A 57,671-nucleotide genomic window follows, 5' to 3' on the forward strand; every position below is an offset into this window, starting at 1 on the left:
CAAGTTGCCAAAGCGTCAAATTATTGGTATGCCTGGCCAGCCATGGAAATTGCCTATCTTTGCCGCATGCGTTTGTCTGAAGTGCTGGATCTCACTGATGCAAACGAATTGCCGGAAGGCCTTTTGATTAAACGCCGCAAGAGATCTCGTGACAACATACAGTTTGGAATCCTCGACGGCGTTCTGCGTGGGATTTCGCAGTGTCTACTAGGAACCGGATTTTGGCGGAACGAAAGCAACCTCATCCAATCCGGGCAGAAGATAGGCGCATTATTGTCAGTGAGCGTACAGGGGATAAAATTGTCGTTGACAGCCTAAAAACAGCTATGGGGCGAATCACTGTTTCAACAAAAAAAGCAGCTGAAGACATGGGGGTAAATTGGATACCCTTCACTTTCCATGATTTAAAAAGGAAAGGTGTTAGCGATACATCGGGCAATAAACTGGATGCGAGTGGGCACCGAACGGCTTGGAGGATGAATGTTTATGATGTCAAATTGAAAACGGTAAAACCGTCGAACGACCATTTGTCAGTAGCTTTGTCAGCAGATGCCGGCCGTGCATCATGCAAACAACGTCAAGCTATTGATTTAATTGGGGTGAACGATGGGGCTCGAACCCACGACAACCGGAATCACAATCCGGGGCTCTACCAACTGAGCTACGCTCACCATAATGATGAATTTTTGCGATGGCACGCTTGGCAGGACTCGAACCTGCGACCCTCGGCTTAGAAGGCCGATGCTCTATCCAGCTGAGCTACAAGCGCAAATCGTGGTCGGGGTAGAGAGATTCGAACTCCCGACATTCTGCTCCCAAAGCAGACGCGCTACCAGACTGCGCTATACCCCGATGTGACCTTCTATTCTGAGGCAGTTGCGCTGCCCCGTGATGAGATGCGCATGTTAAAGCATGAATTCGATTGCGTCAAACATTTTCTTCTTTCCGGGCGATTTTTTTAAAAATCGACAAACCCCGAGCACATGGCAATCCGGAGACAATCGCCTCCAGCACGACCCGAACTGAGGAACCCGGTTCGGCTTAAGAGGTTTTACGGGCGACACGAGTGTTACACCCACGCGCCGACTGAGCTCGGCGCGAACGACCGGAAGGAAAAGTTCGTTCGGAAAGCGAGAAAAACACGCCTATCCGAACCATCTCATATCAATCTCGCAATAATTCGTTGATGCCGGTTTTACTGCGAGTTTTCTCATCCACTTGCTTGATGATCACCGCGCAATACAGGCTGTGGCTGCCGTCCTTGCTGGGCAGATTGCCGGAAACCACCACGGAGCCGGCCGGAATGCGGCCGTAGCTGATTTCGCCGGTCACTCGGTTGAAAATTTTGGTGCTTTGGCCGATGTAGACACCCATCGATACCACGCAGTTGTCTTCGACGATCACGCCTTCGACGATTTCGGAGCGGGCGCCGATGAAGCAGTTGTCACCGATGATGGTCGGGTTGGCTTGCAGCGGCTCCAAAACGCCGCCGATGCCTACGCCGCCGGACAAATGCACGTTTTTACCGATTTGCGCGCAGGAACCGACGGTTACCCAAGTGTCGACCATGGTGCCGCTGTCGACGTAGGCACCTATGTTGACGTAGGACGGCATCAGGATCGCGCCGGGCGCGACGTACGAGCCGTAGCGGGCTACCGCATTCGGCACCACGCGGACACCGGCCTGGGCGAAATCGGCCTCGCTGTATTGGCCGAATTTGGTCGGCACTTTGTCGTAGTAACGTACATCGCCGCTCTCGATGACTTTGTTTTCGTTGATGCGGAACGACAGCAATACAGCTTTTTTCAGCCATTGATTGGTGACCCAGTCGCCGTCTTTTTTCTCGGCGACACGGGCTTCACCCTTGTCCAGCATGTTCAAGGCGGCGGCGACCGCGTCGCGGATTTCGGCTGTGACGGTGGACGGGCTGATTTCGGCGCGGTTTTCGAAGGCGTCGTTGATGATGGTTTCCAGATTTGACATGGTCTTTCTTAGGTTAAGTTAAAAACGCGGGTCGGCTTAACCAAGCGCAACCCAACGATGGAAGCTTTCGATGTTGGGATACGGCTTGCGCCTAACCCAAACTAGACAGCGTTTTCATTGAGAAAAATTTTGATGCGCCGCGCCGCCTCGATACACTCTTCCAACGGCGCAACCAAGGCGATTCGCACGTGATTGGCACCGGGATTGAGGCCGCCGCTTTCGCGGGAAAGGTAACTGCCCGGCAAAACCGTGATGTTCTGCTGTGCAAACAATTGCAGCGCAAATTCGGTATCCGGCAGCGCGGTTTTCAGCCAGATATAAAAACTGGCCGGCGGCCGGCTGATTTGGCAAACATCCTCCAAAATTTCGATGAAGGCCGTAAATTTATCGCGATACATTTGCCGATTGCGTTTTACGTGCTCCTCGTCGCCCCAGGCGGCAATGCTGGCATGCTGGGTAGTCAACGGCATCGGGCAACCGTGATAGGTGCGATATTTCAGAAACTGCCGCAAAATATCCGCATCCCCCGCCACAAAACCGGAACGCAGCCCCGGCGCGTTCGAGCGTTTGGAGAGACTCTGAAAAATCACGCAATTCTTAAAATCGACAAAGCCGGCCTGATAGGCGCTTTGCAACAAGCCTCGGGGCGGCAACGCTTCGTCAGCGTATAACTCGGTGTAGCATTCGTCCGAGGCAATCACGAAATCATAGCGGTCAGCCAACGCCAGCAGTTTTTCGTGATCGGCCCGCGACAGCACCGTACCGGCTGGATTGCCCGGAGAACAAATAAATATCAGTTGGCAACGTTGCCATACCGCTTCCGGCACGCTGTCGAAATCCGGCAGGTATCCGTCGGCTTCCAGCGTATTCAAGTAATACGGCTCGGCGCCGGCCAACAAGGCCGCGCCTTCATAAATTTGGTAAAACGGATTCGGCATGATGACCACCGGCTTGTCGCGCGGATCAACCACCGCCTGCACGATGGCGAACAGGGCTTCGCGGGTGCCGTTGACCGGCAATATTTGCGACTCCGCATCGATATGCCGCGAAGGTATCGCAAAACGACGGCTGATCCAATCGGCGATGGCCTGACGCAGCTCCGGCAAACCCTTGGTGGTCGGATACGCCGTCAGCCCGTGCAAATGCCGCAACAAGGCTTCCTGAATGAAGTGCGGCGTGGCATGTTTGGGCTCGCCTATCGACAAGGCAATATGATCCTTGTCCGCCGGCGGCGTGACGCCTTGTTTCAAGGCGGCCAGCTTTTCGAACGGATAAGGATGCAGCAGGGATAAATGCGGATTCATTATTTGGCGCAACGGGGTTGTTTACCCATGTTCAAGGCTTGTTGCCGTAACTGTAGAGCTTGATTCATGCGCTGGTTCAAGTTATCGATGCGACTGGCATGCGACGGATGGGTCGACATAAATTCAATCGGCTGACCGCCTTGCGCGGCTTTATCCATTTTCAGCCACAGATTGATACTCTGGCGCGGTTCGAAACCGGCCCTGGCCATTAAATCCAAGCCTATGGTATCGGCTTCGGTTTCGTGAATGCGACTATACGGCAAAATCACCCCGTATTCCGCCCCCACGCCAAGCAAACCCAATGCTGTTTGACCCAATGCCGTTTGCGGCTGGGTGACGGCCTGCACCATGCTCAAACCGGTACTGACCGCCGTTTCCTGCGACAAACGCTCGTTACTGTGCCGCGACAACACGTGACCGATTTCATGCCCGATAACCGCCGCCAACTGATCCTGATTGTCGACCAAATTGATCAGCCCCGAGTGCACGCCAATTTTATTGCCGGGCAGGGCAAAGGCGTTGAGAGACTCATCTTCAAACACCACCACTTCCCATTGCCCCCCTACCTCGCGCGTCAGGCTATAGGTCACGCACTGGGCAAACTGGTTGTAACGCGGATTTTGGCTGAGCGGGTTTTTGCTTTTCATGCTGCTAAATGCCTGCAAACCCATTTGGTCGACCTGATTGTCCGGCATGAAAATAAACTGCGATCTACCGGTCGGACTGGTGGTGCAAGCGCTGATCACCAGAGCGGCGATAGCGGTAAGCAAGGATTTTCTCAACATGACGACAATGCCCGCAGTGTGAACTAAATCCGTATTTTAACGTAATTGCAGCGACGGGACGAAACCGTTTTTAGCTTGGCGCGAACCCGCCGGCCGGATTATTTTTCATCATCGGCAAGCCGACAGGCCTGCCGCAAACAAAACAGCACGGTTTGCCGCCGCACCGCCCGCCTGTCGCCGGAAAATTGTTGCTTAACGCAATACCCCGGCCGGCCACGTAATTGCCACGCGACAAACACCGTACCGACGGGCTTTTCCGGCGTGCCGCCGTCCGGGCCGGCAATGCCGGTCACGGCCAGCGCCAAGTCGGCCAAGCTATTTGCCAGCGCCCCCTCCGCCATTTCCAGCACCGTTTCTTCGCTTACCGCGCCCTTGGCATTCAAGGTAGCCTGACTGACATCCAGCATATCGACCTTGGCCGCATTGCTGTAGGTAATAAATCCCCGGTCGAACCAAGCCGAGCTGCCCGGCACGTCGGTGACCGCCTTGGCTATGGCCCCACCGGTGCAGGACTCGGCTAGCGCCAACCGCCAACCGAGCCGCTCCAGCTTGCGCCCCAGGGCTGCCGACAACTCGTATAGAGGCTCATCCATGACGCCGGAATGTCCGGGCCGAAAATTCGCCGGCGTCAACTCGGCAGTTTGGTCGCTTCGTTAAGTTTTTCATAATCGGCGCCGACGCTGATGATAAAGCTGGTGACCTGCTCGATACTCATGGCCGATTTAATCACCTTGGATTCGTGCACGATAATGGCGAAGCCCGAGGTGGGGTTGGGCGACGTCGGCACAAATAAAATGTAACGGTCTTCGACTTTGTTGGTTACATAGGCCGGCACCCACAAACCTTCTTTCGGATATTCCACGTAAACCACCTCCCGCGGTTCACGCAACTCGTGCCCAGCAATCATGTGCACCAACTTTTTGGTGACGCGGTAAATGGTGCTGAGCACCGGAATGCGCTCGATCAAGTTTTCAAAGCCGGCAATGATGGAAAACCGCCCCAGGCTGACTCTATGCCCAATATAGGTAATCAGCATAAAACTGAAGCCGAACAACAAAAACGTCACAAAATAGTTGTCGGAATAACCGTATACAAACTGAAACAGATCGGTGAAGCGATCTTTTACAAATAAAATGATTTGTAAAATCACCACCACCGGAATCAATGCCAAAATGCCGATCAAGGTGTAATTGAGTAACGTCTTCATGCGCCTTCCTTTTATAGTTATTGTCGATGGATATAAAAATTATCCCTTGAAAATATCGGCCAGTCCGCGGAAAAATGCAAATCCAGCCCTAGCCATCGTCTTGTAGCATGAACATGTGAAAGCCGCATTACCACCGGCCACCAAAAAACCGCCCAGCCAACCGGAGCAATACTTGACCGCGCGCATACCCACTAAGAATACGGTAATAAATATCTTGCCGGAATTCGGCTTGTTCCGAATGGCTCGGCGATTACGCCCTCTTTGACAAAGAGGGGTGTTTGTAACGAAATCCTAAACTCATCACCATTTTCCCGTAAACGCCATGCAAACTCTCCCGCTATTATTCATCGGTTTCTCGCTCGGCGCGGCCGCACTGCTGATAGCCGGCAATATCCTGCAACGCAAGGAGTCCTTGCGTATCGGACCCACTGTGGCGGGATTTTTATTGATCGCGTCCCTGGCCACGATTCAACTGGTGCATCTGAATTATCTGCTGAATCGGTTCGACGCGCTGCATTCGCCGTTTTATCTGGCTCTGCTATATAGCGTGGCGCCCAGTTTTTATTTTTATAGCCGGCAATTGCTGATTGACGGAATACGCTATCACCGCTACGACCTGCTGCACGTCCTGGCCTGGCTGCCTTGTTTGTTATTGCCCTATCGCTTGGCGCTGCCGGGGGCGTTTTTAATCGGTAGCGGCTATTTGCTGTGGCTGGCTAAAACCGTGTATTTTTTACGCCGGCAGCGCCAGCGTTTTCATCTGGAATTGCTGGCACTGGGCGCTTTGTTTGCAATTGCGGTTGCGGTGCTGATATTGGGCTTCATCTGGCCGCTACTGAACGAATTGGATTTCATTGCCGCCTACAGCCTGTTGATCGGCTTGGCTTTTTTTGCCGTGACACTGACCTTGCTGCGTTTTCCGACCATCGCCGCCGATGTTTCCGAGGCCGTGCAAGCCGCATACGCCGAATCCACCTTGAAAAATATCGACAAGCCGGCGGTAATGGCCAAACTAGACAGCTTGATGAAAAAAGACAAGCTCTACACCCTGGAAACCCTGAGCTTGGCAATGCTGGCCGAACAACTCGGCCTGAGCCAGCATCAATTGTCCGAACTGATCAATACCGAATTCCAGCAAGGCTTTTCCCGTTACATTCGCCAGCAGCGCATCGCCGAGGCTAAACGATTGTTATTAAGCGAACCGAACGCCTCGGTGTTATCGGTCGGCTTATCGGTGGGATTCAGCACCCAGTCGAATTTCTATGCGGCGTTCCGCGACATTACCGGCCTGGCGCCGGGACAATACCGCAAAATCCACGGTTGATGCATATCCCCCAAACCGGCCCGACACAAGAACATCTCCAGCGGCAACTTCATTTACAAAGCCGCCTGTCCAAATCCGTGGATAGGAGCAGTAGAATCAATTCGCTATTGCAAGCGCCACCGTAAAAACTCCCACAGTTCTCCCATTACACGCAAGCTATTTTCCTGGATACTTTGCCCCATGTTGAGACGGCAGCTTAATCGAAACAGCCGTTTCAGCCTGCAGGGCAAAACACTCTGGCAACTCATTTATATTGATTACGAATAGTAAAAACAGCGCCGTGACCAATCAGACGCCGAAAGCCAAACAAACACCAGGAGCATCAACATGAACAGACTGCCAGAAAGCGTAAACCTGCAATTTAACCAACTATTTGCTGCCATAGGTCAAGCCGGTGACGATTTAAAAATGGCGACCGCCGAAGCCAGTATCGCGGGGGATTTCGCCTTGGTGTCGGCCAACATCGAACACTACAAACAACTGCAGGCTCTGGAAATGGAGATCAAAAACTGCCTGAACAATTTCGGCAACAGCAGCAGTTTGCAAACTGCCGACAAACCTTTTCACAAACGCAGCAGACGTCGTTCCCGCAAAGCCGGCACTCGTATGCGAGTCAGAATTGCCGGTCGTGTCATCGAACAAGGCACCATCGCCGAAACCTTTGTCGAAACCCTGAAAGTGTTCGGTCTGGACAAAGTGGCCAAACTCAATAAAGTGGTCACCTCGATACCCTTGATGGGCCGGCAGCCGACAAACGGCTATCAGGCGCAACGCCAAGTCAACGGTTGGTACATCACCACGCACGTCAACAAAATCACCGCCACGACAGTGTTGGAAGAAATCGGTCAGGCGCTCAACATGCCGGTCAAAGTGGAGTTTGCCGATTGGTAAATCGTACCAAACCACACCAGTCAATTGTTAGCGGCGGTTAACCGATTAACCGCCGCCAAGAAAAACCAGAACACCTTTAGGACAACACCATGAACACAAACGGAAACAAATCTTTGGCAGAAATTGAGGCACGCGAAAGCCAAATTTTGGCAGAGCTCGAACAACGCGCGGCAGCGGGCGATGCGCAGGCGCAGTTTGAATTGGCTGCGCGCTACTTAGTTGAACCAAATTTGGATGTTCATATTGGCAGAGTTGTACATAAAAATGACCCCTTAGATTTTCCAAATTCAAAACAAACCTCAAGTCGCTCAGATTTTGATGTGTGTTTTCAAAAAAGCTTAAAGCAGCTTGAAACATCGGCGAATCAAGGTTTGGCAGAAGCCCAATTTACATTGGGGCTGCTTTACTTTCAGGGCCCCTCCACAATGGAAAGAACCCGTAAATTACAAACGGCTTGGTCAGATCACCTAAATTTTGACTTTCCATTGTCTGGTGAAATTGCAGTTTCTTTAGCCAATTTCTCAAAATACCAACTAAGCGATAACAATGCCGCATTCAGTTGGTTTGAAAAAGCCGCCAAACAGAATTATTACGAAGCTTTAATCTGGCTCGGTATTTGTCATCGGGATGGTACCCAAGCCAATAACGAAAAAGCTTTTGCCTGTTTTGCATCCGCCGCCAAACAGGGTTTGGCGGAAGCGCAGTGGTTAGTTGCCGAATGCTATTTCAAGGGCCAAGGCGTCGAACAAAACGAAACACTGGCTTATGACTGGCTGGAAAATGCCGCCGATAACGGTTATCCGGATGATCGATATTACTCATTAGCCTGTGAGTATCTGGACGGCAATCCTGAAACTCGCAACTTAGAAGAAGGTATTAAATGGCTAAAAAAAGCTGCACCTTTCAATATTTTCGCCAAAATGCGTTTAGTGAATCATTCTCTCAATGGTATCGGCGTCGAGAAAAATGACGAGCTAGCTTTCGATTTGGTATTGGATATTTTAGAAGAAGACGAAAACTCTGGCTGCTGTTCGAATTTTATCTTGGGCACAAACTTTAAATGGAATGACCTAAAAATGGGTAGCGTTCAGCAAAGAGCAAAGCAAGAACTGATTGGACAAGCGGCCTATCTTGCCGCCCGAATGATATACGAAGGCAATGGATCAGAAGTAAGTTATAAATGGATTATAGAAGGTTTGTTTGGTAGAGGCATTGCCAAAAACTCAATGACCTCTGATCTCAAGAAAGAATCTACTGTCCTTTTGTTTAAATTTGCGGTCTCCTGTAATAATCCTCAAGCTCTTCAATTAATGCAAGAAACCTATCTGCATTTGATTACGCCAGAATTAAATGGAAAAAATGACTTGGAGGATTATTACCAGTTTGCCTATGAATGGCTTTCTGACGCTTACACAAAAGCCCCTAGAGACGCCGAAGTTAATTTTGGCTTAGGGGTTTTATATGCTTTCGGTAAAGGAGTGGAGAAAGATAAAAATCGTGCAAGGGAGCTATTGGGTAAATTTGAGAAATTCAAGGAAGAGCTTGATGGCCCGGAATTCAGTTATTTAGATGACTATACAATTCTTCAGCAATTTTCTGACTTCTATTGTGCTCCTTATCGACAGTTGAATAGAACTATTGGCAATTTAGCCACAGCCTTTTTTGAGAAAAATTTTATCAATGAGGGTTATGGATGGACAATTCCATATATGATGCTTCCTGCATTACGCATTAAGTTTTATATCAAAAAAGGAGATTTAGATGGCTTACGAATATTTTTAGAGGACTTAGATTCGACTCAAACCGTCTTTAGTGAATCCGGTTCATATCAACAGTTCAAAGATCTAGCGCTGATGGCGTACAAAAAAGAGGAGAAATTATCTGAGATTAACAAGGTGCTTGTTGCTGAAATTAAACAAAAGGAAGTTTTGCAAATGAAAATGCAAAAGTTGGTGGAACAATTTACCCATACTTTAGGTAACGTAATATTCCCCGATACCATCTATCAAGTCGCTGAGCGTCTAAAAACCAATCCGGATTGTCGCAAGGATGTTTTGCTATTGAATGAGGCTTACCATTCGGAAATCATCATCAAACTGCAAGCGGAGTTATTGCGACAACGTTACGCCAATACCAACCCGGAAAAGTTTCGCCAGTTGATCAGGGCTTGTCGCCGGGGTTCTGATTGTAAGGACAAAACCAAATCCATTGCTGACATTCTGGATTATGCCGCCAGCAGGGTAACGGCGCGATTTTTAAACCAGCATAACGCCAGCCTTGGCAGCATTCGCGACAAAATCATTGCGCAGAAAAATGCCAGTCTGGATGGTTTAAGACAGCAATTTGAAGATGACATTCTTCTGAACAGAACGCTTGCCGCTGTTGAATGGATCAACCAAAACTTGAGGCCCTTCAAGGTTGTTGAACTTAGCCCACTGTGGCTGAAAGCGTTTATCCTTGCCGAAAGTCATGCCGAAGCGCTGTTGTTCGGATATTTTTCGGAGGTTTTGTTCAACGCCTTCAAATATGCCGATCACGATGCCGCCCAATTTTTAACGGTACGGTTTGATGAGTACGTCATTGATGGCGAAACCTATTTGGGCTGTAGCTGGAGCAATCCGATGGGTAACAAACCCCCTAACGGTCTTGGAACTGGTAAAGGCCTGGATGCTATCCTAGAGGACTTGAAACAACTGAATGACACGGACAGCGAAACCAAAAGTCTTTTGGTTTCGCAAGATGACCTGCAGTTTCAGGTGACGATGTTTTTTCAGAAAGACTTGTTAATCGATGAAATTTCGATGCCTACTTTTAAAAGGAAATCCAAAACGGAGTAAATAATGCTGAATATTTTGTGGATTGAGGACGAGTATTCCGAACAAAAACAAAAGCAATGGTTTAAAGATCGAATTGTTACGGTTAAAAATAGCTTTGATGAGGCGGCGTCAGCTATTAAAGCGAATTTGTTCGATTATGATGTCGTTGTTCTTGATATTAATCTGGAAAACTCAGAACACTCCGAAAACGTAAAAAAATACGCTGCTAGATTTGGATTAAGTGTGCACGATTTTCTGGAAAGATCAGGGATGAATCTTTATTTCATGTTGTTAGAAAATGGATTTCCAATAGAACGAATTGTTTTTCTTACCGCGAATGCTAATGCAACGACAAGCAATATTAATGATCTTAGGCAAGCTTTTGACAGCGGCGATGACGATAACTTTGGAGAAATACTAAGCAGCATCACGAATGGTTTTAGCGATAAAGAAAAAAACGAGGCTTACCAGTTTATAAATGATCCAGATGGTTGTGACGAAGACGATATTACAGCTCTGTGCAATTATCTTGAGAGTTATTTTATAAGTTTGAATGAGGGCCAGCAAAAAAATACTTATGAAATATTGCGAGACACAGCTAACAGCTGTCGCATTGAGGTACCGAAAGCGTTTAATAAAGGTTCTAATCAACTTGATATTGAGTTAAAAAAACATGAGGGCAATAAATATTTAGTGTTACGCAGAGGTGTAATTGATGGATGTGGGTTTTTAAAACAGCAATTACAGGCTCAAGAAGAATTTCTTCAATTCAGAGAATTTATTAAGGATAAAGAAAATCATGAAATCACTGCGACTGAGATAATTAACTATCTTGATACGCTAGCACTGTCACTGGTTGCTCGAATACAAACTGATCAGGAATCGCTAAATATACAATACCGGTTGTTTTTAAGAACGCTTGTACATGAATGGGAAGAAAATATTGAAGCTAATAGCTTTAAAGAAAAATACGGCAACAACCTGGAAAGTATCAGAGACATTTACACTTTTGGGTGGACCATGAAGATGACCCGCAACTGGGTAGCTCACGCCAAATTGCTTGAGCCGTTGAATGCTCAATTTATCGCTTTTCTGTTTTTGATTAACATGCGCGCCATGTTTCGATTGCCAAAAGCAATTCAGTCTTACGAAGAAATTTTATTACAATGCATCTCCTTATCACCAGCTAATGGAATCAATATAGCCAGTATAAGAGATGAAATTAAACGCTCAGAAGAAAATATTGATGATCTATTAATCAGAATGAATAATATTCATACTGATGAGAAATCGAATTTGATTCTTACCTATGTAGAGAAAAAAGAAAATAAAACAAAAAGACTGAAATATTTTAACGATAAAATCAATGAAATCTACAGGTACAACACAGGTCAAAGCGATGCTGAAGATCACAACTATAAACGCTTTTTACTACAATATTTCTGGGTTAATCAGAAATCTGATTTAATAAATTTAACTGCCAATTCATATGATTTTTTACCGACATTAGCTCGGCATATCTACAACGACAGCTTCTGAAGCCTAACCCATGACCACCCTACAAACCCAAATCCCCGACCAACTCCTGCAACAAGCGCAATACTTGGTACAACAAGGTTGGGTCGCTAATATGGACGCACTGATCGCTGAATCGATGTGTCGTTATTTGGAATCGCACCGAGAAGCCATGACCGAGCAATTCATTCGCGAGGATGTCGAGTGGGGCTTGCATGGAGCTGGCTGATTTAATCGTTGCCATGCAGAGATTGGGAAGCAAAAAAGCCATTTTGAAAAACTATTCATAACATCAGTGGAGAATCCTCATGCTACAAGAAAAATTAATCGAGGAAATAAAACAAATTCCAAATGAAAAACTGGCGGAGATTTATGACCTAATTCATTATTTTAGGCTCGGTTTAGTTCATGAAAAACCTACTGAAACTATCCGCCAACGCCCTATTGGTTTGGCTAAGGGACAGTTTGAAATTCCAGCCAGTTTCTTTGAGCCGTTGCCAAACGACATACTCAATGCCTTTGAGGGAATAAAATGAAAATTCTGTTGGATACCTGCGCTTTTTTATGGCTGACAACAGACGCCCCGGAGCTCAGCGAAAAAGCCAGGATTCTGTTTCAGAATACCGACAATGCAGTTTATTTGAGCAGCGTTTCAGTATGGGAGATTATCGTTAAACACCAGTTAGGCAAGTTGCCTTTACCCAGTACGGCAAACGAATTTATTAAACAAGAGTGTGAAAAGCACTTTATTGAGTATTTTTCGCTGGATGAAAAGGCGGTGTTTCATTTGAGTCAACTACCCAATCATCACCGTGATCCTTTCGACAGAATGCTGGTTTGTCAGGCAATCGCACATGATTTGACCGTTTTGACTTCGGATGAATTGATTATGCAATATCCCGTTGCCACAGCTTGGTAATTTTTCATCGGTTCCACGTAGAGCATGGGAACCACAAATATGAGAGCCATCATGAGAACCTTACAATTCAATGCCCATGTAGAACACAACGCACAGCTGCATTTATCGCTACCTGCTGAATACGCCAATCAGGATGTTGAATTAGTGGTGATTATTCAGCCTCGCCACGAAAGCATGGAACGGCAAAACTGGTTGGCGTTTATCGATCAAACCTATGGTTGTTTGGCGGACGATCCTTTAGAGCGCCCAGAGCAACCTGTATTGAAAGACATTGATGCACTGCTATGAACTACTTGCTGGACAGCAATGCCTGCATCGTTTTTCTGAACAAGCGCTCGGACAAGTTGAAACAGCGGCTGGAATTGTGCGAGCCGCAACAAATCGTCTTGTGTTCGGTGGTCAAGGCGGAACTGCTTTATGGGGGCGATGAAAAGTCAGCACCCACAAGCCAGTTTGCACAAGGTTGAAAACTTCTGCGCCCCTTTCCAGTCCTTGCCCTTCGACGATAAAGCCGCCGAATATTACGGCAAGATTCGTAGCGAGTTAAGCGCCATAGGTAAGCCGATTGGTGCCAATGATTTCATGATAGCCGCCATTGCATTGGCCAATGACGTTACTTTGATTACGCACAATACCCGTGAATTTAGTCGGGTCAACGGCTTGCTGTTAGAGGATTGGGAGCTGTAAGCCCGGTGTGCTACCTATTATTCTTTGATTAAGGAAAATCCCTTGCCGACTGCCGAATTAATCCAATCCCTGCTTCCCCATCTGCCGCGTTTCGCCGAAGAAGAAGGCGATTTTTACAGTGTGCCGCGCGTGGCGCTGATCGAAGCTCTTTGCCAAAGTCAGACCTTGGAACGGGCGATTGCCGAAAACACGGTTGCCTTGCTGGAAACCTTGCTGGATACGCTGGCGGTATTGGACACCGCAGCTCTGCAAAACGGCGAATGGCGTTTCGTATCATTTCCGGCGCAATTGCTGGCGACTTCCGTGCTCACGGCAATGAGCGATCACGATTCGCGCTTGTTTGCCGCCCATTTCTGGAATACCCAGGGCATCGATAATGCCAGGAAAGACCAGCAACGCGACGTATTGCGGGCTATTGAACTGGCTCGGGTCGAACATCATTCGGATAGCGATGCACAGCCAATCCGTTACTGCTATGTGTCCTGGAGCATCATCAAGCTGGACGGCAAGATTTTGTTTTATCAGCGCGAGGACACGCATAAGCGTTTCGACAAAGCGGCGGGCGATTATGGCTTACTCGGCGGGCGTTGCAATCAAACCGATGTGACCGGTATCACCGACAAAGCGGTATTGTTGCAGGCTTTACAATCCGCGAACTCTCAGCTCGTTAAAGGCGCTTTGCCACAAACCTTGCGGCGGGAACTGCGCGAAGAAGCGGGTTTGTTATTCGAAGAGCATTACCACTTCAATCTTTGGCGCGATTTAAAACCTTACCGGCAAGTGCAAGGCGCGGCGCCGAATCATGCGTTGACCGAATATTATCTGGCTATTTTCCAGATCGAATTGACCCTGGAAGGTTTTTTGTTTTTGCAGCAGCGTGTCGCTAAAGATGAGCGTTTGGCTTGGCTGACGTTAGCCGACATCGAACGCGGCGAAAGTAGCGATGGCAAGATTCCGTATATCAAGGCCTTGTATGATGATTTTGCTGGTGACCGGACGGCATTGGTTGCGGCCTTGTCCGAATTGCCTGAGAGTTTTGCACCTGTTTATCTGTCGGATAAAGATAAATTCGGCATTAGCTTACCCATCGATCCAGGCAAACCGGTTTTTGCCGGTGTATTGGGCAAGGAAAAAGCCTTGGATTTATCACTGAATGCCAGACAATTGACCTTGATTCTGGGCTTGGCGGCACATTTGCGCGGTTTTGCTTTTGAGTCCGTGCCGGAAAATATCGTTATGCATCCGCACGGTTGGGTGGAAGTGGGCGATCTATCGCCGTTAAGGCAAGAATTAACGGAATTGCTAAACCTGCTTGCCGGTAGCGAGTTGGTGATGGAAAGTCGCCGTGACCGTTTGTTCCGGTTGTCGATTCGGCCCGACACGGTGTTTTTTGCCGACGAGTTGTTTGCGTTTTCAGTAAAGCTGGCGGATTTGCAAGGCGTGCAAAATAAAATCCCGGCCACTATTACCCGGCGCGCTTTTGATACCGGCTTTGGTGTGGTGTTAGATAAAACCGAAGTATTCAAGCTGACATTGGATTTTGCGCATAAACTCAAGTCCTTATCCGAATACCTGTTTTCCGCTGACAATGACGACGGGAAGAAAATCGAAGACACGTATAAAAAGGGTCTGCATAAAGAATCGAGATTCAAGGCCCTAGGCCTTAGAAACTTGATTCGCGAAGAGGGTGCTACCATTCGATTTGTTTTGCCTTATGTTTGCCAATAAGCTGCAGAACAAGCGTCGGCAAGCACGGCGACTGAAATTAAGTGTTGCCAGCATTTCAAGTACTTCTATTCATTAAACAGGGAAATCCAGATGAAATTGTCCAAGTTGTTCGTTTTAATCGTTTCAAGCTTGATCTTATCCGGTTGTGTTAATCGAGAAATCAATGAAAATGTTCAGGATCGTGGACCGCAAGTGGCTTTCTCGCCGTTACCGGCGACGAGCCGGATGACGATTGCCATTTCACGGTTCACCAATGAATCGGTTTACGGTAGTGGCTTGTTTACCGATCAATCGGGGGACAGGATCGGTAAACAAGCCGCCGACCTGTTGTCGCGCCACCTGTTGGCAACTCAGCACTTTAATGTCGTGGAGCGCCAGGACATAAACAAACTCAAATCCGAAGCTGAATTGATGGGCAAAAGCGAAGCCGAGTTCAAGCAAAATCTGGCCGGTGTCGATGCCTTGATCATGGGCTCCGTGGTGGAGTTGGGCCGGGATACTACCGGCGGCGTGTGGCTGATTGGAAAGGAAAAAACTCAACGAGCTCGTGCCAGGGTGGTATTGAGATTGGTCGATCCCAAAACCGGTGTGGTGTTTTATAGCCAAGAGGGTTCCGGCGAAGCCTCAATTTCATCGTCAAGCACCTTGGGTTTTGGCGGCACTGCCGGGTTCGATTCCACACTTGAGGGTAAAGCGATTGATGCTGCGATTGTGAATATGATCAACAACGTGGTATCAACACTGGATGCCCGTGGCAAGACGCAACCGTAATTCAAATATTGAACGGATTCTGAACGTGTATTTACTGAAATTTCGCAGTCAAACTACGATTTGTTTTATGGGCTTGATGCTGGCCGTGATGCTGTCGGGTTGCGTCCCGCCGGGGCTGTATTACTGGGGCGACTACGAAACCAGTCTTTTCGAGCGCTATGTTGAAAACAATCCCCAGCATACTGATGCTTATCTGACCCAAACCCTGCTTGAGGCCGAAAAGCAACATAGAAAGGTGCCGCCGGGTGTTTATGCCGATTACGGATTTTTGCTTTACACCCGTGGCGATAAAGCCGGGGCCATTGAAAATTTTCAAAAGGAGCGCGCTTTGTACCCTGAATCACTGGCGTTGATGAATAAATTGATCGAACGGATTCAACAAAAAGAGAAAGCGTCTGAAGCCATCAGTTCTCCCTCCGTTGAACAACCAGTCACAGGAGAGCAACAGTGAGAACATTCGTCGTTATTTTGCTGGCCGGTCTGATGCAAGGTTGCATGGCTCCGCAACATGCAAATCTGGATGCCTTTTACGCGCATCAACCTCGGTCGATTGTGGTCGTGCCGGTGGTTAACGAGTCGCCGGAAGTCACGGCAAATTCCGTGTTCATCACCAGTATTACCCAGCCCTTGGCGGAGCGCGGCTACTATGTTTTTCCGGTTTATCTGACGGATATGATCTTGCGCGATTTCGGACTGGTTGAAGCGGGGCATATTCATCAATTGCCGGCCGAGCGGTTTTATGAATTGTTTGGCGCCGACGCCGTGTTATTTATCACGATCAAGGATTGGAGTACCAAATATCTTGTGCTGGCTTCCTCGGTGGTTGTATCGATGGAATATGTCTTGAAAGACACTAGAACAGGGCAAGTGTTATGGAAAAACGATCAAGGTTACGTGCACAGCTCGGGCGGTAGCGATCTGATAACAATGACTGTTTCTGCCGCCATCAATGCATTAATGACCGACTATCTACCTTTGGCGAGACAGGCCAATTTTATGGCCTTTTTACCACCTAAAGGCCTACCTGCCGGACCTTACCATCCGGAGTATCAGCAAGACAAAAGCAAGTTTTAGCTTTCGGGTATAACCAGAGTTTTTGCCCCAAATGACTGGTTTGCCAATAACAAGTAGCCATTCAAAAGAGCATTTTAAAGTCGCAAAGCAGCCGAATCTGCGATTTAGCATATCTTCATAGCAGACGTTCACATCTTCATGGCTACGGCGAAGCCGAAGTCGCAGCCGCAAGTGTTGTCGTAAAGACCGCCATACGTTGAACGGCAGGTAACCGAAAACCCTTAACAATTCTCCAGCGTTCAAAATCCGGCGGGGTTTGTATCTAAATCGGCGGCGGTTTTGATCTGAATACGCCGTTAATCGACCTCCCGCCTTCCTTTTTTATCATTTTGCAAGCACGTAACCCTTTGATAAAAATAATTTTTCGTTCGCCTTAGAAATTCTTGTTCCTGTCTTACCTTTCCGGAAGCGCCCGCCGCCCGCGCCGGCCAATCTACTCCCGCCAGTCATCAATTTAAGGGAGCAACACCATGATCATGCTATCGATACAGCCGCGGCGAGCGCTCGAACCGGCGCGGCTTTTCATCCACGTTCAACAGCAAAAATGGGGGCGGCCATGCATATTCTGTTGACCGGCGCCACCGGTTTCATCGGCAACGCGATATTGCGCGCCTTGCTGCGGCAAGGCCACCAAGTCAGCGCCTCTTGCCGCCGACCCGACCGCCTGCCGATCGCCAGCCCCGACATTACACCTTTGCCTGTCGATTTCACGTCGGCGGACAGCGAGGACTATTGGCTGCCGCATTTGAACGGCGTAGATGCTATCGTCAATTGCGTGGGGATCATCGCGGAAAGCGGGGGGACTTCGTTTGCCCAATTGCACGCACGTGCGCCCGCCGCCTTGTTCCGGGCCGGCGCCCAAGCCGGCGTTAAGAAAATCGTGGAACTCTCGGCGCTGGGCGCCGACGGGCACGCCGAATCCGCCTACCATTTGAGTAAAAAAGCCGCCGACGACACGTTGCGCGGCTTGCCGCTGGATTGGTTTGTGTTGCAGCCGTCCATCGTCTACGGCGATGGCGCGCAAAGCGGCGGTTTGTTTAATGCCTTGGCGGCATTGCCGGTGCATCTGCTACCGGAGGGCGGCCGCCAGTTGTTGCAACCCATACAGGTGGACGATGTGGCCGCCGCCGTGTGCCGCTGCCTCGACCCGGCTGTCGGCGGGCAAAAAACCGTGGCCTTGGTGGGCCCCTCGCCCATTGCCTACGCCGATTGGCTGCAAGCGCTGAGACGCCGCCTGGGCAAACCGCCGGCGCCATCCTTTTCCATTCCCTACAGTTGCGCCCTGTCCGCAGCGGGCTTGGGTAAATGGCTGGGCGAACCGATCTTGAACAAGGACAACATCGCCATGCTGAGCCGGGGCAATAGCGCCGCTTCGGGGCCTGTCGCGGAATTATTGGGGCGTCCGCCGCTGAGCATGGCGTCGCAACTGTTCGAAAAGCCGGCCAGTCAGGCGGAACGTTGGCACGCGGGTTTGTATTTCCTCAGACCCTTGCTGTGCCTGAGCATCGCCCTGGTCTGGCTGTGGAGCGGCATCACCTCGCTGCTGTTTTATCCTCACGAACTCAGCTATCAATTGCTGGCCGACACCGGCATAACCGGTATCGGCGCGCCGCTGACCTTGTACGGACTGGCGGCGCTGGACATCGTTTTGGGGCTGGCGACCCTGGCGCGCTTTCATTCAAGTCGTCTGATGCTCTGGCAATTTTGGCTCGTACTGGCTTACAGCGTCGTAGTGGCCCTGCGCCTGCCGGAATTCGTGTTTCACCCGTTCGGGCCCTTGCTGAAAAATATCCCGTTTTTAATCTGTCTGTTGATTTACAGACAGCTGGAAGGAGAAAAGCCATGATGTATTTAAGCTTGAAATTGATCCACATCCTCAGTGCCATCGTCCTGTTCGGCCTGGGCTCAGGCACGGTGTTTTACAAAGTCATGACCGATAAAAGCCGCGACCATGCGGCAATCGCGGTAACCAGCAAGCATGTGGTGCTGGCCGATTGGTGGTTTACCACACCCACCGTCATTATCCAGCCCTTGACCGGCATACTGCTGGCCGACCAATTGTCGGCTTCCTTCGGCGACGGCTGGTTGTGGTGGACGGTGGTGCTGTATTTGTTGACCGGCTTGTGCTGGCTGCCGGTGGTGGTGTTGCAAATCCGCATGCGCGACATCGCCGCCGATTCCCTGGCTCAGGGCCGCCCCTTGCCTTATCTTTACAGCTATTATTCGAAAATATGGTTGTGGCTGGGCGTGCCGGCTTTTTTCGGCATGATAGGCATCACCACGTTGATGATTTTCCACAATTCGCTCTGGAGCTAAGCCATGCCTATTTCACTAATGGAACGAGTATTGGGCGAAGACTGGCATAAACTGCCGGCCGTCATTCAACGGCATTATCAAATCAACGGTGGAGAACAAAGCCGCCTGCAAGGCAGGATGGAGATTGCTTATCCAGGCTATCTGTATCCGCTGGTCTGGCTGATACACCTGTTCGGCGGCCTGATACTTTGGCGCGGCCCGGCGGTACTGGCTGAAGTCGACAAAGGCGCCGACGGCGGGATATTGCACTGGCAAAGAACGATGACCTATCCGGACGGCAAAAGCGATTATTTCCGCTCGCAAATGCATTTTACGGCGGCGCATGAATTGATCGAAACCATAGGCTTCGGCTTCGGTTTGTGCCTGAAGGTGGAGGTTTGCAACGGCGACTTGCTCTACCATAGCCAAGGCCATTTCTGGCAATGTGGCAAATTCCGCTTAAACATTCCGGACTGCTTGCTGCTGGGCTCGGCCAGCATCCGCGAACAGGCGCTGTCCGAACACGAGTTTTATCTGGACTTTACGATCCGGCACCCGCTATGGGGCGAAACCTATGCTTACCGGGGAAATTTTCATTACCCCGACCGGCCAATTAGTGGCGTTGATTGCCTTCAACGCGACAATTAGGGATCATAGACGAATCCACGGTTAACGATTTGTATATGGCTCGGTGTGTAATAACAATATGAACGGAGAACTTAAACACCCGGATAGCCGGTTCGCCGTCTATGCCCTGGGCCTGCTTCTGTTCGCCGCCGCGCTGTGGCTGATTCTTTCGCTTGGCGCGGTGGACCAAGCCAGTCTTAGCTCCCCGGCTAGCGGTACCGCCGCTACCGCCAGCAACCCGAGCGCGGGGCTTTTTCAGAATCTGCGCAGCCCGCTGGCTGTTTTGCTGCTGCAAATTTTGGCGATTATCGCCCTTACCCGCTGCTGCGCAAAAATCATGCGGCTACTGCGCCAGCCCGAAGTCATAGGCGAAGTGATAGGCGGCATACTGCTCGGCCCGTCGGTACTGGGCCTGTTCTGGCCCGATGCCGCCGCCTTGCTATTTCCACCGACTTCGCTAGCCAATCTGGGCCTGTTGAGCCAAATCGGCCTGATCCTGTTCATGTTCGTCATCGGCATGGAACTGGATACCGAAGTGCTGAGCAAAAAAGCCCGTTCGGCCGTCATCATCTCGCATGCGAGCATCATCCTGCCCTTCCTGCTGGGTTCGCTGCTCTCGCTCGCGCTATACCAAAATTATGCGCCGGCCGGCATCGCTTTTACCCCATTCTGTCTGTTCATGGGCATCGCGATGAGCATCACGGCTTTTCCGGTTTTGGCCAGAATGCTGCATGAACGCGGCTTAAGCCGATCCCCGCTGGGCACCGTGGTGCTGACTTGCGCCGCGGTCGACGATTTGACCGCCTGGTGCGGCCTGGCCGTGGTGGCGGCTGTTTCCCAACAGGGCGCAATCACCAACGCCTTGATGACGGCCGGACTCTGCGGCTTGCATATTGCGCTGATGCTGCTTGTCATCCGGCCGTTGCTGAGTCGCTGGATATCCGGCCGCGCCGGCAACGCAAAGCTTTGCGGCAAGGGCGTGGTAGCGGCAACTTTGGGCACGGCATTTTTTTCCGCCTTGTTGACGGAAGCCATCGGCATACACGCGCTGTTCGGCGCCTTTCTGGCCGGCGTCGTCGTTCCCAAGAACACGGCGTTCCGCGAGGCACTGGCGGTCCGCATCGAAAGTTTCAGCACCATCGTTCTGCTGCCGCTGTTTTTTGCCCTCAGCGGCCTGCGCACGCAAATTGGCCTGCTCGACGACAGCGACTCCTGGTTAGTCTGCGGCGCCATCATTCTGGTGGCGATTAGCGGAAAATTCCTGGGCAGCGCCGCCGCCGCGCGCTGGTCCGGCTCCACGTGGCGCGAATCGCTGGCGATAGGAGCGCTGATGAATACCCGCGGACTGGTAGAGCTCGTCGCCCTGAATATCGGCTACGATCTGGGCATCATCACCCCGACCATATTTACGATGATGGTAATGATGGCGCTGCTTACCACCTTGATGACCGGCCCCCTGCTGGGCATCCTGGTGCCGGACTCGCAAAAAAACGCCGGCCCCGCATAGCCGGGCAAGGTACGCAGTGCGTACCCTACATCCACCGCCATGCGCCAAAGCCTTTGAATGCCGCGTTATGGCCGAACTTCGCCGGTTTAACGGCAAGGCGGTGGACTATATGCAGGCCACGCCCGCAATCGCCAATTTCGCTCAATACGGCCACACCCACTGATCCACCGCCGGCAAATCGGCGCCGAATTCATAGGCATGATTGCGGCATTCGATCTGCATGTCGCGCATTCTTTCCTTAACGTGGGCACCGGCCACTCTCAACGCCGGCACCCGGTCTATGGCATCTATCACCAGGCTGAAACGGTCGATTTCGTTTTGAATGGCCAATTCCAGCGGCGTGTTGATGCTGCCTTTTTCCTTGTAGCCGCGCACATGCAGGTTTTTGTGGTTGTTGCGCCGGTAGGCCAAGCGGTGGATCAGCCAGGGATAGCCGTGGAAATTGAACAGTATCGGTTTGTCCAGGGTAAACAGGCTGTCGAAATCCTTGTCCGACAGGCCGTGCGGGTGTTCTCCCGCCGGGCTCAGCTTGTACAAGTCCACCACGTTGACGAAGCGTACCTTCAGGTCCGGAAAATATTCCCGCAGCATCACCGTTGCCGCCAGGGCTTCCTTGGTGGGAATGTCGCCGGCGCTGGCCATCACCAAATCCGGCTCGGCGCCGTTGTCGTTGCTGGCCCATTCCCAAATGCCTATACCCTTGGTGCAATGCTTGATCGCCGCATCCATGTCCAAAAATTGCAGATGCTTCTGTTTATCGCAGACGATGACATTGATGTAATTGGTGCTTTGCAGACAGTGATCGCTGACCGCCAGCAGGGTATTCACATCGGGCGGCAGATAGATGCGGGTTACCGCCGGGCTTTTATTTACCACCAGATCCAGAAAACCCGGATCCTGGTGGGTAAAGCCATTGTGGTCCTGCCGCCAGACCGTGGAGGTAATCAACAAATTCAACGACGATACCGGCGCCCGCCACGGCACGTCCTTGGACATGGCCAGCCATTTGGCGTGCTGATTGAACATGGAGTCGATCACATGCACAAAGGCTTCGTAAGTCGAGAAGAAACCGTGCCGACCGGTCAGCAGATAACCTTCCAGCCAGCCTTCCAGGGTATGTTCGGACAACATTTCCATCACCCTGCCATCGGGCGCCAGTTCGCCGCCGTCGGCATCTTCCGGCAGATAATCGGCCAGCCAGGTTTTCTTGCTGGCCTGATAAACGTCGTCCAGTTTGTTGGAACTGTTTTCATCCGGGCCGAATACCCGAAAATTCTGCATGTTTTGCCGCATGATGTCGCGCAAAAACTTGCCCAGCGGCCTGGTATTTTCGGCGCTGGCGGTGCCGGGCTTGGCGACCTCGATGCCGTAGTCCCGAAAATCAGGCATCCGCAGCGCCTTGCGCAAGCGGCCGCCGTTGGCGTGCGGATTGGCGCTCATTCGACGCGGGCCCTTGGGAGCCAGGGCCTTCAGCTCGGGCAACAGGCCGCCGTTGGCGTCGAACAATTCTTCCGGCCGGTAAGCGCGCAGCCAGGCTTCCAACTGGGCCAGATGGGCGGGATTTTCCCGCACCCCGCTCAACGGCACTTGATGAGAACGCCAAAAACCTTCCACTTTGCGGCCATCCACTTCCTTGGGGCCGGTCCAGCCCTTGGGCGAACGCAATACTATCATCGGCCAACGCGGCCGCGCCGCCTTGCCGCTGCCGCGCGCCTCGTCCTGGATGCGGCGTATCTCCAACACGCAGGCTTCCATGGCCGCCGCCATTTTGGCGTGCATCTGCATGGGATCGCTGCCTTCCACAAAAAACGGCTGCCAGCCGTAGCCCTTGAATAAATTCTCCAGCTCTTCATGGCTGATGCGCGACAGCAACGTGGGGTTGTTGATCTTGTAGCCGTTGAGATGCAGTATCGGCAACACGGCGCCGTCGCGAATAGGATTGAGGAATTTATTGGAATGCCAGGAAGTGGCCAAGGGCGCGGTTTCGGACTCGCCGTCGCCGACCACGACCGCCACCAGCAAATCCGGGTTATCGTAGGCGGCGCCGAACGCGTGGCTTATGCTATAACCCAATTCGCCGCCCTCGTGGATGGAGCCCGGGGTTTCCGGCGTGCAGTGGCTGCCGATACCGCCCGGAAAGGAAAATTCCTTAAAAAAATTCAACAGCCCTTCTTCGTCTTCGCTTTTGTTGGGATAAATCTCGCTGTAGGTACCCTCCAGATAGACCGGCGCCAACACGCCAGGCGCGCCGTGGCCGGGTCCGGCCAGAAAAATCGCGTTCAAATCGTACTTGGCGATCAGGCGGTTGAGGTGAATGTAAGTAAAACTGAGGCCGGGACTGGCTCCCCAGTGCCCCAGCAGCCGCTGTTTGATGTGCTCGGGCTTCAACGGTTGTTTCAACAAGGGGTTATCCCGCAAATAGATCATACCGGCGGCCAGATAATTGCAGGCTCGCCAATAGGCATTCAAGGCTTCGGTTTCTTGCACGGAAAGGGGCGCATTTGTCATATCGGGCATCCTCGGTCGAAAAAACAATTCACGGGTAATCGCATTTATGAGTTGGCAAGCGTTCCGCTTGCCGCTTCGGAAGTTTCTAGGTCCGCGCTTGCTTGAGCCGAAAAACCCAACAGCCAGCGGCTGCAGATCAGCATCAAAGGTAGCGCCGCGGCCGTTATCCATAACAGGGTTTGTAGCGTCAGTCGACTGGCGCTGCTGTCCCAAATCGTCAAGGAACTGTTAAGGGAAATATTGGATGGCAACAAAAAGGGAAATATCGAGACACCGAAGGTCAGTACCGTCATGGTGACGCACAGCGAGCCTGCAATCATGGCGAAATAGGTTTTATCCCGCTTGGAGAGTATGACGGCGGCAATCGCGGCCAAGAAAGCCAGCACCGGCACACTCCACAGCAAGGGCTCATGTTCGTAATTATCCAGCCACAAACCCTCCCCGCGCTTGACGAACTTGCTCAGGGGGTTGGATGGGCCGTTTGGCAGAATATCGGATGTGATGTGGTAGCCCTCCAAATGGGTGATCCACAGGCCGGAAGCCGCGAAGAACAACAAAAAAGCCACGCCGGCGCGCATAACCATTACCTTGGCTTGCGTTTGCAGTTCATCGCCGGTCCCGAGCTGCAGAAACAGCGCGCCGTACATTGCCAGCAATGTCACGCAGGCCGCTGCCACCAACAGCGAAAACGGATTGAACAGGCCGGCAAAATCGCCCAAAAACAGGATGCGCATGTCGCTATCCAAATGGAACGGGATGCCTTTTAACAGATTGCCAATCGACAAGCCGAACAAACTGGCGGGTACCAGTGCGCCGGCGGCCAAAATTTTATGGGTATGGCGGTACCAGGCGGCCCGCGTGCAATCGGCCCGGAAATACAGGGCCAGCGGCCGCAATAATAATGTCAGCAAGGTCGGCAACAAAAGCGGATATAAACTTGCCAGGGCCACCGCGTAGACACCGGGCCACGCCGCAAACAAAACCGCCACCATCACCACCAACCAGGCCAGATTTCCCATGCTGGCCGGCACTATGCCGCCGATCAACCGTCCGCGGTCCCGTTCAACCGTGCCCAGTACCGGCAACAACAGGATCACGCCCAGCGTGAGTCCTTCGCACAGCGCCAGCCCCAGCACGATCAAACCCAGCAGGACCCACCAAATCAAACGCAAACTTTCCAGATCCAGTGCCATATCAAACTCCCGCCTGACTGAGGTTGGGGTTTTGCAAGGCTTGCCGCAGCAGATACAGACCCACCGCCAATAAGGCCGCGTAGGCCAAGCCATAACCCAAGGCGCTGATGACCAACTGCGACACCGACAGGGAAGACACGCTCATAAAGGTCGGCAACAGGCCGGCAACCGCCCAGGGCTGCTTGCCGGCTTCGGCCACAAACCAACCGGCCATGCATGCCAACCAGGGCAAGGGAGCCAGATACACGCTTACATTGAGCAACCAGCCCGGCACAGTTTTAAGCAGCAGCCCATAAACTCCCGCCAATACAAACCACAGCGCGATCAAAATCCCGCAGGCAACCATGAGGGCATGACTCCAACGCAGCAAGCCAGGATAGGCCGGCAGAGCCGATGCGGCGGCCATTCCGATGTGTTTGTCATTGGCCGCCAGGATGGTTTTATGAAAAGGCGTCAACAACATGGCGTAACCCAGATTGGCTTTATGCACTTCGAATTCCGCCAGTAATTCCGGCTGCCTGATGTCGTCGCGCAACACCTGCAACAATTCGTAGGCCCTGATGCCGCTACGGATCCGCGCCTCGATGTCCGGCAGCAGATTGGCCAAGGGTTCCGCCTGAATGGCCGCCCGCTTGGCTTGTTGTACCGGATGTTCGATGTCGGGCGTGGCATCGCCCAGGCCAACGGTAAGCCCTATCGCCACCACGCCAATCCCGGCGGCCCAATTGAAGCATAGTCCCGCCAGCTGCCGATGACGTTGTTGACGCAACCAATAGGCGCTGATACCCATCAAGGTCGCCATGGCGACAACATAAGCGGCCGCCACCGTGTGCAGATACTTGGCCCGGGCGGCGGCATTGCCGATCAACTGGCCGAAATCAGTCAATTCCATCCGATAGGCTTGATAGTTAAAACTGGCGGCGACCGGATTTTGCATCCAGCCATTGGCCACCAACACCCAATATGCGGATAGATTGACCGCCAAGGCCATTAGCCAAGTCAGCAGCATATGTTGGGTTCGGCCCATTTTTTCCCAACCCAGCCAATACGGTCCGAACAAAATCGCGGCTAGAAAAAAACCACTGACGGCCTCGATGGCCAAGGGCAGCGCAAAGATATCGCCGACATAATGTGAAAAATACGAACCATTCATGCCGAACTGGAATACCACGATGACACGGGTCGCCACCGCCAGCACGAAATTAATCGCGAATATCCGCCCGCAAAACCTCGCCATTTCCTTGTAAATCGGCCGTCCGGTGGCGACGTACACCGATTCCAGCAAGGCCAGCAATAACGCCAAGCCCAGGGTCAAGGGGATGAATAAAAAATGCAGCATCGCGCTTATCGCAAACTGCCAGCGCGATAGTTCGACCACGGTTTCCGAAATCATTCCAGCCTCTTGTCACTGTTACTCGTGGCGGCAATTATAGAGACATCGGTTTGCTTGACGGGGATTTTTTCGCCTGGAACGGTATTGTTCAACAGGCCCGTTGCGCGGGAAACAGGCAGCGGAAGCGACTGCCCTTGCCTTGCTGGCTATCCACTTCCAATTTGGCGTCGTGCCTGACCAGCACATGCTTGACGATCGCCAGACCCAAGCCGGTTCCCACCACCTTATGGTTACGCTTGACTTCCGCGCGATAAAAGCGCTCGGTAATGCGGGGAATATCCGCCGCGGCTATGCCCTCGCCGAAATCCTCAACCTCCAGATACACGGAGCCGTCGACCTTTTTCTGCCAAAGCACTTTCACCGGCGACGAGGCCGGCGAATATTTCAAGGCATTGACCAGCAAATTGGTGAAGGCGCTTTGCAATTCCTGGGCATCCCCTTGCAAATTGCTTTCGGTGGCGATGGTCAACTCAATGCGGCGTTCATCTTTTTCCAACAAATCGCTTTCGTGGCAAATCTGTTCCAATAAATCGCGCATGGCCACGCATTCGAACTTCTTGGCTTTGGTTTCCAACTTGGCCAGCATCAACAGGTCGTCAATCAGATGCTGCATGCGTTCGGTCTGGGCCGCCATTTTTTCAATCGACCGCGCCACACCCCTAGGCACATCATCCATTTCCAGCAAGGTTTCAAGATAACCCTTTAGCACCGTCAGCGGGGTGCGCAACTCATGCGATACATTGGCGACGAAGTCCGTCCGCATTCGCTCCATGTTTTTGATTTGGGTGACATCCTGCGCCAACAGCAAACGCAGGCCAGCCCCATAGGGCACAATGCTGATTTGCAGCATGATGCTGTCGTTGACGGGGGAATTGATGCAGATTTTTTGCTGATAGTCCCGGGCCTTCAGAAATTGCACGAACTGTGGTGCGCGAATCAGGTTGGGAATGCGCTGGCCCTTGTCCGATCTTTTCAGACCCAGTACTTCGCGCGCCGCCTTATTGGTCCACTCGATCTCGGCATACTCGCCCAACACCACCGCCGCGTCCGGCAATGCATTGGTGGAAGTGCGGAATTGATCTATCATCCGGCTGAGTTTCTTCTTGCGCTTTTTGTCGGTTTTTTTGATTTTCCACAGGTGGTAGTAAATATCGGCCCAGATACCTTTACGATCCCGGTAATCCCTGAAAGCTCCCCGCCGCAACCAACTTTCCAGTTCGTTGATGGCCATCGATTGACGGATCAATAACAACACGCTGATGCACAACAGGATCTGACTGAGATGCCCGATAAAATAACTCAACAGCAACGCCGGCAGAATCAGGGCAACGACAATCTTGATTTCTCTTTGCCATCGATCCATCAAACTCATCCCGCCATGGAAAAACGATAACCGAAGCCCCGCACGGTCTGGATCAAATCCTCCCGGTCAAATTCGGCCAACAATTTGCGCAGGCGGCGGATATGCACATCCACGGTACGCTCCTCGATATAAACGCTACGCCCCCAGACTTGGTCCAGCAAGTGGGTTCGACTGTAAACCTTGTCCGGATGGGTCATGAAAAACTGCATCAATCTAAACTCGGTGGGGCTAACATCCAGAGTTCTGCCGCCTATGGTCAGTCTGTGCTGCTCCGCGTCCAACGTCAGATCGCCCACGCTTAATTGCCCAGTATCGTTCAACTTGCCGCTGCGCCGCATGACGGCTTTGATGCGGGCCACCAACTCCTTGGGGGAAAACGGCTTGGTCATGTAATCATCGGCGCCGATTTCCAGACCGCGAATTTTATCCTCTTCCTCGCCCCGAGCCGTCAGCAATATTATCGGCAGATCCTTAAACCCGGCTTCGCGTTTCAGGCGCCTGGCCAATTCAACTCCGCTGATGCCGGGCAGCATCCAATCCAGCACCAATAAATCGACCCGGCTTTCCGCCAGCAGCCGCAAGGCCTCCTCGGCACTCGCGGCGGCTGTCACCTGGAAATCAGCCTGCTCCAGAACCATTACCAACATTTCCCTGATGGCGTCCTCATCTTCCACGACCAGGATATTTAAATTCAACATAATAATTTTTGCGTTGTAGCCTAAGCAGCCTGGGAATTTAACAATGCCATATTACCCTTTTATGACAATCACCGACCCAGGCAAAAAATGAACTCGACGCAAACTAAGGCATGCCCGTCAGATCGGCAATGGCATCCACCACCAAGCCGGTGCCTATTGTGATCATCAAAATATCGTTAGCGACTCTGACGTAGCGGTAACCGGTGGGCGGATAACCAATTTGACGAATCAGGCTGGCGGGCAAATCGTAATACACCAGATCGCGCGGCAGAGGTCGGCCCATCTCCCAGCGCTTTATCTGTCCCGGCGGCAGGCAACCATTGTTCTTTTTTGCCAAACCCGGCGGACACTTGCCGGCGCGAAACTCATGGGCATAAAAATCCCTGATGACGGCACCTTGATGCTCCATAAAACCGCCCATCTCCCGCTGTTTAGCTTGGCCGCGGTCAGCATCCTGGCGACGCTCGCGCTGATCATATTGCTCATGCCGTTTTTGCGGATGCGATTTTTGCTGCGGCTTACCGCCGCCCGCCTTATCGGGCTTTTCCGCCCATGCCGGCGCGCCAGTCATGACACCGGCAAGCAACAGGACGATAGTCCAGCCAAAGGGTTTGCGGAAATTCATCATGGCAACCTCCAAAACAACGTTAAAGCAAAAGCCTAACATTAAACGGGGTTACGCCATCGGAATTTCTTGTCTTGCCGCCAGGAAATATTGGGTATCCGAAAAAAATACGCCCGGTCCACTACCGATTGATAATGGCCGGGCGCATTTTAAGAGACAGCTCTCGCCGCTGGGTTATTTCGCGGCACGCATGCGGATATCTGTGCTGGCTTGCAACTGGTTTAACACCGCTTCGAATTGCGCCCGGCCAAAAGCTGTCGCCATGCTTTTCTCGAGCGCTGCTTGCTTGGCTTTGTCGGCCTCACTCATTTCGCCCGCCGTAACATTCGTGATGCCGGCCACGACCTTGCCACCCAGCGAGTCGTCGATAATGACCATGCTGGGTTGACCGGCCGTTGGCTTGGCGGCGCGAAAAACCGCCTGGCTGATCATGGGATCGATATCGGCGTCCGTGCGCGCCAATCCGACCACTTTTTTCACTGTCAATTGCGCATTCCGAGCCACATCGGCGATTGATTTTCCCGCCAATATCTCATCCTTGAGTTTATTGGCGGTTTCGGCCACCCGTTGCCGGGCATTTTGCTTTTGCAACGAGGCGATGACCGCACTCCTGACGTCCTTCAGCTCCTTGGTCGCCGCCGGCAGATGAGCCTTCATGCGCAGCACAATCACCTTATCGCCTTCGACTTCAACCGGCTCGCTATTTTTTCCTTTCAGAACGTCTTCGGAAAACGCGGCCAAGCGGACTTTTTCGTCGGCGGCCACATCGGCGCCGGCATTGCGGGAAAACAACGGCGTTTCCTTGACCGCAACTCCCAACAATGCGGCCGCTGCTTCCAGACTGTCCGGATTTTCATAGCTGACTTCGCCAAGCTTTTCGGCCAAGCCAGCAAATTTTGCTTCGGCCTGCGATTTTTTATAGGCCTTGGTCAACTCGGGCTTAACAGCCGCAAAAGCTTTAACCTCGCCCGGCACCAGTTCGGTCACTTTAATCAGGTGATAGCCGAATGCGGATTTTACCGGCTCGGAAACTTCGCCCAACTTCAATTGACTGGCGGCGTCTTCGAAGGCTTTCTCCATGACGCCCACATTGAACAAGCCCAAGTCGCCGCCGTTTTTGGCCGAAAGCTTGTCGTCGGATATTTCAGCGGCCAAGGCGGCAAAGTCTTTGACGGCCAGATCCTGCTTGGCCTGCAAGGCTTTCCGCAGCGCATCTTCTTCGTTGACGCCATCCTTGCCGAAGGCGAACAATATATGGCTTATTTTGCGCCGCTCGGGATTGCTGAATTGGGCTTTTTGTTCCTCATAATAGCCTTGCAACTGGTCTTCCGTGGCATCGACTTCGTCGGCCAGCGCATCCAAAGCCAATTCCACATACTGAATGGAAACCTGCTCCTCGGTTTGAAAAGCGTCTTGATGCTGCTGATAATAAGCCGAAATATCCTCTTCCGCAGGCACTTGAGCGGAATCCGACAAGGGCACCGTAATGTATTCCACATCCCGTTTTTGATTTTGAATCTTGAAAAAAGCCGCCACTTCGGCTTTGGTAACAAAGCCGCTGTCAACAACGGCGCGCTGTACCTGCTCCATCATCAGGGCTTTTTTGATTCTGCCGACGAATTCATCCGAAGACATGCCTTGCGAACCCAGCAGGGTTTGGTACTGGGTTTTATCGAACTTGCCGTCTTTTTGAAAATATTCCAGCGTTTGAATGAAATCCCGGGCCACATCGTCGGTAATCACCAGTTTTCGCTCTTGGGCATATTGCAGCAGGACTTCGTCCCTGATCAGCTTCTGCAATGCCTGCTTTTTCAGCGTGTCCTCGTCAAATTTCATGCCGGCCAGATTCTGAGCAAACTGCTGATAGGCTTGATTGATATCGCGCTGAAAAAACTCCTTGTCTCCCACGGTAATCTCGGGCGTTTCCTTGCCTCCGCCCAAATAATTCTGGATGCCCCATAAGCCAAAAAGCACGCAAATCAACGCCAAAATGATGGACGCAAATACGCCCTGCACCTTTTCTCTAATCTCTAATAGCATAAGCTCTGTCCTTAAACAGCATTTAACCTGACCAATCAGGCTTTAGATTAACACGCAAAAAAAAACCTCGAACCATTCGGCCCGAGGTTTCTGTTTTGGCGGAGCGGACGGGGCTCGAACCCGCGACCCCCGGCGTGACAGGCCGGTATTCTAACCAACTGAACTACCGCTCCTAAGTCTGGTGGGTGCTGAGGGGTTCGAACCCCCGACCCTCGCCTTGTAAGGGCGATGCTCTCCCAGCTGAGCTAAGCACCCGACTAAAGAATCGCTAGTTTACAGCATCTTTTAAAGATTTGCCAGCTTTAAATGACGGAATTTTCGCTGCCTTGATGGTAATCTCTTCGCCGGTTTGCGGATTGCGGCCCTTACGCTCCGCTCTTTCTTTGACTTCAAAGGTTCCAAAACCCACCAGAGCCACTGAATCGCCTTTTTTAAGCGCTTCTTCAACAGACTTGATAAAACCATCCAAAGCACGGCCGGCATCGGCTTTGGTCAATTGAGATGATGCGGCAATGGCATCGATCAGTTCCGATTTATTCATTTATTTCCCCTTAGGATTTGGTTTTAATAATTATGACTCAAACAAGCGGTTTTATTCGGCACTAACAGGTTCACCCCTCTCCCATCTAATCGCCGCCTTCCCGCGAGAAGGTGGGCCTTTATATCAACGGGCGGCGAGCCGTGTCAAGCATTGAAATCGCCGCATCCCACGGTTTGCACGGTTTAGAGCCCCACCAACAATCGCATCAGTGCGCCACGACCGCTTGTGTCTTGGACTCGTTTTTGGCGCCGGCGCCATCCACTCTGTCCGGGCTATCGATAACAATAGACACCGGCATTTTCTGCAACGCGATTTCCAGCACTTCATCGATCCAGCGCACGCATTTGATGGTCAAATTGCTTTTGACGTTATCGGGAATTTCCGCCAGATCCTTTTCGTTTTCATAGGGAATGACAACGGTCCGGATACCTCCGCGATGAGCGGCCAACAATTTTTCCTTCAGACCGCCTATAGGCAACACTTCGCCGCGCAAGGTGATCTCCCCAGTCATCGCCACGTCGGCCCTGACCGGGATTTTGGTTAACGCGGAAATAATCGCCGTACACATACCGATACCGGCACTCGGACCATCCTTGGGCGTGGCGCCTTCCGGCACGTGGATATGAATGTCGTTTTTTTGAAACACTTCGCTATCGATCCCCAACACATGCGACCGACTTCTAACCACCGTCACCGCCGCATCGATGGACTCCTTCATTACATCGCCCAATTTACCCGTGGCTTGCTGCTTACCCTTACCCGGCATCACGGCGGTCTCTATGGTCAGCAGTTCGCCACCTACTTCCGTCCAGGCCAGACCGGTCACTTGGCCGACTTGGTCGCTGTCCTCCGCCATGCCGTAACTGAAGCGCCTGACGCCCAGATATTTATCCAGATTTTCCTTGCCAACGGCGATCTTGCCCTTGCCCTTTTGCAACAGCAAATCCTTAACCACCTTCCGGCAGATCTTGGAAATTTCCCGCTCCAAGCTACGCACGCCGGCTTCGCGGGTGTAATAACGGATGATGTCCTTGACCGCCGCCTCGGAGATTTCGATTTCCGACTCCGCCAAGCCGTTGTTTTTTACCTGTTTGGGAATCAAAAAGCGCAAGGCGATGTTGATTTTCTCGTCCTCGGTGTAACCGGCCAAACGTATCACTTCCATCCGGTCCATCAATGGCGCCGGGATATTCATGGTATTCGCCGTCGCCACAAACATCACGTCGGACAAATCGAAATCCACTTCCAGATAATGATCGGAAAAGGTGTGATTTTGCTCGGGATCCAACACCTCCAACAAAGCGGAAGCCGGATCGCCCCGAAAATCGGCTGCCATTTTGTCGATTTCGTCCAGCAGAAACATCGGGTTGCGAGTTTTTATTTTCGACAGATTCTGCAATATCTTGCCAGGCATCGAGCCGATATAGGTCCGCCGGTGACCGCGAATTTCCGCCTCGTCCCTCACCCCGCCCAAGGCCATCCGCACGTATTTGCGATTGGTCGCCCGCGCTATCGATTGACCCAAGGAGGTTTTGCCCACGCCCGGAGGTCCGACCAAGCACAGAATCGGCCCCTTCAATTGCTTCACCCGCTGCTGCACCGCCAAGTATTCCAGAATCCGTTCCTTCACTTTTTCCAAGCCGTAGTGTTCGGATTCCAAGACCTGTTCGGCGACTTTCAAGTCGTGGCGCACCTTGGTTTTCTTTTTCCAGGGCACGTTGACCATCCAGTCGATGTAATTGCGCACCACGGTAGCTTCCGCCGACATCGGCGACATCATTTTCAGTTTGTTCAGCTCCGCCATGGCTTTGGTTTTCGCTTCGGCGGACATGCCGGCCGCTTCGATTTTCTTTTCCAGCTCCTCGACTTCATTGCTGGCTTCATCCATTTCGCCCAGTTCTTTCTGAATCGCCTTCATTTGCTCGTTCAGATAGTATTCACGCTGATTTTTTTCCATTTGCTTTTTGACCCGGCCGCGGATTTTCTTTTCCATTTCCAGGATATCCACCTCGCCTTCCATCAGCGTCATCAAGCTTTCCAAGCGCTTAGCCACATCGACCATTTCCAGCATGTTCTGTTTTTCTTCCACTTTCAGCGCCATGTGCGCGGCCATGGTATCGGCCAAGCGGCTGGGATCGTCTATGCCGGCCAGCGAATTCAATACTTCGGGCGGAATTTTGTTGTTCAGCTTTACATATTGGTCAAAGGAACTGATGGCGGTGCGCTGTAAAACTTCCAACTCCTGTTCGTCGATGTTCAATTCGTCTTCCAACTCCAGGACGCCGGCGGCGCAATAGCCCTCAAACTCCTGGTATTGAATCACCGAGCAACGCTGAGTACCTTCCACCAAAACCTTGACGGTGCCGTCCGGCAACTTGAGTAACTGCAGGATATTCGCCAAAGTCCCCACTTTATATAAGTCGTCAAACTCGGGCTCATCGATGTCCGCCTGTTTCTGGGCGATCAACAGCACCTGCTTATCCTGCTTTATCGCCGCGTCGAGCGCATCTATGGACATCCCCCGCCCGACAAAAAGCGGAATTACCATATGCGGATAGACCACCACGTCTCGTAGCGGGAGCACGGGTATCAGTTCGTCTTTACTTTTTACGTGAGTCATATCAATTGTATCCTGTGGCCGGAAAGCGAAATTGTGCTTAATCCTATATGAGGACGCGCGGATAGAAAACAAGTATCTTTGAAAATAAGCCAAAAAAAAGGGGTTTTGCGCGAAAACCCCCTTCATTTCCCATCGGCGGAACCAATGCGGCGCTATGAATCCGCCGCCCGTTTAAACTCCGACTCGTAAACCAACAGCGGCTCCGACTGTCCGTTAATGACGCTCTCGTCGATCACGACCTTGCTGATATTGTCGCTGGAAGGCAATTCGTACATGGTATCCAGCAAGACATTTTCCACAATGGTCCGCAAGCCGCGCGCGCCTGTTTTTCTTTCCATGGATTTCCGCGCAATCGCCGCCAGCGATTCTTCCCTGAACTCCAATTCCGCGCCTTCCATTTCGAATAAGTGCTTATATTGCTTGATCAAGGCATTTTTGGGTTGCGTCAAAATCTGTATCAGCGCCGCTTCGTCCAGCTCATCCAATGTCGCCACAACCGGCAAACGTCCGACAAATTCCGGAATCAAACCGTATTTGATCAAATCCTCCGCCCGCACATCGGCAAACACTTCCCCGACATTTTTTCCGTCGTCCTTGGCTTTGACTTCGGCCGAAAAACCTATGCCGCCTTTTTCGGTGCGGCTCTTGATGACTCGATCCAATCCGGCGAACGCGCCGCCGACAATGAACAATATATTGGCGGTGTTGACCTGCAGGAACTCCTGCTGAGGATGCTTGCGACCTCCTTGCGGCGGCACGGAAGCGACGGTGCCTTCGATCAATTTCAGCAAGGCCTGCTGCACGCCTTCGCCGGAAACATCGCGGGTAATGGAGGGATTGTCCGATTTACGGGAGATTTTGTCGATTTCATCGATGTAGACGATACCCGTCTCGGCCTTTTCCACATCGTAATCGCACTTTTGCAAAATCTTCTGAATGATGTTTTCCACATCCTCTCCAACATAGCCGGCTTCGGTCAGCGTGGTGGCATCGGCAATGGTAAACGGCACATCCAGCAGGCGCGCCAGCGTCTCGGCCAACAGGGTTTTACCCGAACCAGTGGGGCCAATCAGCAGAATATTGCTTTTCGCCAATTCGACGTCGCTTTTTTTACTATTGCTGCGCAGGCGTTTGTAATGGTTGTAAACAGCCACGGCCAGAATCTTTTTGGCATTTTCCTGTCCGATTACGTAATTATCCAGCTCCTGCTTGATTTCTTTCGGTTTGGGCAGCGCGCCGTTACCGACCGTTTTCTCGTCTTCCAGTAATTCGTCACGAATAATGTCATTACAAAGCTCGACACACTCATCACAGACATAGACTGACGGACCGGCAATCAGCTTTCTGACTTCGTTTTGGCTTTTGCCGCAAAAAGAACAGTACAGAAGTTTATCTTCGTCCTTGCCTTTTTTGTCTTTACTCATGGACAGACCCCGAGGTAATTCATTGCTTCAGTGACTGAAGAATATTTCAAATTCATCAACTTTTCCAATAAATTCGCCGCTGAGCGGCGAATATGGATTAGCCGTTACGACTGCTCAAAACCTTATCGATCAAACCGTATTCAACCGCTTGCTGCGAACTCAGGAAATTATCCCGGTCCGTATCCTGCTGAATTTTCTCCAAAGGCTGTCCGGTATGGTGCGCCAGAATTTTATTCAAGCGCTCGCGAATGGCCAGAATTTCCCGGGCGTGAATATCGAAGTCCGACGCCTGGCCCTGAAACCCACCCAAGGGCTGGTGAATCATGACTCTGGAGTGCGGCAAACAATAACGCTTGCCGGCCGCGCCACCCGCCAACAATAAGGCACCCATGCTGGCCGCCTGACCTATACACATGGTGCTGACATCGGGCTTGATAAACTGCATGGTGTCGTAGATTGACATGCCCGCCGTTACGGAACCGCCGGGAGAATTGATATACAAATGAATATCCTTATCCGGGTTTTCCGACTCCAGAAACAGCAACTGAGCCACCACCAGATTGGCCGAGTAATCCTCCACTTGGCCGACCAGAAAAATAACCCGCTCTTTCAGCAAACGGGAATAAATATCAAACGAACGCTCACCGCGCGCGGTTTGCTCCACTACAATTGGCACCAAACCGCCGGCGGCTTGGGGAGCCATACTACTCATGCCATTTAGATCGATCATTAAGGTTCCTATGCTTGTTGTCTATCCATGACGTCTTCAAAACCGACACTTTGGTCGACGACTCTAGCACGCTCAATAACCCAGGCCACGGCTTGGTCTTCCAACACCATCTGCTGGACGTCATTTAAGCGGCTATTGTCCGCATAATACCAGTTAATTACGTCTTCCGGCTTCTCATAACTCTTCGCCATATCTTCAATGGTGGCGCGTACTTTATCGGCATCCACCTTGATATCGTTCTTTTGGATGATTTCGCCCAAAATCAGACCCAAAGCCACTCGGCGCTTGGCTTGACTTTCGAACATGTCGGAGGGCAGATTCAGGTCCTCCAGTTTCAATTTTGCCTTGCCCGCCCGCTCCGCGTAGGGTTTCATCAAGGCTTGAATTTCCTGATCTATCAGGGCGTTCGGCAGCGTTATAGCCACGTTTTCAAACAGCGCATCCATAACGGCTGTTTTCAGCTTGTTTTTCAAGCCTTGCGCCAACTCTCTCTCCATATTGTCCCTGACATCGGCGCGGAAGGAGTCGACATCGCCGTCCTCAACGCCATAGGCCTTGATGAATTCGGCGTCCAGTTCCGGCAATACCGGCGCTTCGACCTTGACCATTTCGATTTCGAATTCGGCTACTTTACCCGCCAGCTTTTCGCTGTTGTATTTTTCCGGGAAGGTAATGCTAAAGGTTTTGCTGTCGCCAACCGACAAACCTTTCAACTCATCCTCGAACCCCGGAATCATTTGCTTACCGCCGATTTCAACCGGGTAGTTTTCGACCTTGCCGTCGGTAAAATTCTCGCCCTCGGAGACACCCGAAAAATGAATGCTTACCTTGTCGCCTTCCTCGGAAGCCCGCTCGACCACGGCCCAGCTTTTCTTCTGCTGCTTCAGCTTTTCGATCATGTTTTCCACATCGGCATCGGACACCACAGCTGTCGGGCGCCGGATTTCCAGACCGTTGACCGCTTCCAACGACACTTCCGGGTAGACTTCAAACTCCGCGACGTATTCGAATCCTTCGCCCTTATCCGATGGCGTGATGTTCGGATGACCGGCCGGCACCAGTTCCTGCTGCTGCAGCGCTTCAAAATAAGTCGACTGAATCAAGTCGCCGGCCACTTCCTGTTTTACCCGCTCGCCGTAAATTTTTTTGACCATGCTGGTAGGCACCTTGCCGGGACGAAAGCCGTCAACCTTAACTTCCCGAGCCAGTTTTTTTAAGCGAGTTTCCATTTTTTCCTGAAGTACCGCATCAGGCACGCTAACAATCATTTTTCGGCTTAATTCTGATGTCTTCTCGACAGAAACTTGCATTGCATTACCTCAAAAAATTAAAAAAGAAGAAATTGAACAGGGAAACCGATCAGCGGGGCTCATGAAATATCGAAAAAGGTGCTGTATCGCTGTGAATGACAGATAGAAATGGTGCGAGCGGGGAGACTCGAACTCCCACGGGGTTGCCACTGGAACCTAAATCCAGCGCGTCTACCAATTTCGCCACGCTCGCAAACAAATGAACGCGGCATTATAATCAGCGCATGAGGCAAAAACAAATCAATTTCAAGCAATTCCGCCATGCATATTCGTTTCAAGCTGTTTAATTGGGTTTTTCCGTTACTCCTGCCGCACGCAACGGCATTCTCGGACCCCGCGCAAGCCGTCGTCAGTTTTTCCAAAAATCATCAACTTGATGTGGAAATCGCCGACACCCCGGCGCTACGAGAATTAGGATTGATGCATAGGGAACATCTGGCTGATAACCGGGGCATGCTGTTTGTATATCCCGATCAAGAGTTGCGCGGCGTATGGATGAAAAACACCTTACTGGCGCTGGATGTTTTATTTTTATCGGCGGACCACAAAGTCGTTTCCATGCTGCCCCACTTGACACCCTGCCGACACGACCCCTGCCCCAACTATCTCTCAAGCGCTCCGGCTAAGTATATGCTGGAAGTCAATGCCGGCTTTATAGAAAAAAATCAAATCGAAATCGGCCGGGAAGTCATGCTCGATTACCGGCATGACGTCCCTTAAACCGATTTAGGCCGGCCCGTTCACATCCTCCGGATCGCCCTCGTAGGGCGTGGCATATTTGCATTCCTTTTGCGGGCAGACCTTTTCCGTTCCGCGCCGCTTGGTGGTTTTCAAGGTTAAAATCGGCCACTGGCAATTGGGGCAGCTTTCCTTGATCGGTGCATCCCACAAGGCGTAGTCGCATTTGGGATATTCCGAACAAGAATAAAATATCTTGCCGCTGCGAGCCTTGCGCTTCAGAATCGAGCCCTTTTTACATTGAGGACATTCAACACCGGTATCCCGCGGCTTTTCCAAGGGCTCGATATGCTTACAGCTTGGATACGCACTGCAGCCCACGAACTTGCCGTAGCGGCCTGTTTTAATCACCAGAGGCGACTCGCATTTCGGGCACGCCCTACCCTCAACCACTTCCGGTTCCGCAGAATTGGCCGCATTATCCTCTCCCAGATTACGAGTGTAGGAACAGGTTGGATAATTGGTACAACCGACGAAACGGCCGTTTCGTCCCAATCGAATCGACAAGGGACTACCACATTCCGGACATTTTTCATCGATGCTTTCCTGGGTCACATCCTTGCGTTGTACCGATTCCTCCTTTTCGTTGATCAACTGCGTGAAGGGCCGCCAGAAATCGTTCATCAACGGAATCCAGTCTTTTTCGCCGCGCGCCACGGCATCCAGATCGTCCTCCAGATTGGCGGTAAAGTTGTAATCGACGTACTTGGTAAAATGCTCGGTCAGAAACTTGTTGACGATGCGCCCCACATCGGTTGGGTAAAAGCGCTTACTGTCTATGGTGACATATTCGCGATTCTGCAAGGTCGAGATGATGGTGGCATAGGTCGAGGGCCGACCTATGCCATGTTCTTCCAAGGCCTTTACCAGACTGGCCTCGCTATATCGGGGCGGCGGCTCGGTAAAGTGTTGATTTGCGGCAACGTCGTTCAAAACCACCGGCCGGCCTTCCTCCATGGGCGGCAGCAATCTATCCTGATCGTCCGCGGCTTCCTTGCTGTCGTCCACCCCTTCCAGATACACCATCATAAAACCCGGATTGGTGACGGTAGAACCGGTGGCGCGAAATACATTTTTATCGCTGCCGCAATTGAGATCCACCGCAACCAGATTTAGGGTCGCATGTATCATCTGACAAGCCACGGTGCGCTTCCAGATCAAATCGTACAGTTTGAATTGCTCAACGCTCAAACGATTTTTCACCAGATCAGGCAGTCTTTGCACCGAAGTGGGACGAATCGCCTCGTGCGCTTCCTGGGCATTTTTGGATTTGGTTTTAAACTGGCGCGGCTCTTTTGGGACATTATCCGCCCCGTATTTCTCGGCAATCAGCGCCCGAATATCCGCCAACGCCTCATCCGCCAGATTCACCGAATCAGTACGCATATAGGAAATCAAACCGACCGTCTCGCCACCCAGATCGATGCCCTCGTATAACTGCTGCGCCACCATCATGGTGCGCTTGGTGGTAAACCCCAGTTTGCGGGCCGCTTCCTGCTGCAGGGTGGAGGTGATAAAGGGCGGCGCCGGATTTTTATTGCGCTGTTTTTTCTCCAGCTTGGCGACGATCAATTGGCCATCGCCGGCTTCCAAAAGTGCCTGCCTGACCTGATTGGCCCGGGTTTCATCGGTGATGCTGAATTGCGTCAGTTTTTCGCCATTGAAATGCGTCAGCTTGGCTTTGAAGGGCTGGCCCTGCGCGCTGGCGTCGGCGGTGTGCGACCAGTATTCGCGGGTTTTGAAGGCCTCGATTTCCAGTTCCCGCTCCACTATCATGCGCAAGGCGGGACTTTGCACCCGGCCGGCCGATAAGCCGCGGCGGATTTTTTTCCACAGCAGCGGCGACAGATTGAAACCCACCAAATAATCCAAGGCCCGACGTGCTTGCTGGGCATTCACCATGGTGGTGGATAATTCGGTCGGATGAGCGATAGCCTCGGTAACGGCTTTTTTGGTGATCTCATGAAACACCACCCGCCGCACCTCTTTATCCTTTAAAAGTTTTTTTTCCTTCAGATGCTCGAACACATGCCAGGAAATCGCCTCGCCCTCCCTGTCAGGGTCGGTAGCCAGATACAAGGTGTCGGCATTCTTCAAGGCCTTGCCTATTTCCTGCAAATGCCGCTGGTTACGGTCGATGACCTGATATTTCATGGCAAAGCCGTTTTCAGGGTCGACGGCACCTTCCTTGGGAATCAGGTCACGGACATGACCGTAGGAGGCAAGCACCTGAAAATCCTTGCCCAAATATTTTTCTATGGTTTTGCATTTGGCGGGAGACTCTACAATGACTAAACTTTTGCTCATGCTGTCCGTAACGAATCAATGTAAAGAAGTCGGTATCAAGTCGTAAACGATATCTTCCATGCGCGAAAATGCGGCGCTATCGCCCGGTTGACTCAACAATACCATCAGCACTATCCACTTGAGCTTTTCCAATGTGATATCTTCGTCCTTCAGGGCCATGGCCCTGTCGATGGCGATTTCCCGATTGGCCGCAGTCAAAATGCCGCCGTGCTCAAGAAACATTAGAAAGTCACGGCATTCCAGGTCGAACACAGCCTCTTCCTGACGGCTGAAGATTCTAAATGAGGACGTGACCGCCGGGCTTATGCTGTCTATTTCCGCCAGGGATTCCAGCCAATCAAAGGCTTTGCTGACATCAGGCTGTTGAAAACCGGCGTCGAGTAACTCACTGGCAATCACATCGGTATCCGGATAATTGTCGCTGTCGCCATCCAGGTAATTTTCAAACAGATAGATCAGCACATCAAAAATATCTTCTTTCATTAGAGCCTTTATTGGATTCGGTAATAGCTAGCGCCGGCGGCCGCGGCTATGTAGCCTTGCAGTTCCAGAACCAACAGTATCGATGAAACGGTTTCCACAGAATAACCACTGTCCTGAACCAGATTGTCAACCGCAATCGGGCTGTACGGAATCAATTTCAATAGATTTTGCTGCTCCAGGTCAAGCGCCGTCTGATTTATTTGTGCATCAATCGACTTATATATCTGATTGTATTGACCTAATTCTTCAAAAATATCCTCGGCGGTTTCCACCAGTTTGGCCCCTTGCCTGATTAAAGCGTTACAGCCGCGCGCCAATGGATTGTTGATCGAACCCGGAATGGCAAACACTTCCCGGTTTTGTTCCAGGGCCATTCTGGCGCTAATCAGCGATCCGCTTTGTTGGGCGGCCTCCACGACCAGCAAGCCCCGACATAAACCGCTGATAATTCGATTTCGCCGGGGAAAGTGGCCGGTTTTGGCTTTTGTGCCCGGCGGAAACTCGGAAACCAAAGCACCGTTTGCCACAATTTCCGTCGCCAATTGTTGATGACAAGCCGGATAAACTCTATCCAATCCGGTACCGGCCACCGCGATGGTACAACCGCTTGCGTTCAACGCTCCTTGATGGCTGGCCGCATCGATGCCCAACGCCATGCCGCTGGTGATCACATAACCAGCCTCGGATAGGGCTCTAGCGAAATCAAGCGCAATTCTTACCCCCGCGGCGGATGGGTTACGGCTGCCAACCATGGCGATTTGCGGCGCATTTAGGCATTCAGACCTGCCCTTAACGAAAAGTATCGGCGGAGGATCGGCGATTTCTTTTAATTGCTCGGGGTAATCGGCATCCTGAAGCGTGATTGCGGTATTTCCGGGCTGCTCAAGCCAGAGTAAATCCTGTTCGACCAATTCCCAGTTTGGGTTTTGCAGAGCCTCGACGAGTTTTTCACCTATTCCCGCCCCCTTCAATGCGGCCTTGGACAGGCAAAAAATTTGCTCAATGGAAAAATGCGCCAACAGGCGCCTTACGGCGACCGGCCCGACCCCTGGCACGCGGGTCAGAGCCAGCCAGTATTTGATATGCGAATTCAGCGTTTTTGACAATAAAAGAACTACCCGGTGTATACCCCTCGCGCTGTTGGCGAGGGCGGTATTTTATGGTGTTTGCACTCTGTCCAAAGTGTGAATGGCCGAAGTCGCTTTCATCACCAAGGCGTAACTTACGCGCTCGAATGGGCGAAAAACCATCAGCACCCCGGCCAATTCATCCGGCAATTTAACCGGCACGGCGTTATCGGATTGAATCTTATCGGCCACGACACGCCCTTTTCTGTATATATCCAGGGTGTGGCCGACTTCCAAGCCGTCCGCCGTACCCTTGTCAATCACCACGATATCGTATTGACCAATCTGGGAAACGCCGCCCATAACCCGAATAATGCTTCCCACCACGCGTTGCTCCGGCGGCCTGGGGAAATAATTCAAGGCCATTTCGCCGGCCGAACTCAACATCAACCTGTCGCCGCGACGCACTTGGCTATTGGATTTGGTAATGCGCAAGGTGGCCGGATCGCCCGGACTTTCCAACAGCGTGTCGGCGACATAATCCGCTTCGTAACCGAGTATCTCTTGGGTATCCGGACTGATATACGGTTTGCCTTGGCGGTAAATGGTGTATTCGAGCCCTTCCGGATTTTCGATCGCCCGCACATAAACCCTATCGCCGCTACCGGCCACTAAATGCTCATCGGCGATTTCAAGCACGTAAGGTGCCTGACCCAGCTCATCGGCGGCTACGACCTTGGGCGAGCTCAAAAACTGCGTAATCGCGTCGCTGGGTATCATCGGAATCGCTTGCTCGATCGACGATTCCCGGATATGCGGCGTCAGGTTGGGCGACTCGCCATAGCCGAACTCCGGCGTCAAACTCAGGCGCGGCTCGCCATCCACGTAGGAAAAATACAGCGTGTCGCCCGGATAAATCCAGTGCGGGTTTTTGATGTGCGGATTATTATGCCAGAGCCGCGGCCATTGCCAGGGGTGCTCGAGAAATTTGCCGGAAATGTCCCATAAAGTATCCCCCTTGACCACGGTATATTGATCAGGATGGTTGGGGTTGATCCGTAATGAATCAGCCCATACAAAAGCGCTAAAAAGCAAGGGAATCAACAATCCCAGCAATAGACGTAAAGCCATAAAGTTATTCCTGCCAGCCATGAGAAGAATCTGTGTGATTGCAAAGTTTAGATGAATTCGGCCATAAATCCAGCCGCGGAATCACTGCGGGACTCGCTCTACACTGTTACCCAGCGGGACCGACTACTGACTTTTAAATTCCGCCTGATGCTGAAGGAACCATTGGTAGGTCGCATTTAAACCTTCCTCCAAACCGATGGTAGGCTGCCAGCCCAGCGAGCGCAATTTGCCGTTGTCCATTAATTTGCGCGGTGTGCCATCGGGTTTGGAGCTATCCCATTCGATACTGCCGTTAAAACCCACCACTTTTTGAATCGTTTCAGCTAAGCTCCGAATGGTAACATCCTCGCCGGTCCCCACATTCAAATGCGACAACATCGGTTCAATCGTCGCCCAGTAAGAACTCGCATCCAGGTTCAACACATGCAAACAGGCCGCGGCCATATCGTCCACATGCAAAAATTCCCGCATCGCCGTGCCGGTTCCCCACAACGTCACGCTTGAAGCATGCGCCGTTTTGGCATCATGAAACTTGCGTATCATGGCCGGAATAACATGACTGTTTTCCAGATGAAAATTATCGTTTTCGCCGTAAAGATTGGTCGGCATGACCGAACGATAGTCCGTGCCGAATTGGCGGTTATAGGATTCGCATAATTTTATGCCGGCGATCTTGGCAATGGCATAGGGCTCGTTGGTGGCCTCCAAAACCCCGGTCAACAAAGCCGATTCCCGCATCGGCTGTTCGGCAAATTTGGGATAAATGCAGGAACTGCCCAAAAACAACAACTCCCGGCATCCCGCCGCCCACGCCTGATGAATGATATTGGCTTCCATCATCAGATTTTGGTAAATGAATTCCGCCGGATAAACATTGTTGGCATGAATGCCTCCCACCTTGGCCGCGGCCAGAATCACCCGCTCGGGTTTTTCGGTTTGCATAAATTCTCGTACCGCAGCCTGATCGGTCAAATCCAACTCGGCATGTGTGCGCACCAGCACATTTTCGCATCCCGCCGACTGCAACTGCCGCAAAATGGCCGAGCCTACCATGCCCCGGTGGCCAGCCAGATAGATTTTCTTGTCTGTCACGGAATTACTCCTTGCTTACCGCTACGCTATATCCTTGCTGTTTCAGCAATGCATGTTTTTGCGCCTGTTCCAAATCGTAAGCCACCATTTCCTTGATCATTTCTCCCAAGCTGATTTGCGGCACCCAGCCCAACTTTTCCTTGGCCTTGGTCGGATCGCCCAACAAGGTTTCCACTTCGGCGGGACGGAAATAACGCGGATCGATGGCCACGATTTGCTGCCCTATTTCGGCTTTCGGCGCTTTATCGCCGCTTATGGCGGCAACATAGCCCTTTTCCTCGACACCATGGCCTTCCCAACGTATTGAAATACCCAACTCCAGGGCCGACATTTCGATAAACTGCCGCACCGAATACTGCACGCCGGTCGCGATCACGTAATCTTCCGGCTGCTCCTGCTGCAGCATCATCCACTGCATCCGCACATAATCCTTGGCGTGCCCCCAATCGCGCAGGGAGTCCATGTTACCCATATACAAACATTGTTCCAGACCCGCGGCAATATTGCTCAAGCCGCGAGTGATTTTGCGGGTCACAAAGGTTTCACCCCGCCGCGGCGACTCGTGGTTGAACAAAATACCGTTGCAGGCGTACATACCGTATGCTTCGCGGTAATTGACGGTTATCCAGTACGCATAAAGCTTGGCCACCGCATAAGGAGAACGCGGATAAAACGGCGTGGTTTCTTTTTGCGGAATTTCCTGCACCAGTCCATATAATTCGGAGGTGGAAGCCTGATAGAAACGGGTGGATTTTTCCATACCTAAAAAGCGCATGGCTTCGAGAATACGCAGGGTGCCGATGGCATCCACATCGGCGGTATATTCCGGAGATTCAAACGACACCGCCACGTGGCTCATGGCTCCCAGGTTGTAAACCTCCGTGGGATTGGTTTCCTTGAGTATCCGGGTCAGGTTCGAGCTGTCGGTCAAATCGCCGTAATGCAGATAAAACTTGGGATCCTTGACGTGCGGATCTTGATAAATGTGATCGACCCTCTCGGTGTTGAATAGCGATGCCCGCCGCTTGATGCCATGCACTTCATAGCCTTTTTCCAACAAAAACTCGGCCAGATACGAGCCGTCCTGCCCGGTTATCCCTGTGATTAAAGCTACCCGCTTTTCCATCTCAACTCCTGAAATTTTAATTACAAATAATTTAAACAAAAACGCAATGTCTGGAGCAAACCAGAGGTTTACAGGCTATTGGCGCATATTGATGAATGCAGAATGCTACACCATTTTCTTAAAAACCGGCTAGTTACCAAAATGTTTCAACGCTTGAATCGCTGTCACGCATGCCGGCATTTTTCAAGGTTGGCGCGAAGCGCTTCCAAAAATGCCTCGGTGCTCAAATAATGAGAATCCTGCACGGCATCACCATGGATACACATGGCCAGATCCTTGGTCATTTTGCCGGCTTCCACCGTATCGATACACACTCTTTCCAGGGTTTCGCAAAACCGGATCAACTCGGCGTTGCCATCCAATTTGCCCCGAAACGCCAACCCGCGAGTCCAAGCAAAAATCGACGCAATCGGGTTGGTTGAGGTGGTTTTGCCTTGCTGGTGCATACGATAATGGCGGGTGACCGTGCCATGCGCCGCTTCGGCCTCCATAATCTTGCCGTCCGGAGTCACCAGGGTGGAAGTCATCAAGCCCAGCGAACCGAAGCCCTGCGCCACGGTATCGGACTGCACATCGCCATCGTAATTTTTACAGGCCCATACGAACGCACCATTCCATTTCAACGCCGACGCCACCATGTCGTCGATCAGCTTGTGCTCGTAAACGATGCCCTTGGCTTGATAAAGCTCCTTGTATTCCGCTTGATAAATGGCTTCGAAAATATCCTTGAAGCGACCGTCATACTTCTTCAATATGGTGTTTTTGGTAGACAGATAAAGCGGCCACCCCCTATCCAAGGCCACGTTGAAGCAACTGCGGGCAAATCCGGCAATTGACTCGTCGGTGTTGTACATCGCCAGCGCCACGCCATCGCCGTCAAAGTGATACACCTCGAAGCTTTGCTCCGGACCGCCGTCGTCCGGGGTGAAACTAATCTTTAATTTACCCTTGCCCCGGGTGACAAAATCCGTAGCCCGATATTGGTCACCAAAAGCGTGCCGGCCAATACAGATAGGCTGAGTCCAGTTCGGCACCAACCGAGGTACGTTGCGGCAAATAATTGGCTCCCGAAACACCGTGCCATCCAAAATATTTCGAATGGTGCCGTTGGGAGATTTGTACATTTTCTTCAGACTGAACTCCGCCACCCTGGCCTCGTCCGGCGTAATCGTGGCACATTTGATGCCGACACCGTGCCGTTTGATCGCATTTGCCGCTTCTATCGTGATTTGATCGTCCGTGGCATCGCGCTGCTGAATACACAAATCGTAATAGTCAATGTTTAAGTCCAGATACGGCAGAATTAACTGATCCTTAATGAAATGCCAGAGGATGCGAGTCATCTCGTCACCATCAATTTCCACGACCGGATTTTCGACAGATATTTTTTTCATTCCCTACTCCACACATTAACTCGTCGGCTCAGTATAGCCTGACAAACTGTTAAGTGCTTTACGCTTTACCGACGTCGCCAGGCAAGTTTATTGCACAGCTTGGCGGTTCATTGTATAAGAAGCAGAGCCTGGCCGGCCAACTGGCCGCCATCCAACCTAACCGGCCAGCGGAGACAGCCATGAAAGAATATCAAGATGTTCGCAATCACTTACTCGACATGCTGGAAGAACTCGATGAGCGCCTAGGCAAAATCACCGATGATGTCAGACACGTCGACAAACCGCTGGAACAGGATTTTTCCGAACAGGCCGTCGAAGTCGAGAATGACGAAGTGCTGGACGCCCTGGGCAATGCCGCCCGGGTTGAAGTTGAAAAAATCAAACAGGCTATTTCCAGAATCGACGACGGCAGTTACGGTATTTGCCTGGCATGCGGAGAACCGATCAAACAGGAACGTCTTACCGCGCTGCCCTACGCCAATCGATGTATTCATTGCGCCGAATTGAATGAGAAAAACTAATTCTACTTTGTCGCATTTAAAAACCGCCGTCATGTCCGCCTGGAAGCGAGCATCCAGCGCCATGGATGGCAGGCTTCGGTCCATCCTGGCGCCTGGATTCCGGCAATCCCTGCCGGAATGACGAATTCCTTTAAGAATCTGACAAAGTAGAACTAACAACCGTGAAGTAAAACAAGACCGAAAAGCCGGTCCAACACCGCCCGGCGCGATGCGCTCAACAATCTGTACTATCCTTGCCCCTACACTTTCACCATAGCTGAGACAATACTCATGGACATTGCCGAATTATTGACGTTTTCCGTTAAAAATAAAGCCTCGGATTTGCATTTGTCCGCCGGCCTGCCGCCCATGATTCGGGTCGATGGCGATATCCGCCGCATCAATATTCCGGCTCTGGATCATAAGGAAGTTCATGCGCTGATTTACGACATCATGAACGACAAGCAGCGCCGAGATTACGAAGAATTCCTGGAAACCGACTTTTCCTTTGCCTTGCCCGGCGTGGCGCGCTTCAGGGTCAACGCCTTCAATCAGGATCGGGGTGCCGGCGCTGTCTTCCGGACCATTCCGTCCAAGGTATTAACACTGGAAGACTTGGGCGCCCCCAAGTTTTTCGAGGAAGTCTGTACCAAGCCGCGCGGTTTGATTCTGGTGACCGGCCCCACCGGTTCGGGTAAATCCACCACGTTGGCCGCCATGATCAACCACATCAATTCCAACGACTATTCGCACATCCTGACCGTCGAAGATCCGATAGAATTCGTACACGAGAGCCAGAAATCATTGATCAATCAACGCGAGGTGCATAGGGACACGCTAGGCTTCAACGAAGCCTTGCGTTCGGCGCTACGGGAAGACCCGGACATCATTCTGGTCGGCGAAATGAGGGATTTGGAAACCATACGTCTGGCATTGACCGCCGCCGAAACCGGCCACTTGGTGTTCGGCACCTTGCACACCACTTCCGCCGCCAAAACCATCGACCGGATCATCGACGTCTTCCCGGCGGCGGAAAAAGACATGATACGTTCCATGCTGTCGGAGTCCTTGCAGGCGGTCATCTCGCAAACGCTATTGAAAAAAGTCGGCGGCGGCCGGATTGCCGCCCACGAAATCATGGTCGGCACCGCCGCGATTCGCAACCTGATCCGCGAGGCCAAGGTGGCGCAAATGTATTCGGCGATCCAAACCGGCCGCAAGGACGGTATGCAGACGCTGGATCAAAACTTGAAGGAACTGGTCGACAAGGGGCTAATCACCGCCAAGGCGGCCATGGTGAAAGCCGTCAACAAAGACTTGTTCCGCTAAAAAAACGGGAGGGAACATGGACTTCAAAGCATTACTGGCCCTGATGGTGGAAAAAAAGGCCTCTGACTTATTCATCACCGCCGGCAAGCCGCCCTGCATGAAAATCGACGGCAAAGTGGTGGATGTTTCCAAAAACATTCTGACCGCCGATCAAGCGCTGAAAGTGGTACTCAGCATCATGGAGCAACGTCAGAAAGACGAATTCGAACATACCAAGGAATGCCAGTTCGCCATGGGCGTCGAAGGCCTGGGCCGCTTCCGGGTCAGTGCCTTTACCCAGCGCGATGCGGCCGGCATGGTTTTACGCCGCATCGAAACCGCGATTCCCTCTTCCGAAGAGCTGCATCTGCCGCCGGTTCTGAAAGAACTGATCATGTACAAACGCGGCTTGGTATTGTTTGTGGGCGCCACCGGTACCGGTAAATCGACCTCCTTGGCAGCCTTGATCCGCCATCGCAACGAAAACAGCAACGGTCATATCATTACCATCGAAGACCCGATCGAATTCGTGCATCCGCACAGGGGCTGTATCATCACTCAGCGCGAAGTAGGGCTGGATACCGAATCTTACGAAGTGGCGCTGAAAAACACCTTGCGGCAAGCGCCGGATGTGATTCTGATTGGCGAGGTCAGGACCAAAGAGACCATGCAACACGCCATTACCTTTGCCGAGACCGGCCATTTGTGCCTATGTACCTTGCACGCGAATAACGCCAACCAAGCGCTGGATCGTATCCTGCACTTTTTCCCGGAAGACATGCATGGGCAAATCTTCATGGACCTGTCGCTGAATCTGCGCGGCATCGTCGCTCAGCAACTGGTCAAGCGCGCCGACGGCAAGGGGCGATATCCGGCTATTGAAATTCTGCTGAATACGCCGCTGGTGTCGGACTTGGTTCGTAAAGGCGAAGTGCATAAGCTGAAGGAACTGATGAAGAACTCCCGCGAACACGGCATGCAGACCTTCGATCAAGCGTTGTACGACCTGTATACCGCCGGCAAAATCAGTTACGAAGACGCCTTGAACGCGGCCGACTCCCGCAACGAAGTCCGCCTGATGATCAAATTGGGCGCGGAAAATGCCGATTTCGACAATGACGAAATGAAACTGTCGGAAACCGACGAAGACAACGGCAGCCTTTACAAATAAGCAATCCAATCATCATGAACCCGGCGGTATTTTTTTTAAAGCCCAGACATTGTTTAAGCTTGGTCTTGCTTATTTTTAGTAGCGGTTGCGCCAATCAAGCGGAAACACCGCCCACTCAGCCACGTAGCGGCGCACCCACCCAGCAGCTTCCGCCCCGGCAAGTCAGATCGGCAACCCCGGCCTTGCGCCCCCTTGCCAACGTTGGCGCATATTCGGCGGAGTCGATTTCCGGAGATTACACCGGCTATCAAGACCTGAAGCGCTTCATCGAATTCATGGAGCAAAAGCACGGCTTTGACCGTCTCTACTTGAACGGTTTGTTTTCACAAGCCAAGCGCAAACAATGGACTTTGGATTATCTGGCCAAATCAGATCAAAGCCTGAAAGCCCAACCAGGCAAAGGCAGCTGGTCGCGTTACCGGGCAAAATTTCTGGATGACAGGCATATCAATAGCGGCGTGGCTTTCTGGCAAACACACCAAAACACTTTGCAACGCGCAAGCCAACAATACGGAGTGCCGGCGGAGTATATTCTCGGCATCATGGCAGTCGAAACCACCTTCGGTAGCTATGTCGGCAGCCACCGCGTCATCGATGCCTTGACCACTTTGGCTTTCGATTATCGCAGGCGCGGCGACTATTTTCGTGCCGAACTGGAAAACTTTCTGGTCATGACTCGCAACGAGCGCATGGATCCGGCTAAACCGGTCGGCTCCTTTGCGGGGGCCATGGGTCTGGGACAATTCATGCCCAGCAGTTTTATGGAATGGGCGGTGGACTTCAACGGCGACGGTCATCGCGACTTGTGGGACCCGGTGGACAGCATAGGCAGCGTCGCCAACTATTTTGCCCAACACGGCTGGCAACCCGGGCAGCCGGTAGTTTCCCCGATTCAAGGAACCCCGAGGGCAAGCCGTCTGGAGCCAGGACTGGATCGTATATATTCGATAAAGTCTTTAACCGAATCCGGCCTGTCTCCCACCATTGCTTGCAACTGCGACGCGCCATTGCGTCTATTATGGTTGCGGCATAACCACGGAGACGAGTACCGGGTGGGCTATCCCAATTTTTACGTCATCACCCGCTACAATCAAAGCACCCACTATGCCATGGCGGTTCACGAACTAGCGCAGGCCATCAAAAACGCTTACCTAAAGGATAAAAAGGGCTAACAGCCGCGCCGCTTTGGTTTTATTAAGCTTTTTTTAAGAGGAAACCAACAGAATTAATCGCGACTGAATCGATTACCTTAGGAGCCTTTATGATCAGATTAGCGATTATTGCAGTAATAGGCCTGCTGTTTTCCCAGCCCACCCTGGCCGACCCTCACTGGCGCGGCCACGGCCGCCACCATCATGGGCATCACCACAGACACGACCATTACCCACGTTACCGGCAGGAATATGTTTATATACCGGAAAGAGTGGTTGAATACGTTCCGGTAAGGCCGCGTTACTATGCCCCGCCACCGCCGCCGGCAACCTATTACCGTTACGACCAGCGCTCGCCGCAAGGCTTGGTGGGCGGCATGGTTGGAAGCGCGATGGGTTATCAAATGGGCAGCGGCGATCCGTTGGCGGCGGGAATAGGCGCCGCTGCAGGCGCTTGGCTGGGCAACGGGTTTTATTAAACCTTGAATTCGGCAACTTTCATCAATACAAAGCCGGGCGCTGCCCGGCTTTTTTATCGGCTTTTTACCCTCACCCCCTCTCGATCGCTCTTCAAGTCCACCCCACGGGTTAATGTCATTGAATCACAGGCACACTGACCATATTCGGACGATATCCGGCAACCAAGGGCGCCGTGTAGTTGATGGTTTTGGTTTGATCCGACGCTTTGGAATTGCCTTCCGCAAATCCGCAAGGCGTGCCCGCGCATTGGGTCGTCAAAGTCGGGCTTGAAAACAGCATCACGGAAGGCCCGTAATAACTCATGATGGTACCGAATTTTCCGCCAACGCCCCACGCATACGAATAGTTGAATTTACCGGCAAAGCTACTGTATTCGCGGTCATGCACGTTACCGAGGTTATGGCCGATTTCGTGGGTAAAGGTATTGGTACCGCAATAATAATTAGACTTAGCATCCCTGGAATAACCGTCTCCGACGGTACCGAAGCCCCAATTGGCGTTGGCGTTGCCGCCGTTGGCAAAACCCACGTAAGCCGTGCCGCAGCTACCGGCGGTTTGGGCATATAAGGGCCTGAACAGTACCACCAGATCCGCGCCGTATTGGTTGCGAAGAGCGGCGGTGCCGGCAAAGGCCCCGACATCGCTGGCCAAATCCGCCAAGGCCTGTGAATTAGCGCTATTTTCCACATAGTTGGTGGGTCTGGCATGGACCAAGCGCAAACGCATATTGATGCCGGAATCCTTATAGGCCTGATTGGACACGTCCACCAGATATTGGATACGCTGCTTGGCGTAACTCGCGGTCTGATTGACCGTGGTATACAAAACCATCAGATCAACCTCCGCAATCGCCGAAACCGCCGCGGCAGTGTTAATGGCGGGCATCGGGCTGATGTTTTTGGCCGCATAAACCGCTTCGGCTTTTTTGGCGTTGGCCTCGGCCGCTTTGGCCTGAGCGGCTTTCTTGGTGTAGGCGGCTTTGGAAGCCGCCACGGTTTTATTGGCGGCTTGATAAGCAGTGTTCGCCAATTTGATCTGCCGAGCAAGATTGCTCAGTACCGAACGCAATTCGGTAACGGCGCCGGCCAATTGTGCATCCTTGGGAGATTTTTTAAGCGCGGATAAAGCTACATTAAACTGAGTTACCGTATTTTTCGAGCGCGCCAGCCATTCGCCCAGCTGCAGTTTGGCGGCTTCGACCCGCGCCAAATTTTGCTGATACCGAGAGTAAAGCGTTTCGGCCTCCCTGGCCAGTGCATCCGCAGTTGCCCTGGCTTTTTCCGCCGCTTGTTGCAATTTAGAAACTACACCGCCCATTTGCAAGCCATTATCCATTGAGGCCAAACTTTCCGGCGCGCCCTCGACCTCATCGTGATCGTATCCGGCGGAAGCCAGGCCCGATTTGCCGATATCCACAATAACCGTCCGGCCGTCGACTGTTCTATGTTATACGCGCCGTCCGGCGTATACACATTGCCGATCACACCTGCTTCGCCTTGCGAAAGATAAATTCTGTATCCCCGGCCCTCGTCGTTTAGATAACCCACCCAGGTTGAACTGCCGTCGCCATGCTCAATCCGGTTGTCATGTTTGACCTTATATTGCCCAATAGGAAGATCAAGCGTTAATTCGCCGCCAAGCGCAATATTGTTCAACTCATCCATGGGCAGGGTGACATTGAATACGGAACCGGCATTAAAGTGCTTATATCGCCGGGGTATTTTACCGGCGTAATCGGGCGCCACCACTATCAATTCATCATCCCCGTCCGGCAGGACCTGCCGCCGGTTTCCGCTACCATGCCTGCCGCTGACCAGAACCGTTTTTATCTGATTGTTTTCGGTTTCAACGGTGAAATTATACGCTTGTAATAATTGGCCGATCGCGGCACTCCAGTCGTCGGCCGCCAATTTTTGATCGACCATATCGTGCTCGATATCCGCGCTGATTTTAAAAACAATACCGCTACGATTGGCCAAGCGATTGGTAGCTTCCAGCAGGGTTTTATTTTTTATTACGTGGTAAATGTTGCGAGGCTGTTCTTTAATCAGCGGCGTTTCCGCTTCGGCCATGATATCGGCGGCAAACAATACCACGGCTACGGCGAACGCAATTTTTATGTTTTTGTGAAGAGTCATATCGGTCACCTTATTGAAAAAGCCCCACGTTAAGCACACCAACCGATCCAACTTACCGGGACCAAAATATTGAGGAACAATCTAACAGGACCAAAACAAATAACAGTGACCCACTCAGCTATTTATCGAAAAAAAAGCCAGCGAAAATGCTCGCCCCCCTTTTTTTTAATAGCGAGATGCACCTTGGCAAGCCTCATGAGCTAGCCAAGGCTTATACATTGATTAAAAAACCGTTCTTTCCACTAACCAATAACATCCCATCAGACTGACAGCGATCGAGCAGCCCCGTAAAAACCTATCGGCAATACGAACATTGTTATTCAGCCACCAAATCAACGGCAACACCAGGCTGGCAACTGCGATTTGCCCACTCTCTATACCTAGATTAAAGGACAGTAGCGGCAACAGAATGCCGGTATCGCCGGAGGAAATATCCATTTCCTTCAACACCCCGGCAAATCCGAAACCATGAATCAAGCCGAAGCCGAAGGTCAACCAATGACGGCCCTTGGGGTGCTCGCCGCGAATAAGGTTTTCGATCCCGACATAAATAATGGTGGCGGCTATGAATGGCTCGACAAAACTGCTGGGCAACTCGACCAGATTGAGTCCGGCCAAGGCCAGGGTCAGCGAATGGGCCAGGGTAAAGAAGGTAATGATTTTTACCGCCGGCCAGAAACTGTGGGTGACCACTAATAAAGCCAGCAAAAACAACAGATGATCATAGCCTGTGACGATGTGCTCAATGCCCAGTTTAAAAAAATCGCTGAAAGTGTTGAACAAGGCGGACGCAGAAGCCCGCGCCTCCCCGCTTGCCGGATCGCCCAGCGAAAGACCCAGCCTATCGTCCTGTCTGGTCAGCATTTTTTCCGCCAGCGCCTTGCCGCTGGCATCCCTGACCGTCAGATACTGTTGATGGCCCTCCGGCAATTGCATCAACAAACCGGATTGCACCGACAACTGCTGTTTCGCCGCGACAGGATAATGGAATTCGGCACGGGCATTGTTCTGACCGTCGAACTCGACCAACCCAGGCCCGGCCGGCGCAATGTCCGCGCCGTCCAACGAAATGCGCAGTTGCCCGGCCAGCAGTCGGGCAATAGCGGGCTTGGCGGCTTCGCGTTCGCCGTCGGTAACCTCGGCATCCAAATCGCTATCCATGGGCGAAAAAGCTTCGATGTCCTGCAAGGCAAAGGTCACTTTGACATCGAGCCGATCCGGGTTTACCAGCACATCCAGCGAACTCAAACCGGGTGCGTGCGCCCAAACCGAGGCGGTAGCCAACAACAAAAGCGCCGCCAGCAACACTCTGCCGTAAGCGGTACCGATAAATCCCATCTGCTTGACCTTAAAAATTAATCGTAATAGTGCCGCGCACCATGCGGGGCTCGACCGGATGCCGCAACAAGCCGTTGCTATCTCCGGTATCCACACCACCATAGTTGTAAGCATAGGCATAAGCAATATCGCTGCTTTGCGAACCCAGTATATTGAAAACGTCGATCTGCAACTTGTATTGCTTTTGCTTGTAACCGGCCCCCAGGTTGACGATATTGGTGTCGCCGGACCAAAACTCGCCCTGTTCATCCAAAGGCACGTGGCCGAAGTGACGGAAGCGCAAGGTGCCGAACAAGCCGTTCGGCGCGATCAGGGTGGCGCCGGCACTGACGACACGTCCCACCGAATTCGGCACGTAATCACCCGTATCGCTGAATTTTGCCGTAGTCAGCGCGTAATCCGCATCCAAAATCAACCAATCCGTGGGTTTATAGTAGTTGGTAAACTCCAGACCGTACCGGTCAGACATACCGTTCACTTCCGTGGTGCCTTCATCGCCGACGAATACCAGTTCCTGGCTGCTTTGCAACCACCAGGCCGCGACGGTGCTGTTCAAGCCGGGGATAAAGTTGCTGCGTAAACCGACCTCGCCGCCTCGGGTCCAGGCCGCCGGGTCTATTCTATCGACAGGCATGCCCAACTCATTGACGGCCGGACTACCGTCCGTCGGATTGAAGCGCAGCGTGGTGCCGCGGGCATCGTTGGAATGATGCCCATAACCCGCATTGACAAAAAACTCGCTGTCATACCAAGGGCCCAGAATCAAACCCACTTTCGGACTCAGCATCACCTTTGCCCGGGTACCGGAATTGGCCGCATTCACCTCGGAGCTGTTTATGCCGGTCTCCCTGACCCTGACATCGTTATTGATGAAATCCGCCCGAAACCCCGCAATGGTGCGCACTTTGTCGTGCCAATGCGTGTGGTTTTTGAAATAAGCGCCTATGGTCGTTACCCCGATATCGCTGTTGCTGACGGTATTTAGAATTTGCCGCGCCTGGGTTTCGTACAAGCCCAAGCCCATGATTTGATCGTGGCGGAACTGCAAGCCGACGCTGTTATCCATTTCAAAGCCGAACAGTTTGTTGTAGCGGGTATGTTCGACATTGGCCCCCGTCTGAACCCGTCGCTCGGTTTGCAGAATCTGGTCGCCCTCCGGTCCGCGGGTAAAACCGCTGAAGTTGGAGTACAAATTCAGATCGGTATACAGCGCATAGATATTGGCGTCGTTTCTCCAGTTACTGCCGGTTTGCCAGAGGTTGCTGGACAAACTGTAACGGTTGCTCTCGCCACCGTCGGTCGGATCCATGCTGCCGTAGAGCCCCAAAGCACCGCTGGCGATGGCCGATTGCGGAATCTGGTTAGTCGCGGTCCAGCTGTTGGAATAAGCCTTGCCGTTGATCGACATGCCCCAGTCATGCCTATCCAGGGTGTACTTCAACATGCCGTTGAAACGCTTGGTATCTTCCGGCACTTGCCAAACGCCGTTATAAAGATTGAATTCACCGGCGTACAGCAAGTCGCCGTCGCCGACTTTATTGGAATTAGCCGCCAGAGTCCTGTAATAATCGTATTCGCCGGCGGTAAACTTGACCAGACCTTCCTTCAACCTGCTCATGGTTTGCATCTTGGCGTAACCCGCCGAAGCAAAGTCGCCGATTTCGGCGTAATACGGCCCCTTGCCGTACTCGACTTTCTCGACCAGCTCGGGAATGATGCTGTTTAAGTCCATGTAACCTTGACCATGCGCATGAGTGGTCATATTCATCGGAATTCCATCCACGAAAGTCGTGAAATCGGTACCGTGGTCCAGGTTAAACCCGCGCAAAAAATACTGATTGGCCTTGCCGGAACCGCTATGCTGGGTTGCTACCGCGCCCGGCACCACTTCTATCAACTCGCCGTTACGCGACAACGGCCGGTACTCGAATTGCTTCTGGCTCACCTCGCCCTGTGAAGCCGCCTCGGCAATGCCGATCAGATCCTTGCCGCGACCGTCTTCCTCCACTTCCACCGTGTCCAATTCGTCCGGCAACGAGTGAGCATGAACAGGAAAACCGCTCAAGCCCAGAGCGATGCCCAAGCCGAGCGATAAGGGCTTAAGGATAAATTTTTTGGTTTGGTATGGAACAGTCATTGCGTCTCCCGCATTTCAATGCAATCTTGGTAAGTTATTGTTTTTATGAATTTGTCTTAAGTTTCCAGATAAGCTTAAGCCGACGATTCGAAGCACCGGCCACCGGTGTCCGGCCGCTTGCCGGCCAAACCGGCGACAGTAGAGCCCCGGTTTTTCGATGGCTTCTCGGGCCGAAGAAGGAACATGAAGAACACCATCGATCCTGGAATGGCTGAACCAGCAAGTCTTGAAC

The 57,671-nt window shown here is 52.0% G+C and carries 54 protein-coding genes and 6 tRNA genes (1 of these 60 running past the window's edge); 25 read left to right on the forward strand and 35 right to left on the reverse strand.

The window, feature by feature from the left end; translation table 11 throughout:
- Positions 1 to 318 (forward strand): hypothetical protein (locus NP590_RS09360; protein WP_256602104.1); only part of this gene is annotated, 318 nt, incomplete at its 5' end.
- A gap of 277 nt (positions 319 to 595) precedes the next feature.
- Here the strand turns inward: NP590_RS09360 and NP590_RS09365 are convergent.
- The 8 genes from NP590_RS09365 to NP590_RS09400 all read right to left on the reverse strand — a co-directional run bounded on the left by NP590_RS09365 (position 596) and on the right by NP590_RS09400 (position 5,279).
- Positions 596 to 671: transfer RNA gene (locus tag NP590_RS09365), tRNA-His, on the reverse strand.
- A 21-nt stretch (positions 672 to 692) separates the two neighbouring features.
- A tRNA-Arg gene (locus NP590_RS09370) sits at positions 693 to 769 on the reverse strand.
- 6 nt (positions 770 to 775) lie between these two features.
- Positions 776 to 852: transfer RNA gene (locus NP590_RS09375), tRNA-Pro, on the reverse strand.
- A gap of 312 nt (positions 853 to 1,164) precedes the next feature.
- Positions 1,165 to 1,983, reverse strand: coding sequence for a 2,3,4,5-tetrahydropyridine-2,6-dicarboxylate N-succinyltransferase (gene dapD, locus NP590_RS09380; protein ID WP_256602105.1), 819 nt, complete (start codon positions 1,981 to 1,983; stop codon positions 1,165 to 1,167).
- Between the two features lie 101 nt (positions 1,984 to 2,084).
- Positions 2,085 to 3,287, reverse strand: a complete 1,203-nt coding sequence (gene dapC / locus NP590_RS09385; protein ID WP_256602107.1) for a succinyldiaminopimelate transaminase — start codon at positions 3,285 to 3,287, stop codon at positions 2,085 to 2,087.
- Positions 3,287 to 4,072, reverse strand: coding sequence for a M48 family metallopeptidase (locus NP590_RS09390; protein ID WP_256602108.1), 786 nt, complete (start codon positions 4,070 to 4,072; stop codon positions 3,287 to 3,289). The genes dapC and NP590_RS09390 overlap by 1 nt, the downstream gene beginning before the upstream one ends.
- A gap of 98 nt (positions 4,073 to 4,170) precedes the next feature.
- Positions 4,171 to 4,665, reverse strand: coding sequence for a CinA family protein (locus NP590_RS09395; protein ID WP_256602109.1), 495 nt, complete (start codon positions 4,663 to 4,665; stop codon positions 4,171 to 4,173).
- A 35-nt stretch (positions 4,666 to 4,700) separates the two neighbouring features.
- A complete protein-coding gene (locus NP590_RS09400) occupies positions 4,701 to 5,279 on the reverse strand; it encodes a DUF502 domain-containing protein (protein ID WP_256602110.1) in 579 nt (192 codons plus the stop codon).
- 322 nt (positions 5,280 to 5,601) lie between these two features.
- Here NP590_RS09400 and NP590_RS09405 point away from each other — a divergent pair, with 322 nt between their 5' ends.
- The 18 genes from NP590_RS09405 (at position 5,602) to NP590_RS09490 (ending at position 21,433) form a co-directional block, all read left to right on the forward strand.
- A complete protein-coding gene (locus NP590_RS09405) occupies positions 5,602 to 6,603 on the forward strand; it encodes an AraC family transcriptional regulator (protein ID WP_256602111.1) in 1,002 nt (333 codons plus the stop codon).
- 327 nt (positions 6,604 to 6,930) lie between these two features.
- A complete protein-coding gene (locus NP590_RS09410) occupies positions 6,931 to 7,494 on the forward strand; it encodes a hypothetical protein (protein WP_256602112.1) in 564 nt (187 codons plus the stop codon).
- Between the two features lie 89 nt (positions 7,495 to 7,583).
- On the forward strand, positions 7,584 to 10,331 hold the full coding sequence (locus NP590_RS09415; RefSeq protein ID WP_256602113.1) for a tetratricopeptide repeat protein: 2,748 nt from the start codon (positions 7,584 to 7,586) through the stop codon (positions 10,329 to 10,331).
- Between the two features lie 3 nt (positions 10,332 to 10,334).
- A complete protein-coding gene (locus NP590_RS09420; protein WP_256602114.1) occupies positions 10,335 to 11,849 on the forward strand; it encodes a response regulator in 1,515 nt (504 codons plus the stop codon).
- A 10-nt stretch (positions 11,850 to 11,859) separates the two neighbouring features.
- Positions 11,860 to 12,054, forward strand: a complete 195-nt coding sequence (locus tag NP590_RS09425; protein WP_256602116.1) for a CopG family transcriptional regulator — start codon at positions 11,860 to 11,862, stop codon at positions 12,052 to 12,054.
- A 79-nt stretch (positions 12,055 to 12,133) separates the two neighbouring features.
- On the forward strand, positions 12,134 to 12,361 hold the full coding sequence (locus NP590_RS09430) for a DUF2281 domain-containing protein (protein WP_256602118.1): 228 nt from the start codon (positions 12,134 to 12,136) through the stop codon (positions 12,359 to 12,361).
- Positions 12,358 to 12,744: a type II toxin-antitoxin system VapC family toxin gene (locus tag NP590_RS09435; RefSeq protein ID WP_256602120.1), complete on the forward strand. Its 387-nt coding sequence runs from the start codon at positions 12,358 to 12,360 to the stop codon at positions 12,742 to 12,744. The genes NP590_RS09430 and NP590_RS09435 overlap by 4 nt, the downstream gene beginning before the upstream one ends.
- A 51-nt stretch (positions 12,745 to 12,795) precedes the next feature.
- Positions 12,796 to 13,032 carry a hypothetical protein gene (locus NP590_RS09440; protein ID WP_256602121.1) on the forward strand — a complete coding sequence of 79 codons (237 nt, stop codon included), beginning with the start codon at positions 12,796 to 12,798 and terminating at the stop codon, positions 13,030 to 13,032.
- Positions 13,029 to 13,211: a PIN domain-containing protein gene (locus tag NP590_RS09445; protein ID WP_256602122.1), complete on the forward strand. Its 183-nt coding sequence runs from the start codon at positions 13,029 to 13,031 to the stop codon at positions 13,209 to 13,211. Before NP590_RS09440 ends, NP590_RS09445 begins: the two co-directional genes overlap by 4 nt.
- Positions 13,162 to 13,431, forward strand: a complete 270-nt coding sequence (locus tag NP590_RS09450; RefSeq protein ID WP_256602124.1) for a type II toxin-antitoxin system VapC family toxin — start codon at positions 13,162 to 13,164, stop codon at positions 13,429 to 13,431. The genes NP590_RS09445 and NP590_RS09450 overlap by 50 nt, the downstream gene beginning before the upstream one ends.
- A gap of 42 nt (positions 13,432 to 13,473) precedes the next feature.
- Positions 13,474 to 15,159 carry an NUDIX domain-containing protein gene (locus NP590_RS09455; RefSeq protein WP_256602125.1) on the forward strand — a complete coding sequence of 562 codons (1,686 nt, stop codon included), beginning with the start codon at positions 13,474 to 13,476 and terminating at the stop codon, positions 15,157 to 15,159.
- 105 nt (positions 15,160 to 15,264) lie between these two features.
- On the forward strand, positions 15,265 to 15,930 hold the full coding sequence (locus tag NP590_RS09460; protein WP_256602126.1) for a CsgG/HfaB family protein: 666 nt from the start codon (positions 15,265 to 15,267) through the stop codon (positions 15,928 to 15,930).
- A 25-nt stretch (positions 15,931 to 15,955) separates the two neighbouring features.
- Complete coding sequence (locus NP590_RS09465) at positions 15,956 to 16,381, forward strand: DUF4810 domain-containing protein (protein ID WP_256602127.1); 426 nt, start codon at positions 15,956 to 15,958, stop codon at positions 16,379 to 16,381.
- Positions 16,378 to 17,004, forward strand: coding sequence for a DUF799 domain-containing protein (locus NP590_RS09470; protein ID WP_256602128.1), 627 nt, complete (start codon positions 16,378 to 16,380; stop codon positions 17,002 to 17,004). Before NP590_RS09465 ends, NP590_RS09470 begins: the two co-directional genes overlap by 4 nt.
- A gap of 556 nt (positions 17,005 to 17,560) precedes the next feature.
- Positions 17,561 to 18,850 carry an NAD(P)H-binding protein gene (locus NP590_RS09475; RefSeq protein ID WP_256602129.1) on the forward strand — a complete coding sequence of 430 codons (1,290 nt, stop codon included), beginning with the start codon at positions 17,561 to 17,563 and terminating at the stop codon, positions 18,848 to 18,850.
- Positions 18,847 to 19,320 carry a DUF2269 family protein gene (locus NP590_RS09480; RefSeq protein WP_256602131.1) on the forward strand — a complete coding sequence of 158 codons (474 nt, stop codon included), beginning with the start codon at positions 18,847 to 18,849 and terminating at the stop codon, positions 19,318 to 19,320. Before NP590_RS09475 ends, NP590_RS09480 begins: the two co-directional genes overlap by 4 nt.
- 3 nt (positions 19,321 to 19,323) lie before the next feature.
- Positions 19,324 to 19,947, forward strand: a complete 624-nt coding sequence (locus NP590_RS09485; protein WP_256602133.1) for a DUF4166 domain-containing protein — start codon at positions 19,324 to 19,326, stop codon at positions 19,945 to 19,947.
- A 58-nt stretch (positions 19,948 to 20,005) separates the two neighbouring features.
- Positions 20,006 to 21,433: a cation:proton antiporter gene (locus tag NP590_RS09490; protein ID WP_256602136.1), complete on the forward strand. Its 1,428-nt coding sequence runs from the start codon at positions 20,006 to 20,008 to the stop codon at positions 21,431 to 21,433.
- A 141-nt stretch (positions 21,434 to 21,574) separates the two neighbouring features.
- Here NP590_RS09490 and NP590_RS09495 read toward each other — a convergent pair whose 3' ends face one another.
- From NP590_RS09495 to NP590_RS09565, 15 genes are all read right to left on the reverse strand, one after another.
- Positions 21,575 to 23,941: a phosphoketolase family protein gene (locus NP590_RS09495; RefSeq protein ID WP_256602137.1), complete on the reverse strand. Its 2,367-nt coding sequence runs from the start codon at positions 23,939 to 23,941 to the stop codon at positions 21,575 to 21,577.
- A 44-nt stretch (positions 23,942 to 23,985) separates the two neighbouring features.
- Positions 23,986 to 25,134, reverse strand: a complete 1,149-nt coding sequence (gene cydB, locus NP590_RS09500) for a cytochrome d ubiquinol oxidase subunit II (RefSeq protein ID WP_256602138.1) — start codon at positions 25,132 to 25,134, stop codon at positions 23,986 to 23,988.
- A gap of 1 nt (position 25,135) precedes the next feature.
- Positions 25,136 to 26,527, reverse strand: a complete 1,392-nt coding sequence (locus tag NP590_RS09505) for a cytochrome ubiquinol oxidase subunit I (protein ID WP_256602139.1) — start codon at positions 26,525 to 26,527, stop codon at positions 25,136 to 25,138.
- A gap of 88 nt (positions 26,528 to 26,615) precedes the next feature.
- The gene (gene phoR, locus NP590_RS09510; RefSeq protein ID WP_256602140.1) at positions 26,616 to 27,890 is read right to left on the reverse strand and encodes a phosphate regulon sensor histidine kinase PhoR; all 1,275 of its coding nucleotides are present in this window, start codon (positions 27,888 to 27,890) and stop codon (positions 26,616 to 26,618) included.
- A gap of 5 nt (positions 27,891 to 27,895) precedes the next feature.
- Entirely contained in the window at positions 27,896 to 28,588 is a 693-nt protein-coding gene (gene phoB / locus NP590_RS09515; protein ID WP_256602141.1) for a phosphate regulon transcriptional regulator PhoB, read from the reverse strand.
- 103 nt (positions 28,589 to 28,691) lie between these two features.
- The gene (locus tag NP590_RS09520) at positions 28,692 to 29,216 is read right to left on the reverse strand and encodes an RcnB family protein (RefSeq protein ID WP_256602142.1); all 525 of its coding nucleotides are present in this window, start codon (positions 29,214 to 29,216) and stop codon (positions 28,692 to 28,694) included.
- A 171-nt stretch (positions 29,217 to 29,387) separates the two neighbouring features.
- Positions 29,388 to 31,253, reverse strand: a complete 1,866-nt coding sequence (locus tag NP590_RS09525; RefSeq protein WP_256602143.1) for a SurA N-terminal domain-containing protein — start codon at positions 31,251 to 31,253, stop codon at positions 29,388 to 29,390.
- Between the two features lie 96 nt (positions 31,254 to 31,349).
- A tRNA-Asp gene (locus NP590_RS09530) sits at positions 31,350 to 31,426 on the reverse strand.
- Between the two features lie 6 nt (positions 31,427 to 31,432).
- A tRNA-Val gene (locus NP590_RS09535) sits at positions 31,433 to 31,508 on the reverse strand.
- Positions 31,509 to 31,521: 13 nt separating this feature from the next.
- The gene (hbs, locus tag NP590_RS09540) at positions 31,522 to 31,794 is read right to left on the reverse strand and encodes a non-specific DNA-binding protein Hbs (protein WP_256602144.1); all 273 of its coding nucleotides are present in this window, start codon (positions 31,792 to 31,794) and stop codon (positions 31,522 to 31,524) included.
- Positions 31,795 to 31,999: 205 nt separating this feature from the next.
- Positions 32,000 to 34,414, reverse strand: coding sequence for an endopeptidase La (lon, locus tag NP590_RS09545; protein WP_256602145.1), 2,415 nt, complete (start codon positions 34,412 to 34,414; stop codon positions 32,000 to 32,002).
- 152 nt (positions 34,415 to 34,566) lie between these two features.
- Positions 34,567 to 35,838: an ATP-dependent Clp protease ATP-binding subunit ClpX gene (clpX, locus tag NP590_RS09550; protein WP_256602146.1), complete on the reverse strand. Its 1,272-nt coding sequence runs from the start codon at positions 35,836 to 35,838 to the stop codon at positions 34,567 to 34,569.
- A gap of 97 nt (positions 35,839 to 35,935) precedes the next feature.
- Entirely contained in the window at positions 35,936 to 36,568 is a 633-nt protein-coding gene (gene clpP / locus NP590_RS09555; protein WP_256602147.1) for an ATP-dependent Clp endopeptidase proteolytic subunit ClpP, read from the reverse strand.
- A gap of 8 nt (positions 36,569 to 36,576) precedes the next feature.
- A complete protein-coding gene (gene tig, locus NP590_RS09560) occupies positions 36,577 to 37,878 on the reverse strand; it encodes a trigger factor (protein WP_256602148.1) in 1,302 nt (433 codons plus the stop codon).
- Positions 37,879 to 37,987: 109 nt separating this feature from the next.
- Positions 37,988 to 38,071 (reverse strand) — tRNA-Leu (locus NP590_RS09565).
- Between the two features lie 68 nt (positions 38,072 to 38,139).
- Here NP590_RS09565 and NP590_RS09570 point away from each other — a divergent pair.
- Positions 38,140 to 38,598: a DUF192 domain-containing protein gene (locus NP590_RS09570; protein WP_256602149.1), complete on the forward strand. Its 459-nt coding sequence runs from the start codon at positions 38,140 to 38,142 to the stop codon at positions 38,596 to 38,598.
- A gap of 6 nt (positions 38,599 to 38,604) precedes the next feature.
- Here NP590_RS09570 and topA read toward each other — a convergent pair whose 3' ends face one another.
- The 7 genes from topA to NP590_RS09605 form a co-directional block, all read right to left on the reverse strand.
- A complete protein-coding gene (topA, locus tag NP590_RS09575) occupies positions 38,605 to 40,923 on the reverse strand; it encodes a type I DNA topoisomerase (protein ID WP_256602150.1) in 2,319 nt (772 codons plus the stop codon).
- Between the two features lie 15 nt (positions 40,924 to 40,938).
- Positions 40,939 to 41,406, reverse strand: a complete 468-nt coding sequence (locus NP590_RS09580; protein ID WP_256602151.1) for a Smg family protein — start codon at positions 41,404 to 41,406, stop codon at positions 40,939 to 40,941.
- An 8-nt stretch (positions 41,407 to 41,414) separates the two neighbouring features.
- Positions 41,415 to 42,512: a DNA-processing protein DprA gene (dprA, locus tag NP590_RS09585; RefSeq protein WP_256602152.1), complete on the reverse strand. Its 1,098-nt coding sequence runs from the start codon at positions 42,510 to 42,512 to the stop codon at positions 41,415 to 41,417.
- A 51-nt stretch (positions 42,513 to 42,563) separates the two neighbouring features.
- On the reverse strand, positions 42,564 to 43,604 hold the full coding sequence (locus NP590_RS09590; RefSeq protein ID WP_256602153.1) for a LysM peptidoglycan-binding domain-containing protein: 1,041 nt from the start codon (positions 43,602 to 43,604) through the stop codon (positions 42,564 to 42,566).
- A 123-nt stretch (positions 43,605 to 43,727) separates the two neighbouring features.
- Positions 43,728 to 44,696, reverse strand: a complete 969-nt coding sequence (fcl, locus tag NP590_RS09595) for a GDP-L-fucose synthase (protein WP_256602154.1) — start codon at positions 44,694 to 44,696, stop codon at positions 43,728 to 43,730.
- Positions 44,697 to 44,700: 4 nt separating this feature from the next.
- A complete protein-coding gene (gene gmd / locus NP590_RS09600; protein ID WP_256602155.1) occupies positions 44,701 to 45,822 on the reverse strand; it encodes a GDP-mannose 4,6-dehydratase in 1,122 nt (373 codons plus the stop codon).
- 164 nt (positions 45,823 to 45,986) lie between these two features.
- On the reverse strand, positions 45,987 to 47,216 hold the full coding sequence (locus NP590_RS09605) for an NADP-dependent isocitrate dehydrogenase (protein ID WP_256602156.1): 1,230 nt from the start codon (positions 47,214 to 47,216) through the stop codon (positions 45,987 to 45,989).
- Positions 47,217 to 47,395: 179 nt separating this feature from the next.
- On the opposite strand from NP590_RS09605, the gene NP590_RS09610 reads away from it, so the two are divergent.
- The 5 genes from NP590_RS09610 to NP590_RS09630 all read left to right on the forward strand — a co-directional run bounded on the left by NP590_RS09610 (position 47,396) and on the right by NP590_RS09630 (position 51,825).
- Positions 47,396 to 47,737: a TraR/DksA family transcriptional regulator gene (locus tag NP590_RS09610; protein WP_256602158.1), complete on the forward strand. Its 342-nt coding sequence runs from the start codon at positions 47,396 to 47,398 to the stop codon at positions 47,735 to 47,737.
- A 270-nt stretch (positions 47,738 to 48,007) separates the two neighbouring features.
- Complete coding sequence (locus NP590_RS09615; protein ID WP_256602160.1) at positions 48,008 to 49,045, forward strand: type IV pilus twitching motility protein PilT; 1,038 nt, start codon at positions 48,008 to 48,010, stop codon at positions 49,043 to 49,045.
- 16 nt (positions 49,046 to 49,061) lie between these two features.
- Entirely contained in the window at positions 49,062 to 50,195 is a 1,134-nt protein-coding gene (locus NP590_RS09620; protein ID WP_256602161.1) for a PilT/PilU family type 4a pilus ATPase, read from the forward strand.
- A gap of 14 nt (positions 50,196 to 50,209) precedes the next feature.
- Positions 50,210 to 51,367: a lytic murein transglycosylase B gene (mltB, locus tag NP590_RS09625; RefSeq protein WP_256602163.1), complete on the forward strand. Its 1,158-nt coding sequence runs from the start codon at positions 50,210 to 50,212 to the stop codon at positions 51,365 to 51,367.
- 89 nt (positions 51,368 to 51,456) lie between these two features.
- Positions 51,457 to 51,825 (forward strand): hypothetical protein, encoded by a 369-nt coding sequence (locus NP590_RS09630; protein WP_256602164.1) that lies wholly within the window; start codon positions 51,457 to 51,459, stop codon positions 51,823 to 51,825.
- A gap of 115 nt (positions 51,826 to 51,940) precedes the next feature.
- Here NP590_RS09630 and NP590_RS09635 read toward each other — a convergent pair whose 3' ends face one another.
- From NP590_RS09635 to NP590_RS09655, 5 genes are all read right to left on the reverse strand, one after another.
- On the reverse strand, positions 51,941 to 53,161 hold the full coding sequence (locus tag NP590_RS09635) for a reprolysin-like metallopeptidase (RefSeq protein ID WP_256602165.1): 1,221 nt from the start codon (positions 53,159 to 53,161) through the stop codon (positions 51,941 to 51,943).
- Entirely contained in the window at positions 53,131 to 53,964 is an 834-nt protein-coding gene (locus NP590_RS09640) for a protease inhibitor BamI-like protein (protein ID WP_256602166.1), read from the reverse strand. The genes NP590_RS09635 and NP590_RS09640 overlap by 31 nt, the downstream gene beginning before the upstream one ends.
- A gap of 222 nt (positions 53,965 to 54,186) precedes the next feature.
- Positions 54,187 to 55,302, reverse strand: a complete 1,116-nt coding sequence (locus NP590_RS09645; RefSeq protein ID WP_256602167.1) for a HupE/UreJ family protein — start codon at positions 55,300 to 55,302, stop codon at positions 54,187 to 54,189.
- A gap of 10 nt (positions 55,303 to 55,312) precedes the next feature.
- On the reverse strand, positions 55,313 to 57,439 hold the full coding sequence (locus tag NP590_RS09650; protein WP_256602168.1) for a TonB-dependent receptor: 2,127 nt from the start codon (positions 57,437 to 57,439) through the stop codon (positions 55,313 to 55,315).
- A 74-nt stretch (positions 57,440 to 57,513) separates the two neighbouring features.
- Positions 57,514 to 57,671: the end of a HupE/UreJ family protein gene (locus NP590_RS09655; protein WP_256602169.1), read on the reverse strand. Its footprint extends 1,135 nt past the window's final position; 158 of the gene's 1,293 nt are visible here — the last part of the coding sequence; its start codon lies beyond the right edge, outside the window — the gene reads right to left on this strand; the stop codon is at positions 57,514 to 57,516.

This window comes from Methylomonas subterranea, from assembly GCF_024505185.1.
GTDB classification, from domain to species: domain Bacteria; phylum Pseudomonadota; class Gammaproteobacteria; order Methylococcales; family Methylomonadaceae; genus Methylomonas; species Methylomonas subterranea.

Coding starts and splice junctions, on each gene's coding strand:
- NP590_RS09525 (WP_256602143.1), bottom strand. CDS start 31,253: ATGCTATTAGAGATTAGAGAAAAGGTGCAGGGCGTATTTGCGTCCATC.
- NP590_RS09520 (WP_256602142.1), bottom strand. CDS start 29,216: ATGATGAATTTCCGCAAACCCTTTGGCTGGACTATCGTCCTGTTGCTT.
- NP590_RS09635 (WP_256602165.1), bottom strand. CDS start 53,161: ATGGATAATGGCTTGCAAATGGGCGGTGTAGTTTCTAAATTGCAACAA.
- NP590_RS09605 (WP_256602156.1), bottom strand. CDS start 47,216: ATGAAAAAAATATCTGTCGAAAATCCGGTCGTGGAAATTGATGGTGAC.
- phoR (WP_256602140.1), bottom strand. CDS start 27,890: ATGGATCGATGGCAAAGAGAAATCAAGATTGTCGTTGCCCTGATTCTG.
- NP590_RS09615 (WP_256602160.1), top strand. CDS start 48,008: ATGGACATTGCCGAATTATTGACGTTTTCCGTTAAAAATAAAGCCTCG.
- hbs (WP_256602144.1), bottom strand. CDS start 31,794: ATGAATAAATCGGAACTGATCGATGCCATTGCCGCATCATCTCAATTG.
- NP590_RS09435 (WP_256602120.1), top strand. CDS start 12,358: ATGAAAATTCTGTTGGATACCTGCGCTTTTTTATGGCTGACAACAGAC.
- NP590_RS09485 (WP_256602133.1), top strand. CDS start 19,324: ATGCCTATTTCACTAATGGAACGAGTATTGGGCGAAGACTGGCATAAA.
- NP590_RS09415 (WP_256602113.1), top strand. CDS start 7,584: ATGAACACAAACGGAAACAAATCTTTGGCAGAAATTGAGGCACGCGAA.
- NP590_RS09420 (WP_256602114.1), top strand. CDS start 10,335: ATGCTGAATATTTTGTGGATTGAGGACGAGTATTCCGAACAAAAACAA.
- NP590_RS09395 (WP_256602109.1), bottom strand. CDS start 4,665: ATGGATGAGCCTCTATACGAGTTGTCGGCAGCCCTGGGGCGCAAGCTG.
- tig (WP_256602148.1), bottom strand. CDS start 37,878: ATGCAAGTTTCTGTCGAGAAGACATCAGAATTAAGCCGAAAAATGATT.
- NP590_RS09405 (WP_256602111.1), top strand. CDS start 5,602: ATGCAAACTCTCCCGCTATTATTCATCGGTTTCTCGCTCGGCGCGGCC.
- NP590_RS09430 (WP_256602118.1), top strand. CDS start 12,134: ATGCTACAAGAAAAATTAATCGAGGAAATAAAACAAATTCCAAATGAA.
- NP590_RS09400 (WP_256602110.1), bottom strand. CDS start 5,279: ATGAAGACGTTACTCAATTACACCTTGATCGGCATTTTGGCATTGATT.
- NP590_RS09580 (WP_256602151.1), bottom strand. CDS start 41,406: ATGAAAGAAGATATTTTTGATGTGCTGATCTATCTGTTTGAAAATTAC.
- NP590_RS09590 (WP_256602153.1), bottom strand. CDS start 43,604: ATGGCTTTACGTCTATTGCTGGGATTGTTGATTCCCTTGCTTTTTAGC.
- lon (WP_256602145.1), bottom strand. CDS start 34,414: ATGACTCACGTAAAAAGTAAAGACGAACTGATACCCGTGCTCCCGCTA.
- clpP (WP_256602147.1), bottom strand. CDS start 36,568: ATGATCGATCTAAATGGCATGAGTAGTATGGCTCCCCAAGCCGCCGGC.
- NP590_RS09495 (WP_256602137.1), bottom strand. CDS start 23,941: ATGACAAATGCGCCCCTTTCCGTGCAAGAAACCGAAGCCTTGAATGCC.
- NP590_RS09445 (WP_256602122.1), top strand. CDS start 13,029: ATGAACTACTTGCTGGACAGCAATGCCTGCATCGTTTTTCTGAACAAG.
- NP590_RS09650 (WP_256602168.1), bottom strand. CDS start 57,439: ATGACTGTTCCATACCAAACCAAAAAATTTATCCTTAAGCCCTTATCG.
- topA (WP_256602150.1), bottom strand. CDS start 40,923: ATGAGCAAAAGTTTAGTCATTGTAGAGTCTCCCGCCAAATGCAAAACC.
- dapD (WP_256602105.1), bottom strand. CDS start 1,983: ATGTCAAATCTGGAAACCATCATCAACGACGCCTTCGAAAACCGCGCC.
- NP590_RS09410 (WP_256602112.1), top strand. CDS start 6,931: ATGAACAGACTGCCAGAAAGCGTAAACCTGCAATTTAACCAACTATTT.
- NP590_RS09425 (WP_256602116.1), top strand. CDS start 11,860: ATGACCACCCTACAAACCCAAATCCCCGACCAACTCCTGCAACAAGCG.
- NP590_RS09630 (WP_256602164.1), top strand. CDS start 51,457: ATGATCAGATTAGCGATTATTGCAGTAATAGGCCTGCTGTTTTCCCAG.
- NP590_RS09440 (WP_256602121.1), top strand. CDS start 12,796: ATGAGAACCTTACAATTCAATGCCCATGTAGAACACAACGCACAGCTG.
- phoB (WP_256602141.1), bottom strand. CDS start 28,588: ATGTTGAATTTAAATATCCTGGTCGTGGAAGATGAGGACGCCATCAGG.
- NP590_RS09390 (WP_256602108.1), bottom strand. CDS start 4,072: ATGTTGAGAAAATCCTTGCTTACCGCTATCGCCGCTCTGGTGATCAGC.
- NP590_RS09505 (WP_256602139.1), bottom strand. CDS start 26,527: ATGATTTCGGAAACCGTGGTCGAACTATCGCGCTGGCAGTTTGCGATA.
- NP590_RS09640 (WP_256602166.1), bottom strand. CDS start 53,964: ATGACTCTTCACAAAAACATAAAAATTGCGTTCGCCGTAGCCGTGGTA.
- gmd (WP_256602155.1), bottom strand. CDS start 45,822: ATGGAAAAGCGGGTAGCTTTAATCACAGGGATAACCGGGCAGGACGGC.
- NP590_RS09610 (WP_256602158.1), top strand. CDS start 47,396: ATGAAAGAATATCAAGATGTTCGCAATCACTTACTCGACATGCTGGAA.
- NP590_RS09645 (WP_256602167.1), bottom strand. CDS start 55,302: ATGGGATTTATCGGTACCGCTTACGGCAGAGTGTTGCTGGCGGCGCTT.
- NP590_RS09570 (WP_256602149.1), top strand. CDS start 38,140: ATGCATATTCGTTTCAAGCTGTTTAATTGGGTTTTTCCGTTACTCCTG.
- NP590_RS09475 (WP_256602129.1), top strand. CDS start 17,561: ATGCATATTCTGTTGACCGGCGCCACCGGTTTCATCGGCAACGCGATA.
- NP590_RS09450 (WP_256602124.1), top strand. CDS start 13,162: ATGGGGGCGATGAAAAGTCAGCACCCACAAGCCAGTTTGCACAAGGTT.
- mltB (WP_256602163.1), top strand. CDS start 50,210: ATGAACCCGGCGGTATTTTTTTTAAAGCCCAGACATTGTTTAAGCTTG.
- clpX (WP_256602146.1), bottom strand. CDS start 35,838: ATGAGTAAAGACAAAAAAGGCAAGGACGAAGATAAACTTCTGTACTGT.
- NP590_RS09620 (WP_256602161.1), top strand. CDS start 49,062: ATGGACTTCAAAGCATTACTGGCCCTGATGGTGGAAAAAAAGGCCTCT.
- NP590_RS09490 (WP_256602136.1), top strand. CDS start 20,006: ATGAACGGAGAACTTAAACACCCGGATAGCCGGTTCGCCGTCTATGCC.
- dapC (WP_256602107.1), bottom strand. CDS start 3,287: ATGAATCCGCATTTATCCCTGCTGCATCCTTATCCGTTCGAAAAGCTG.
- NP590_RS09480 (WP_256602131.1), top strand. CDS start 18,847: ATGATGTATTTAAGCTTGAAATTGATCCACATCCTCAGTGCCATCGTC.
- cydB (WP_256602138.1), bottom strand. CDS start 25,134: ATGGCACTGGATCTGGAAAGTTTGCGTTTGATTTGGTGGGTCCTGCTG.